At 43.4% G+C, this 57671-nt stretch carries 57 protein-coding genes and 1 pseudogene (1 of these 58 running past the window's edge); 24 read left to right on the plus strand and 34 right to left on the minus strand.

The annotated features are described in order from the left end of the window. The coding region (locus KOD92_RS26695) for a Tn3 family transposase (RefSeq protein ID WP_215236672.1) at window positions 1-218 on the plus strand (218 nt) is incomplete at its 5' end. A 260-nt stretch (window positions 219-478) separates the two neighbouring features. On the opposite strand, the gene KOD92_RS26700 is transcribed toward KOD92_RS26695, so the two are convergent. The 4 genes from KOD92_RS26700 to KOD92_RS26715 all read right to left on the minus strand — a co-directional run bounded on the left by KOD92_RS26700 (window position 479) and on the right by KOD92_RS26715 (window position 3133). After that, a complete protein-coding gene (locus KOD92_RS26700) occupies window positions 479-988 on the minus strand; it encodes a DUF3997 domain-containing protein (protein ID WP_215236673.1) in 510 nt (169 codons plus the stop codon). A gap of 83 nt (window positions 989-1071) precedes the next feature. Then, window positions 1072-1641, minus strand: coding sequence for a recombinase family protein (locus KOD92_RS26705; protein WP_215236674.1), 570 nt, complete (start codon window positions 1639-1641; stop codon window positions 1072-1074). A gap of 810 nt (window positions 1642-2451) precedes the next feature. Beyond that, complete coding sequence (locus KOD92_RS26710) at window positions 2452-2829, minus strand: hypothetical protein (protein WP_215236675.1); 378 nt, start codon at window positions 2827-2829, stop codon at window positions 2452-2454. A 7-nt stretch (window positions 2830-2836) separates the two neighbouring features. Then, window positions 2837-3133 carry a hypothetical protein gene (locus KOD92_RS26715; protein WP_215236676.1) on the minus strand — a complete coding sequence of 99 codons (297 nt, stop codon included), beginning with the start codon at window positions 3131-3133 and terminating at the stop codon, window positions 2837-2839. A 1090-nt stretch (window positions 3134-4223) separates the two neighbouring features. On the opposite strand from KOD92_RS26715, the gene KOD92_RS27510 reads away from it, so the two are divergent. Together KOD92_RS27510 and KOD92_RS27515 are read left to right on the plus strand one after the other, a co-directional pair. Beyond that, complete coding sequence (locus KOD92_RS27510) at window positions 4224-4709, plus strand: lipoprotein N-acyltransferase Lnb domain-containing protein (protein ID WP_229254904.1); 486 nt, start codon at window positions 4224-4226, stop codon at window positions 4707-4709. A gap of 74 nt (window positions 4710-4783) precedes the next feature. Then, complete coding sequence (locus KOD92_RS27515; protein ID WP_229254906.1) at window positions 4784-5455, plus strand: hypothetical protein; 672 nt, start codon at window positions 4784-4786, stop codon at window positions 5453-5455. Between the two features lie 209 nt (window positions 5456-5664). Here the strand turns inward: KOD92_RS27515 and KOD92_RS26725 are convergent, their stop codons facing one another. The 3 genes from KOD92_RS26725 to KOD92_RS26735 all read right to left on the minus strand — a co-directional run bounded on the left by KOD92_RS26725 (window position 5665) and on the right by KOD92_RS26735 (window position 8615). Next, window positions 5665-6246, minus strand: coding sequence for a DJ-1/PfpI family protein (locus KOD92_RS26725; RefSeq protein WP_215236677.1), 582 nt, complete (start codon window positions 6244-6246; stop codon window positions 5665-5667). A gap of 216 nt (window positions 6247-6462) precedes the next feature. Next, a complete protein-coding gene (locus KOD92_RS26730) occupies window positions 6463-7149 on the minus strand; it encodes a response regulator transcription factor (protein ID WP_215236678.1) in 687 nt (228 codons plus the stop codon). Then, window positions 7149-8615 (minus strand): sensor histidine kinase, encoded by a 1467-nt coding sequence (locus KOD92_RS26735; RefSeq protein WP_215236679.1) that lies wholly within the window; start codon window positions 8613-8615, stop codon window positions 7149-7151. The genes KOD92_RS26730 and KOD92_RS26735 overlap by 1 nt, the downstream gene beginning before the upstream one ends. 117 nt (window positions 8616-8732) lie before the next feature. On the opposite strand from KOD92_RS26735, the gene KOD92_RS26740 reads away from it, so the two are divergent. Continuing rightward, window positions 8733-9452, plus strand: a complete 720-nt coding sequence (locus KOD92_RS26740; RefSeq protein WP_215236680.1) for a hypothetical protein — start codon at window positions 8733-8735, stop codon at window positions 9450-9452. 281 nt (window positions 9453-9733) lie between these two features. Here the strand turns inward: KOD92_RS26740 and KOD92_RS26745 are convergent, their stop codons facing one another. Beyond that, window positions 9734-10843 (minus strand): serine hydrolase domain-containing protein, encoded by a 1110-nt coding sequence (locus tag KOD92_RS26745; RefSeq protein ID WP_215236681.1) that lies wholly within the window; start codon window positions 10841-10843, stop codon window positions 9734-9736. 409 nt (window positions 10844-11252) lie between these two features. On the opposite strand from KOD92_RS26745, the gene KOD92_RS26750 reads away from it, so the two are divergent. The 4 genes from KOD92_RS26750 (at window position 11253) to KOD92_RS26765 (ending at window position 15708) form a co-directional block, all read left to right on the plus strand. After that, complete coding sequence (locus KOD92_RS26750) at window positions 11253-11909, plus strand: SCO family protein (RefSeq protein ID WP_215236682.1); 657 nt, start codon at window positions 11253-11255, stop codon at window positions 11907-11909. Between the two features lie 1654 nt (window positions 11910-13563). After that, a complete protein-coding gene (locus KOD92_RS26755; protein ID WP_215236683.1) occupies window positions 13564-14226 on the plus strand; it encodes an AAA family ATPase in 663 nt (220 codons plus the stop codon). After that, window positions 14198-14473, plus strand: a complete 276-nt coding sequence (locus KOD92_RS26760) for a hypothetical protein (protein WP_215236684.1) — start codon at window positions 14198-14200, stop codon at window positions 14471-14473. The genes KOD92_RS26755 and KOD92_RS26760 overlap by 29 nt, the downstream gene beginning before the upstream one ends. Window positions 14474-14574: 101 nt before the next feature. After that, window positions 14575-15708 (plus strand): hypothetical protein, encoded by a 1134-nt coding sequence (locus KOD92_RS26765; RefSeq protein WP_215236685.1) that lies wholly within the window; start codon window positions 14575-14577, stop codon window positions 15706-15708. Between the two features lie 235 nt (window positions 15709-15943). Here KOD92_RS26765 and KOD92_RS26770 read toward each other — a convergent pair whose 3' ends face one another. Both KOD92_RS26770 and KOD92_RS27835 read right to left on the minus strand, forming a co-directional pair. Then, window positions 15944-16090, minus strand: a complete 147-nt coding sequence (locus tag KOD92_RS26770) for a hypothetical protein (RefSeq protein ID WP_215236686.1) — start codon at window positions 16088-16090, stop codon at window positions 15944-15946. A gap of 552 nt (window positions 16091-16642) precedes the next feature. Further along, window positions 16643-17075, minus strand: a pseudogene (locus KOD92_RS27835) (IS982 family transposase); the annotation flags it as partial. An 84-nt stretch (window positions 17076-17159) separates the two neighbouring features. On the opposite strand from KOD92_RS27835, the gene KOD92_RS26780 reads away from it, so the two are divergent. Further along, window positions 17160-17846 carry a hypothetical protein gene (locus KOD92_RS26780; RefSeq protein ID WP_215236688.1) on the plus strand — a complete coding sequence of 229 codons (687 nt, stop codon included), beginning with the start codon at window positions 17160-17162 and terminating at the stop codon, window positions 17844-17846. 37 nt (window positions 17847-17883) lie between these two features. On the opposite strand, the gene KOD92_RS26785 is transcribed toward KOD92_RS26780, so the two are convergent. The 4 genes from KOD92_RS26785 to KOD92_RS26800 form a co-directional block, all read right to left on the minus strand. Further along, window positions 17884-18339 carry a hypothetical protein gene (locus tag KOD92_RS26785; protein ID WP_215236689.1) on the minus strand — a complete coding sequence of 152 codons (456 nt, stop codon included), beginning with the start codon at window positions 18337-18339 and terminating at the stop codon, window positions 17884-17886. 492 nt (window positions 18340-18831) lie between these two features. Then, window positions 18832-19314, minus strand: coding sequence for a hypothetical protein (locus tag KOD92_RS26790; protein ID WP_215236690.1), 483 nt, complete (start codon window positions 19312-19314; stop codon window positions 18832-18834). Continuing rightward, entirely contained in the window at window positions 19314-20021 is a 708-nt protein-coding gene (locus KOD92_RS26795) for a P-loop NTPase family protein (RefSeq protein ID WP_215236691.1), read from the minus strand. Before KOD92_RS26795 ends, KOD92_RS26790 begins: the two co-directional genes overlap by 1 nt. A 34-nt stretch (window positions 20022-20055) precedes the next feature. Then, on the minus strand, window positions 20056-20424 hold the full coding sequence (locus KOD92_RS26800) for a hypothetical protein (RefSeq protein WP_215236692.1): 369 nt from the start codon (window positions 20422-20424) through the stop codon (window positions 20056-20058). Between the two features lie 285 nt (window positions 20425-20709). On the opposite strand from KOD92_RS26800, the gene KOD92_RS26805 reads away from it, so the two are divergent. Then, the gene (locus KOD92_RS26805) at window positions 20710-21048 is read left to right on the plus strand and encodes a plasmid mobilization protein (RefSeq protein ID WP_215236693.1); all 339 of its coding nucleotides are present in this window, start codon (window positions 20710-20712) and stop codon (window positions 21046-21048) included. Continuing rightward, the gene (locus KOD92_RS26810) at window positions 21045-21869 is read left to right on the plus strand and encodes a relaxase/mobilization nuclease domain-containing protein (protein WP_215236694.1); all 825 of its coding nucleotides are present in this window, start codon (window positions 21045-21047) and stop codon (window positions 21867-21869) included. Before KOD92_RS26805 ends, KOD92_RS26810 begins: the two co-directional genes overlap by 4 nt. 293 nt (window positions 21870-22162) lie before the next feature. On the opposite strand, the gene KOD92_RS26815 is transcribed toward KOD92_RS26810, so the two are convergent. From KOD92_RS26815 to KOD92_RS26835, 5 genes are all read right to left on the minus strand, one after another. Continuing rightward, the gene (locus tag KOD92_RS26815; protein WP_215236695.1) at window positions 22163-22336 is read right to left on the minus strand and encodes a hypothetical protein; all 174 of its coding nucleotides are present in this window, start codon (window positions 22334-22336) and stop codon (window positions 22163-22165) included. 800 nt (window positions 22337-23136) lie between these two features. After that, on the minus strand, window positions 23137-23724 hold the full coding sequence (locus KOD92_RS26820; RefSeq protein ID WP_215236696.1) for a hypothetical protein: 588 nt from the start codon (window positions 23722-23724) through the stop codon (window positions 23137-23139). After that, a complete protein-coding gene (locus tag KOD92_RS26825) occupies window positions 23724-24032 on the minus strand; it encodes a hypothetical protein (RefSeq protein WP_215236697.1) in 309 nt (102 codons plus the stop codon). The genes KOD92_RS26820 and KOD92_RS26825 overlap by 1 nt, the downstream gene beginning before the upstream one ends. Before the next feature lie 229 nt (window positions 24033-24261). Continuing rightward, the gene (locus KOD92_RS26830; RefSeq protein ID WP_215236698.1) at window positions 24262-25227 is read right to left on the minus strand and encodes a HEPN domain-containing protein; all 966 of its coding nucleotides are present in this window, start codon (window positions 25225-25227) and stop codon (window positions 24262-24264) included. Between the two features lie 571 nt (window positions 25228-25798). Further along, window positions 25799-26833, minus strand: coding sequence for a chemotaxis protein CheB (locus KOD92_RS26835; RefSeq protein WP_215236699.1), 1035 nt, complete (start codon window positions 26831-26833; stop codon window positions 25799-25801). Between the two features lie 401 nt (window positions 26834-27234). Between KOD92_RS26835 and KOD92_RS26840 the strand changes: the two genes are divergently transcribed. Beyond that, window positions 27235-27543, plus strand: a complete 309-nt coding sequence (locus KOD92_RS26840) for a hypothetical protein (protein ID WP_215236700.1) — start codon at window positions 27235-27237, stop codon at window positions 27541-27543. A gap of 25 nt (window positions 27544-27568) precedes the next feature. Here the strand turns inward: KOD92_RS26840 and KOD92_RS26845 are convergent, their stop codons facing one another. The 8 genes from KOD92_RS26845 to KOD92_RS26880 all read right to left on the minus strand — a co-directional run bounded on the left by KOD92_RS26845 (window position 27569) and on the right by KOD92_RS26880 (window position 38310). After that, window positions 27569-28024, minus strand: a complete 456-nt coding sequence (locus KOD92_RS26845; protein ID WP_215236701.1) for a response regulator — start codon at window positions 28022-28024, stop codon at window positions 27569-27571. A 568-nt stretch (window positions 28025-28592) separates the two neighbouring features. Further along, window positions 28593-33146, minus strand: coding sequence for a CheR family methyltransferase (locus tag KOD92_RS26850; protein ID WP_215236702.1), 4554 nt, complete (start codon window positions 33144-33146; stop codon window positions 28593-28595). 52 nt (window positions 33147-33198) lie between these two features. After that, complete coding sequence (locus tag KOD92_RS26855; protein ID WP_215236703.1) at window positions 33199-34068, minus strand: response regulator; 870 nt, start codon at window positions 34066-34068, stop codon at window positions 33199-33201. A gap of 56 nt (window positions 34069-34124) precedes the next feature. Beyond that, on the minus strand, window positions 34125-34388 hold the full coding sequence (locus KOD92_RS26860) for a hypothetical protein (RefSeq protein ID WP_215236704.1): 264 nt from the start codon (window positions 34386-34388) through the stop codon (window positions 34125-34127). A 216-nt stretch (window positions 34389-34604) separates the two neighbouring features. Next, window positions 34605-35543: a chemotaxis protein CheB gene (locus tag KOD92_RS26865; protein ID WP_215236705.1), complete on the minus strand. Its 939-nt coding sequence runs from the start codon at window positions 35541-35543 to the stop codon at window positions 34605-34607. A 495-nt stretch (window positions 35544-36038) separates the two neighbouring features. Further along, window positions 36039-36470, minus strand: coding sequence for a response regulator (locus tag KOD92_RS26870; protein ID WP_215236706.1), 432 nt, complete (start codon window positions 36468-36470; stop codon window positions 36039-36041). Window positions 36471-36477: 7 nt separating this feature from the next. Next, the gene (locus tag KOD92_RS26875; protein WP_215236707.1) at window positions 36478-37635 is read right to left on the minus strand and encodes a PAS domain-containing sensor histidine kinase; all 1158 of its coding nucleotides are present in this window, start codon (window positions 37633-37635) and stop codon (window positions 36478-36480) included. Window positions 37636-38025: 390 nt separating this feature from the next. Then, entirely contained in the window at window positions 38026-38310 is a 285-nt protein-coding gene (locus KOD92_RS26880; protein ID WP_215236708.1) for an RNA polymerase sigma factor, read from the minus strand. A gap of 187 nt (window positions 38311-38497) precedes the next feature. Here KOD92_RS26880 and KOD92_RS27580 point away from each other — a divergent pair, with 187 nt between their 5' ends. Continuing rightward, a complete protein-coding gene (locus tag KOD92_RS27580) occupies window positions 38498-38692 on the plus strand; it encodes a DegT/DnrJ/EryC1/StrS family aminotransferase (RefSeq protein ID WP_255567403.1) in 195 nt (64 codons plus the stop codon). Window positions 38693-39061: 369 nt separating this feature from the next. Here KOD92_RS27580 and KOD92_RS26890 read toward each other — a convergent pair whose 3' ends face one another. Then, window positions 39062-39406 carry a carboxymuconolactone decarboxylase family protein gene (locus tag KOD92_RS26890; protein ID WP_215236709.1) on the minus strand — a complete coding sequence of 115 codons (345 nt, stop codon included), beginning with the start codon at window positions 39404-39406 and terminating at the stop codon, window positions 39062-39064. 732 nt (window positions 39407-40138) lie between these two features. Here KOD92_RS26890 and KOD92_RS26895 point away from each other — a divergent pair. The 6 genes from KOD92_RS26895 to KOD92_RS26920 all read left to right on the plus strand — a co-directional run bounded on the left by KOD92_RS26895 (window position 40139) and on the right by KOD92_RS26920 (window position 46681). Then, window positions 40139-40357: a hypothetical protein gene (locus tag KOD92_RS26895; protein ID WP_215236710.1), complete on the plus strand. Its 219-nt coding sequence runs from the start codon at window positions 40139-40141 to the stop codon at window positions 40355-40357. A gap of 141 nt (window positions 40358-40498) precedes the next feature. After that, window positions 40499-41713 carry an HlyD family secretion protein gene (locus tag KOD92_RS26900; protein WP_215236711.1) on the plus strand — a complete coding sequence of 405 codons (1215 nt, stop codon included), beginning with the start codon at window positions 40499-40501 and terminating at the stop codon, window positions 41711-41713. A 4-nt stretch (window positions 41714-41717) separates the two neighbouring features. Continuing rightward, complete coding sequence (locus KOD92_RS26905) at window positions 41718-43982, plus strand: peptidase domain-containing ABC transporter (protein WP_229254910.1); 2265 nt, start codon at window positions 41718-41720, stop codon at window positions 43980-43982. 160 nt (window positions 43983-44142) lie between these two features. Beyond that, entirely contained in the window at window positions 44143-45240 is a 1098-nt protein-coding gene (locus tag KOD92_RS26910) for an alpha/beta hydrolase (protein WP_215236712.1), read from the plus strand. Between the two features lie 401 nt (window positions 45241-45641). Beyond that, window positions 45642-45923, plus strand: coding sequence for a hypothetical protein (locus KOD92_RS26915; protein WP_215236713.1), 282 nt, complete (start codon window positions 45642-45644; stop codon window positions 45921-45923). A 179-nt stretch (window positions 45924-46102) separates the two neighbouring features. Beyond that, on the plus strand, window positions 46103-46681 hold the full coding sequence (locus KOD92_RS26920; protein ID WP_215236714.1) for an RNA polymerase sigma factor: 579 nt from the start codon (window positions 46103-46105) through the stop codon (window positions 46679-46681). Window positions 46682-46716: 35 nt separating this feature from the next. Here KOD92_RS26920 and KOD92_RS26925 read toward each other — a convergent pair whose 3' ends face one another. The 3 genes from KOD92_RS26925 to KOD92_RS26935 form a co-directional block, all read right to left on the minus strand. Beyond that, window positions 46717-47829, minus strand: a complete 1113-nt coding sequence (locus tag KOD92_RS26925) for an acyltransferase family protein (RefSeq protein WP_215236715.1) — start codon at window positions 47827-47829, stop codon at window positions 46717-46719. Window positions 47830-48076: 247 nt separating this feature from the next. Then, on the minus strand, window positions 48077-48670 hold the full coding sequence (locus tag KOD92_RS26930; RefSeq protein WP_215236716.1) for an HD domain-containing protein: 594 nt from the start codon (window positions 48668-48670) through the stop codon (window positions 48077-48079). A gap of 148 nt (window positions 48671-48818) precedes the next feature. Next, a complete protein-coding gene (locus tag KOD92_RS26935) occupies window positions 48819-49052 on the minus strand; it encodes a hypothetical protein (RefSeq protein ID WP_229254912.1) in 234 nt (77 codons plus the stop codon). Window positions 49053-49286: 234 nt separating this feature from the next. On the opposite strand from KOD92_RS26935, the gene KOD92_RS26940 reads away from it, so the two are divergent. Further along, entirely contained in the window at window positions 49287-50846 is a 1560-nt protein-coding gene (locus tag KOD92_RS26940) for a S41 family peptidase (protein WP_215236717.1), read from the plus strand. Window positions 50847-51180: 334 nt separating this feature from the next. Here the strand turns inward: KOD92_RS26940 and KOD92_RS26945 are convergent, their stop codons facing one another. Next, window positions 51181-51642, minus strand: coding sequence for a VOC family protein (locus tag KOD92_RS26945; protein WP_215236718.1), 462 nt, complete (start codon window positions 51640-51642; stop codon window positions 51181-51183). 454 nt (window positions 51643-52096) lie between these two features. On the opposite strand from KOD92_RS26945, the gene istA reads away from it, so the two are divergent. Continuing rightward, window positions 52097-52918 (plus strand): IS21 family transposase, encoded by an 822-nt coding sequence (istA, locus tag KOD92_RS26950; RefSeq protein ID WP_215236719.1) that lies wholly within the window; start codon window positions 52097-52099, stop codon window positions 52916-52918. Between the two features lie 83 nt (window positions 52919-53001). Here the strand turns inward: istA and KOD92_RS26955 are convergent, their stop codons facing one another. Then, window positions 53002-53451, minus strand: coding sequence for a Tn3 family transposase (locus KOD92_RS26955; protein WP_310589457.1), 450 nt, complete (start codon window positions 53449-53451; stop codon window positions 53002-53004). A gap of 60 nt (window positions 53452-53511) precedes the next feature. Between KOD92_RS26955 and KOD92_RS27820 the strand changes: the two genes are divergently transcribed. Then, window positions 53512-53742 carry an ATP-binding protein gene (locus KOD92_RS27820; protein ID WP_215236721.1) on the plus strand — a complete coding sequence of 77 codons (231 nt, stop codon included), beginning with the start codon at window positions 53512-53514 and terminating at the stop codon, window positions 53740-53742. Between the two features lie 21 nt (window positions 53743-53763). Here KOD92_RS27820 and KOD92_RS26965 read toward each other — a convergent pair whose 3' ends face one another. Continuing rightward, complete coding sequence (locus KOD92_RS26965) at window positions 53764-56424, minus strand: excinuclease ABC subunit UvrA (protein ID WP_215236730.1); 2661 nt, start codon at window positions 56422-56424, stop codon at window positions 53764-53766. A 408-nt stretch (window positions 56425-56832) separates the two neighbouring features. Between KOD92_RS26965 and KOD92_RS26970 the strand changes: the two genes are divergently transcribed. Both KOD92_RS26970 and KOD92_RS26975 read left to right on the plus strand, forming a co-directional pair. Next, window positions 56833-57366 (plus strand): bestrophin family protein, encoded by a 534-nt coding sequence (locus tag KOD92_RS26970; RefSeq protein WP_215236722.1) that lies wholly within the window; start codon window positions 56833-56835, stop codon window positions 57364-57366. Between the two features lie 152 nt (window positions 57367-57518). After that, window positions 57519-57671, plus strand: partial view of an IS5 family transposase gene (locus KOD92_RS26975; protein ID WP_215236723.1) — the 5' end (the start) only. 624 nt of this gene lie beyond the right edge of the window; only the first 153 of its 777 coding nucleotides appear in the window; its start codon is at window positions 57519-57521; its stop codon lies off the right edge, out of view.

The raw sequence follows: 57671 nt of genomic DNA on the forward strand, positions 1-57671 counted from the left end.
TTACCAATATTATCCTGGTCTGGAACACAGTGTATCAGCAGGAAATTATCAAACAATTACACCAGGAAGGATATGTAATTGACGAAAATGACTTTGAGTTTATCTCTCCTGCACCTTTTGAGCATATCAACCGACTGGGCAAATACAACTTTAACGCAAACCCAGAGCTCGGGGACAACGGACTACGGCCATTGAGAAAGCCAAAACTAAACAATTAGTTTCTTAGCGTATGATTTCGCCCATTTGTAACGAAAACCTCAACTTGTGCAGCACAGTTCCAGAATTACCGACACTTAGTCGGAAACAATCCCTCCAAAGACGGCGGATGATCCTATTTGTATAGCTGTTTTCCCCATCGGTTTGTTCGTATTCCTGGCATTAGCCTTGTAAGTGATTCCATGACAGAGCCTGTGGCCGTTAAGTGCACCTGATAAACCAGAAATAGATTTTTATGCTTTAAAGCGACTCCACCACAATTTCAATCATTTTCTTCAGAAATATCAAGTTGTAATTCTTGCGGCACATTTAACTCCTTCCTTTTTCGATAATACTCTTCTTCCGTCAAAGGACCATACGTTTGTTTGTTTTTGTGAGAAATGATCCAGTAATTGATTTTACGAGCAAAAATTTGCTTATAGTATGGATCATATCGGATTACACTGTCGGCTATGTGATGGCTTTCTTGTACATCCTTTTCCGAATTATCTTTATATTTTATTTTGTCTTTACTTCTTAATTCAGATCCAATTTGCCCTCTGTATACTTCCTTACTTGGCTGTTGTAGAGCCAAAATAAAATTCTGATCATATTTGTACTGAGCAACTTTGCCATAAATGCTACGTTGAGCTGGAAATGGAGAAATAATATTTTTTAATTCTGAACCAAAGCCTTGATAAATAAACCCATTCCCAAGATCTTCTGTAAACTCAGATACACCTGCACCGCACCTTGTTAAGAGTAGTATAATAAATAGCCCTAATGCTCTCATAGTTTAATATGATTTTTAAAGTTTATATTGATTAATTAAGGCGTGTCGCATTGTCTGCTGTGATGATTACTTCGCGTTTATTGTCACAAGCCATGCTCTACCTCCTTGATGTACCGGTATACTGTTGCCCGGCTGATGCCAAGCACTTTGCCAATTTCGGCCACTGACTTATCTTGCTTATCGTAAAGAGCTTTGGCAGCATGCGCCTTGGATTGCGCTTCCTTATTTAACCCCTTGGGCTTCCCTCCCATCCTACCCCGCGCCCTTGCGGCTGCAAGACCGGCTTTGGTCCTGTCGCGGATCAGGTCCCGTTCAAACTCTGCCAACGAAGCAAAGATGTTAAAGATTAACCGCCCTTGCGCGGTTGTCGTATCTATGGCATCGTTCAGGCTCCGGAAGCCAATTTGGTTTTGCTGGAATTCATTAACCAAATTGATCAGGTCTTTAAGCGACCTTCCAAGCCGGTCGAGTTTCCAGACAACGATCGTATCCCCTGCCCTAGCTGTGTCAAGAAGCTTGTTGAGTTCCGGCCGGTCTTTGACAGATGAAACCTTCTCGCGAAAGATTCGCTCGCAGCCTGACTTTTTCAGGTCATCTATTTGAAGGTCCAAGTTTTGGTCCTGCGTGGAAACGCGTGCATATCCAAAAATCATATCGTCTGTCTCACTAATTCAGTCAAAGGTATAAAAAGTGACATAGAAATGTGAGACGATAAGTTAAGACACTTTTATATAACTAAATCCATAGTAAGTTGAGTTGTCAACTAGTCTCACAAAACGGACGTTTCGCGAGACGGGTAATACGATTGAAATACGGATAGATAGATCCGAGCAGTATTTATTACGTTACAACGATTGATATGATTTCGGAGTCATTCAGTGTACTCTTCTCAGCTTGAAACCATCCGAAGATTTTTACATATGGATCTAAAAAAGATAACTCGATTCACATTCATACTTGTGATTATAGGGTTTCTCACTGTTCAATGCAAAGAACCCGATAAACAGGCAGTTCCATGTGATTGCCAGAGTAAAACGGTTAAAAAAGAAATGAAAAACATAGAGGCAGTAGTAGTTTATATCCAAGGAAACCGACCTCCTGGGGGTAGTCAAGGGCCTGACCTATATATATTAAGTAATGAGCCAAAGGATTTTGAGAGAAGTGGTCACGCAGCCGGTCCAAATATATTGGTCCCTTGCGACTCTCTATCTACCGAATTTAAAAAACAAGGTCTCAAGGTGGTTATATCTTATAACCGCAAAGATTGCTATGGTGCTATCACTAACCCGAGCTTTCGAGGCCACTATGGCTATTTTATTGATTTGACTACGATTAGGGTGAAAAATCTGTAAATGATATTATCACTCTCACAAAACCCTCCGACGCGAGAGATTTTTTACTAATCGCGGCTAGGCGTCAGATTATCGCACGGATCGGACGTTTTCCTGGACGCGTGAATTCTGTTATGGCCACATCTTGGTTCCATATAGAACTTTTATCTCTCTTCGCTGTGCGCGATAGTCACTAATTGCCTGTGGAGACTGTAAATCAAGTTTTACTCCATTGCACAAATGTTGGTGAATGTTCGTAGAGCTGAAAAGGCTATTTTGAACCTCAATTACCTGATTTCCATTGTATTCGTACAAGACAATTCCGTTTATACCAGGCCCTCCGAGAAATGCCTTAAACTCATCATTCAGCCATTTTAAATTATTTATTGGATCTGCAACTCCACATACCTTGTCCACTTCCTGGACCGGGTCACCGCTTTTGCAGTTTGTTACCAAAAACAAAATGACCGTTAAGGATGCTGAAAAGATGGCTTTTGATAAATTTTTCATCGCTTTTTTATTCTCGATTGCGTATTGAAGTAATGTTGATCCACCGTCCCCACACTTTAAGTCCGTCACTTTCATCCTTCTTAAACCGAATCCAGACAGGCGTAGATTCCTTGTTATAAGGTGCGACAACATCGGCGCGATACCAGACAGAATCAATTTGAACGAGCCAGCCACCGCACGCACCACACATTGTATAATCCCTTTGTGTAATAACAGCAGCTCTTTCAGGCTCTACGTCCGAGCAACCTGATAAGCTGCCTGCTACTATCAGAATGCTCACATAAATCAGAATGGTCTTTTTCATATTGCCAACGGTTTGTAAAGCAAAGACCATATTTGACTTAAATGGTTGTAAAATTATCTATGCAAGCTAGTATGTCAAAAAGAGAGGAGATGCGATCATCGAATAACCTACCAAGGTTGAACACCTGTGCTGCGCCCCTCTCAAAAGCAATTTACGAAAAGTCCCACGTCCTTGTACTATCCCAAGAACTTTCGCAAAACGCCTCAGACTCTCTTGTTCTGTGTTTCGTCACTTAACATAAAATTGGTTATCGCAACAAAAATTATCTGGCTCCGCCTCTCCCCTATGGTTCAGGTGTCAACCTTTTTGCTAGTAAAACGTGGTAAGTGTAAACGATACCCGACATTATTTGCAACAAGTCACTTCCGGATATGACAGTGGTGATTATGAATCGAATAACCACTTGTAAAATATTTCTTTGAGGCATGCTATTTATCGCGCATATTGCAAAAAATCACTGCGTCAATGGAGAAGAAAAAACGCTTTAACTTTTGGATCAAACTAGCAATCGCGTCGCTTGACATTATTAGCTTGATACGCCTCGCCTTTTTATAATAAGACAGCCCCCTGGTGCAGCAGCTGCTCCGGAACACAATGGGCAAAGTGCTCTCTCCTTGCACTAATCGAGAACTTTCGCAAAAGCGCCTCTCCCCTCTTATTCTATGTTGGTCATTAACATAAAAAGGGTTATCACCTTCCAAATAATCGCCTCAAGGCGCTTTATGTAATAGCTCAGATATAAATATACTTGATTGACGTATATTGTATAACGGTTATTCATAAACATAGGCCTTACGCAATCGTCTGGTGAGACATACATTGAGCAGAACCACAGTCATTAGATTCAATTCAGTCATGGTTGGCATGTCAATCGTTTACGCTGCTGACCTCATTCTCGGCCTATTATTTACAGGTCAACCAGTTCACTCATAAACGGTGGTAAGCGTATAAATTACCCGACGGGTTTATAAGATTGAATTTGCCGCAAAAGCGTAATTATTGGTGATGCCCCTGTTGATTTTCGTAGTAATTAATTTTGTACTTTCCCTTATTGGCAAGCGCACAACATGCCAATAACAGTTGAAAACTAATGATAATTAACAGATTACTGCTTGCGCAACTGCGCTTTTACATCTTGGTAATACTTTGCCAATTAGTAAGTCATTGCTCATTCAGCCAACAACTTTCAAGTGCGGCTCAGATAAGTCTAGTAACATATGGCTCTGGCGATGATGACATTTCATCAGCCTTTGGACATACAGAAATACGTGTTGTTGACCCAATTCTCGGAATCGATCAGAATTACAGCTATGGTGGCTTTAATCACAGAGCCGATGGATTTGTGATTAAATTTTTAAAAGGGACGCTCCCATATTATATAGCGTTTCATAAGCTCAATGAGGTTGCGCATTACTACCAACAGACGAATCGTAGTATCCGAGAGCAAACGTTGAATCTTTCATATTATCAACGTAATCAACTGATTAGCGACTTGGAACAGAACTATTTACCACAGAATCGATATATCGCTATAAGTTTTATTATGACAACTGTGCTACCCGACCTCGGGACATGATTGCTACCGTGTGTGGAGATAGTCTAATAATCCCATCCCGCTCTAATATGACAGGCAAGTCATATAGGGATTGGATGAATGAATATTTAACTGAGAAACCTTGGTATCAATTGGGCATGAACTTGGCCCTTGGAAGTCCGTCGGACAAACAGACCGATGGTTGGCAGGCCATGTATCTACCGGATCAATTGGCCGGTCAGCTACGTCATGCTACCATTAGGCAATCTGATGGTAGCATGATACCGTTGCTACAAAGTGAACAAACCTTGTTTATGCCTCAGGAAAAAGTTAAGCAGCCGCTTGCCTTTATCGCTCGACCTAATGTTGTATTTACTCTGTTCGGCATTATAGTTACCGTATTTTCAATTGGGCGATTTGTGAGCGGTAGAAAAGTTGACCGTTGGCTCGATCATATCTTATTTGGCGCATCAGGTTTAATAGGTTGGTTTTTGATTGTACTATGGCATATCCGAGATGATGGCGTTACAGCTTGGAACCCAACGCTGCTATATTTGATGCCACTTCATATACCGCTAGTATTTTGGGCTACAAGGCGAAACGCAGGAGCATTTCGAGCCTTATATTTTGCCGTTGCAGCATTATTGATTTTAGGAGGCATGGTACTGTCAAACATACCTGGATGGTTTGATGTTACATGCCCAGTAATGTTACTGGTACGCTGCCTGATTAACTATTCGCTGTACTCTAGCCCAAGTCATCAATGGACTCGGATGTACTCCCATTAAATTCAAGTCCCGTATCCTTGCACTTCAAAGAACTTAGCCAAAATCTCTCCCACCCTCTTGTTTGTTTGGCTGTTCAACATAAAATCTGTTATCGCAACCAAATTACAGTATCTGGCTCCATCTCTTCCCTATGGTTAACGTGCCAACCGTTTTGCTAGTAAAACGTAATCTTGCTGCATAATGTATAAGTATCTATTAACTACAAGCGCTTACATCATCTCCAAGCTTTTATAATCGTATAAAGGTGCTGGATTATATTCGACAAGTAACTGGATTCTACGAGCTTCGTCTGCCCCTTCTATCTTGTTAATAAAATAGAAGGCTAGATCAATTCCAGCAGTTACTCCGCCGCAGGAGAATACATTTCCATCTTCGACGATGCGTTCATTAACTACAATTGCTCCAAGGCGTTCCAAAGATTGAAATGCCGCCCGGTTCGTAGTCGCTCTTATTCCCTCAAGTAACCCGCATGAGCCTAGAATAATTGAACCTGTACATACCGTAAGGATAAACCTGGATTTTCCGCAAACTGCCCTGATAATTTCCATGCTATTGATATCATCATGAAATTTTGCATGTCCACGCCCACCTGGGATGAGCAAGACATCAAATTCACTTTCTTTTGTCAAAACAGATGAAGGTTCAACAAACAGGCCGTTGCCGATATCGATGCGACCGGGAGTGCAGGCAACGACTTTAATATCCCAATCCTTGACTCGTGCCAGAATATCCAGTGGCCCGAATATATCCAGAGCGGTTACCTGATCATACAGCAAAATTCCAATCTTCATTGTAACGGCTTAAGACATGTAAATGCGAACAACAGATTATCTTAAATATAAGTAGTAAGTGTAAAGTAATCCCAATGTTTTGTGAGAGTATTTTGAAGTATAATTTTAATCATGTGATTTTCCCTGAACAGATAGTACACTAGCCAACCATAATGTTTTCGGTACATGTTTGAGAACTTCAAAAAATGACTTTCATTCTTTTGTCCGTCATCCTGATCAACAGACCAATCGGTAGCCAACTCCCCGAAGCGTAAGAATCTCAACCGAGGGATCTAATTTCAAATGCTTTCGTAATTTGGTAATAAATACATCCAGTGTTCGCCCATTGAAATAACTGTCGTCCCCCCACAAGGTCAGTAGAATGTGTCTACGCTCCACAATCTGGTTTTGATGGTCGTATAAAAGTTGGAGAAGTTGGGTTTCTCTATGGGACAGGCGGATAGCCCCCTTATTATGTAATTGCAGGCTTTGTTGGTGAGCTACAAACGTATATTGCCCTATAAAGACCGCGTCCGGGAGTCTGGCAGTTAAGGAATAACTGCGCCTGAGTAGCTCCTTAATGCGTAGAAACAACTCTTGCAGACTGAACGGTTTTTTCAGATAATCATTCCCCCCACTCCGATAACCCTCCATGATGTCTTTGGTTGCGGTTCTAGCCGTCAGATACAAGATAGGAATGCTTTGATCTAGCTGACGGATTTTCTCGACCAGGGTAAACCCATCTATGGTGGGCAGCATTACATCGATTATACAAAGTGAAAAGCGATGGGTACGAAACAGACCAAAAGCCTGGTGGCCATCCCAGGCATGAGTGACCTGATATTGAAGCTGCTCCAAGCTATCAACGACAACCTGAGCCAGAAATGGCTCATCTTCCACCAAGAGGATATGGGCTTGTTCCATCAGCATATAGGGATCCGAATCCAAAACAAACTACCACTGGGTTCGTTGGCTTCCACCCGGATTGACCCACCATGCTGCGTGAGAATTTGCTTCACGTAACTTAGGCCGAGGCCGTAGCCTTTCACATCATGCACATTCCCGCGAGGTATCCGAAAGAACGGTTCAAATATCTTAGTCCTATACTCTTCCGGTATGCCAATGCCGTTGTCGGCAAAACCAATTTCAACCGATCGTTTTTTGGCAACCAGACAGATAGTGAGCTGTGGATGAGTTGTTCCATACTTGACGGCATTGTCGAGCACATTGCTAAACACCGCTAGTAAACTATTGGCCCGAGCGTTGACCAACACGGGCTTGCTTTGAGGCAGATAGGATAACCAGGTCTCAGGAAGAGTTTGTCGAAGTAAAAGCTCTTGGATAGCTTGTTCCAGGAGTTGGCATACGTCGACTGTTACCCAGGGCTCGTCGGTAAAGGTAATCCGGCGGTTGGCGTTCAGGATTTGGGTTGTTAGTCCCGTTAATTTATCAGCCTGGTACGTGATGATATCAAGGTAGTTTTTTTGAACCTGCGGCGGGTGGTTAAATGCTTTGAGGGCTTCGGCCGTAATTTTGATCGAGGCGAGTGGCGTATTGAGCTCATGGCTCATATTGTTGATGAAATCGTCCTTAAGTCGGGCTAATTTGTGCTGGGATAGCAACGTTATCGCAGTGTAGCCAAAGCAGAACAAACTGATCGCAACCAGAAAGAATGTGGCCAGGATTACCCATTTCATGGTTTTGACAAAGTACTGTGTCGGCGGGTCAAAACGAGCACGTACCCAGTCGTTGGTGTAGGGCTTGCGAAAGGAAGTAGCCACCGGCTGGGTCCAATAGCCGGTTTCTCCATGGCGGTTCGTCGTCAACAAAAACTGGGCATCAATCCCTCTGTTAGCTAACAGATTTCTGTAAATACGATCCAGATCACTTAGACGAAGATGACTTTGATCAAAAGCTAATTTTAAACTATCCCCAAGCCTTTGTGTATAGTAGTAGACAAAACCGTCTTGCAAATCCTGCCGGACCCGTCGGTCGGCTAAGTGATGAATCACCATGGATCTAACTGATGGGCTTATACGCGTGAGTTTAGGCTTGAAATCGTCGATGCCAAAGGAGGTGCCTGGACTACCTTTAAACTTGGGATAGCGATCATTGATATGGAAGACTGTTGTGCTGTCGCGGTTCTTGATATCACATGTAATCTGGATCAATGAAGTGTCTGCTAACCATATCTTTACCTGGTTGATCAGTTCCTGCCGACGCTGAGCCGTTTCCAGATCCACTGCCTGCATGAGTGTTTGATTAATATCGTGCTGAAAGGATTGGACAGTGGCCTGATAATTCTGATAATTCCAGAACAACTGCAATCCAATGATAGCGGCAATACAAAGTGCCATCAGCGTTAAGACCAGGTTTACCGGCTGTTTCATGAGTGAAGATAAATAATTTCGAGCTTGCCCGGCAGAGCCTTAACCTTAATTAACCTGGGTTAACCAAGGGTTAACCCAGTACGTGCCTTTTTTAACAGTGCTTTGTCAAAAAAAGATATGACAAAACGACTCGGACTTAAACCTCACCTATCGACCGATTTTAAATCGGTTGCCTCCTATCGTTGGGTAGCGATTTCAATGCGAATTAGTAATCGTTTGATCAGGCAAAGAATATTTTTGGCCTTATTCATTGGCCTTCCTTTTTGGGCATCTGCCCAGCAGAATGATAGTACTTTTGTGAAAGCAGTGTTTGGCCCAGCGAATCCTGAACTCCAAGAGCTGATGTCAGTCATTGGGATCGAAAAACATCACCTTGAACTGGATGATCGCAGGCTGAAAGGCAAATTCATTCAATTAACGTATCAGGAGTATCGAAGTGGTGTGGCTCAGCCGGAAGTGAATTTAACCAGCCGGAAGGACCTTTTTCAACTAGATTCAACTGGTAAGATAGCTTTTGACGTCTACGCGCGGGCGATAGACGCTGTGACGCTTGAAGCCGTTTTCAGGTTTCCTCGAGTGGGACAACGCAAACAGTTCAAGACCAAGGCGGGCCAAGCTGGCCAGTATAGCTTCCGAACGGATATTCTATTGTACCAAAACCAAAAAGCGAAGATTCCCATCGGCAAGACATTTACCTTTTTAGTGTATACGCTGCCTTATGAAAAAGACGGATATCTGCAATACTGTGCCCTTGCCCAGAGTCAAGTGCCTATTGAGGAATGGTACAAGCGGTTTGGGATCAAACATTTTGTGGCCTACCAACTCCTTATCGAGTAGCCGACGATCAAACTACATTAGATTTATTAGGCGGCTCAATTGTGAATTAATATTGACTGGGCAATGAACATTGACTGTTCCAGGTGTGCAACCGCTTTTGGTAGTTTCAAAATATCCCTCCTCCTTTTAAGAATACTTTGGGGGAAAGCTAACGTTTAACAGGCTTGATTTCATGCCTGACGGCTCACATGCCAACCGTCTCCCGCATTGAATTGGTAGTGTCAAGAGACCGAGGTTTTGTTAAACATCTGATCGCCTTACGACCGACTTCCGAACCGAAGCTATTTAACATACAAACTTTTGTTTGTTTTCAAGTGCTCAATTAGCTGCCGAGATAGTTTAACTAGCTTATTCTGCGTAGTACCATCCGACTCATTAGCCATCAAAATGACGCCCAACTTTTGATCGGGATAGAATACGATATAGCTACTAAAACCAAAGGTGCCTCCTGTATGCCAGAGTTGGCGATCTCCAGTAGCGGTTTTTGTCACATGCCAATTTAGCCCGACAACATCTTGAGGTGTTTCAACCGTTTTCTGATGGCTGAGCTTTACTGCCTCGTTCGATTCGTTTATCTGAAATTCTAAATATTTGATCATATCAGACGTCGTTGAAGTAAGTCCGCCAACGGCTTGGCTATTTTGCATCGTGATGTAAGGCATTAGTCTTCCTTTCGCGTCATAACCACTCGCCATTGGGCGAGTTTGATTCGTAATAAAGGTTGTATAATCCATTTCTAATGGCTGGGTAATGTACTGTTCCACAAGCTTTTCTATCGGCTGCCGGTATACCTGTTCAAGAATGAGGGCCAATAACTGAGCCGCAACATTAGAGTGCCTAGGGTTGGTACCGGGAGCTGCATTTAATTGAACTGAATGGAGATCCCGCAAGAAATCCTTTTGGGTATAGCTCTCCTGTATTTTCAGTAAAACATACGGAATCGAGTCAGGAGCTACCTTGGCGAAAACTTCTGGTTTATCGGGTAACCAGTTGGGAAGTTCTGAGGTCAAGTTTGCCAGATGGATCACTTTAATAGCCTGCCCTTGATAGGCTAAATTGGGGTACTGATCGGCTAGATATTTACGAATGTCGTCATTCAGACTGAGTCTTTTTTCCAAGACAGCATTGGCTAGCAAGGTACTGATGAATGTTTTGGTAATTGAGCCGATCTCATAAAGGGTGGTCGGAGTCGGTGATAGATTTATACCTCTTTTTGTGGTTCCAAAATTGTAATGTTCTTCTTTTCCATTGTTAAAGACACCAATGGAAAGGCCAACCGCTTCCGGGGATTTGATAAACTCCGTTCCTAATCGTTGAATATAATCATCCTGGGTAAAAGCTGTACCTACTCTTATTAATAACAGCAACAGACACAGGATGATAACTTTCATACTAATAAAAGCTTGTCGATGAATTTGGTAGAATGTAATTCAAACGAACTTACTTTATTTGTTGCAATTATGATAATCTCAGTTAATCCCGGTTTCGAGATACAGTTTTAATCAACCGGCAGCATCATTTCTGGTTTCCATTTCTGCTCCTTCTATTCATGTGCTAACCACACATCCATCAGATTCAAATCAATCAACGGTTGGCAGGTCAACCGCTTGAGCTACTCGCCTCATTCTGCGCCTATGGTTCCCATGTCACCGATATACTTTTGGCAGGAAGTAGATGCCAAAAAATGCCCGGCCTTTTCTGCGACAGGGACATACAGTGATTGAATAGCTATATTTGTACTGGTTCGACCAATGCTCCTCATTAGCATTTTGTCATTCAATGTTAATTCGATTTCATGCTGTGAAAAATCTATTGATAGCCGTTTTATTGCTTCAATCCTGTGGCAAAAGTTCAGATGAATTACCCATTCTTGGGGAAAGGGATGTTATTGTAAGAAGCATAGGAGGTAAGCAGGTATCGGACACTATATATCATAGAATACCGTCATTCAAATTTCTAGATCAAAACCATAAGACGGTGACGAACAAAGATCTAGCAGGAAAAATCTACGTTGCAGACTTCTTCTTTACTACATGTCCGGGTATTTGTCCGGTTATGGAGAAACAGATGCTGAGGGTTTATAAAAAATTTAAAGCCGATGATCGATTAAAAATCTTATCGCATACGATAGATCCAGAGCATGATACGCCAGAGCGTTTAGGAGCTTATGCACAAGATTTAGGGGTAACGGATGATCAATGGCTTTTCTTAACTGGGGTGAAGGAGGATATTTATAGAATTGCGCAGCAAGGTTATTTGTCTGTTGCTGCCGAAGATAGCGCAGCAGAAGGAGGATTTATTCATAAGGGCTACTTTGTTTTGGTTGACTCGGATCGACGTATACGAGGTATGTATGATGGTACGACGGAAGATGACGTCGATCGGCTAATTTCAGATATTAAATTACTTCTCAATACAATACAGCAAAGAACAGGGAATAAGCGCCCTATTAGATAGAGCATCCGTAAACAAGTGAAAAATGAATTGGCCGCCGGTTGGATCGATTTAACTAATGGCGTTAAGCCCAATGAACCTGCCTTTTTGCTCACTGATTTGGTTTCTCGCCAGGCTCAAAAAGCCATGACTTCCTGAGCCTGCCTACTTTTTCTCTGTTGGGCTGATTTTTACCTTTAGAGGTAAAAAAATGTGGTTTAAAAAGTATGGTCAGCAATTATTCGTTCAAAGTATTATTGATCTAGTCTTATTGAGCCATGGAACTTATACTTTGGGGGGGTGGGCATATTTCGTTTGGGTACGCTACGTACAAGGATATACTATCCATGGTTTTTTCAGATTGCATTTAAGCTTGGAAGCTCCGAGGTATAATTTGGTAACTATTCTATATTAGAACGGCATCGAAACCAGTGCTTGATTTAGTGTTGTTTTATTCTATTCAATTATTCATTGGACTGTCAAAACATGTATTAGCATTGATAATTAGGATATAGAGTACATACATTATTTCGAGACTTACTCCCATATTTTCGGCATTTATACAATCACATAGAAACAGTACATCTTACTGTGTTGAAACCAATGCCGAAAACAGTACTGAAAACAGTGCTCAAACAATTCGCGTCTGAGTTGTCAACCTACTGATCAATAGTGTTTGTATAGTCATTGTACTTGGCAACTATAACAGTTTTATAATTTATTGCCCCTCCCCTCCCCTCTCCTATTATTTTGCTAATTCGCCTAAGCGTGCAAGTCATTATCATTTTTTGACTATTGTGAGTACTGACTATGCATATGCACTAGCGCCTAAATGCAGTGTTAGATTTTGAATGGACAGATACCCTTTGAACTTATTTAATATATTTATAAATTATATATATAATAATTGTTTTTATACACATTTTTATAAGCCTTTGAATCCCTACTCCCTATGCCCTTCTCTCATTGGCGACTTTCGTAGCATGCAAATATTGACATTAGCCTGTTGAAGCCTTTTTTGGCACTTAAACGAGTACTGAATATAGCATGGGTTTATCTTGGATTCTTACTCGATCCAGTAAAATTCGTTTGTCTATTCATCTTTTTGACCCTCTCTTTTAATTATATCAACAGCTAGGATCAATCCTGCAAATTTTTCATTTTCCTGCGGCGTTTTCTCTTATTTAATACTGCATCTGATCTGCAATGATCATGTTTTCAGGGTATCATCGACAATCAATTCTTATCAATTAAGATAGTCAAGAATACAGTGCTAAAAAAAGTGCTACAATCAGTGTCTTATCTTACACTAAAGCTGATAGAGATTTCTTTGGTTATCAGCATCAATGCCGACATAGGATTGGATGCTGAGAGACTCACGTATGGTTAGTTTAGATGAAACTATCCTTTATATTTAAAAAAATCGAGGTGATGGATTTAGACTACGGTTTAGGCTCTACTGTAGCTTAAAAGTAATGGGTTAACTAGTACCAAAACCAGTGCTAGAATGTCCATTTTATTGATCTTAAAAATTAATATATTGATTATTAGATATTTAACAACTATCTTATATCATAGAACAGTGTTGAAATCAGCACTGAAAACCACACTTGATATAGCATTTGTTTTTGTGTAAGACTTTGCATTAATTGCGGCATAATTTTTAACACAGAAACCAGTGGTAATATCATTCAATTCAATAAAGGGTGGGGTAGGCAAAAGTACCCTTGCCACAGCAATGGCTGGCTGGCTGGCAAGCCAAGGTAGAGATGTGTTGCTTGTTGATGGCGATGATCAGGAAACATCTTCTGACTTTACAGCTTGGCGAGAGCAAACACTTGGAAATACTGGGTATACTTTGGTCAATATGACTGGCGCAAATCTTCGGAAACAAGTCGAAGCTATGAAGCCCAAATATGACCATATCATAATTGACACTGGGGGGAGGGATACAACTAGCCAGCGCGCAGCATTATCTGTTGCTGATGTATCTATGATACCATTTGTCCCACGTAGTTTTGACCTTTGGACTATTACCAAAGTAACAGATCTTATTGACGAAATCCAATCAATCCGAGCTGAGCCACTAATCGCCTACACTTTTTTGAGCCGGGCTGATATTCGCAGTGCTGACAATCGCGACGTTGCTGACGCTCTTTCGAAAATTTCACAATTAACGTATTTGGCCTATCCAATTAGCAACCGCAAGGCTATAAGCAATGCCGCTGGCCTAGGGTTAACACCGTTTGAAGGAGAAAACATTGATCGTAAAGCAACTAAGGAAATAGAAGATTTATTTAACCGTGTTCTAAATGGCAACGACATTACCGCCACCGCGTAAGGCAAAAGTGACTGAGGCTGATATAGAAGCAGTCATCAATAAAGGAGGAAGTACAATTAAAGATACCGCTTCCAGTGATCCTGAAAAGGCAAAGCATATTAATGTGCGGCTAACGGGGCAAATTATTAGCGAAATAGACATTCGCAGACTAAAGCGCCCACGTAGGCCAGGTTCGCCAAAGCCAGGAATAAGTATCCACGATTGGATTGTTGAAGCTGTTTTGGAGAAGCTACAAAGTGAAAAATAGTGCTAATTTCTGTATTATAAACAGTGTTATAAATTGTGCTAAATGCCTACTATAAACAGTAGTAAAAATAGTGCTAGAAGTAGTGCTGAAATCGGTGTATTATGGAGGAAAAAGAAAATGCCCCTAGGGGGACCATCATTAATGATAATTCACAATCCGACTTTTTCCTGAGTCGAATTGACAGAAGTGTTGCTGATAATCTCAATGACATAAGGAAATCATTTGGAGAAGATGCCGGAATAGTAAAAGACTTCATTGTATTCATTAGCAAGAATCTTAAGAAGGATCTCTTTGGGTATACCAAATTTACACTAAAGGATTTTTGTAAGGAGTCAGGACGCAATAGGCAGGACCTGGCAAGGAAACATCCATATTTTTTAGCTAATCCTAAGGCTATAATTCCAGAATATTTTGGGCATGAATTTGTTTCTGTTTTTGATTACGCACTTTTTAATATGCTTCAAAAGAATATAATCTTTGCCAAATCATATGTTGTCAACACCAGGAATGAGGTAATCCAACTGAAGAATTTCCCAATCCTTAAGGATATTAGACTTAACCTGAATCGTCAATCGAATACAATAAAGATCTACGAGATCAGAATTTCGGATGAGTGGCTAGACGGCTTTATCAGCCGATACTATACCATAGAAACAAATGGATACCCAAAAATTGGGAAGGGGAGGGGAGGGGATGGCCGGAAAAGCTTATATCTGATTCTTCAAAGGACAAGGCATCAACTTCTTAGTCAAAGGGAAACGACAGCACGGTTTTCAGTAGATTACTTGGCCGATTTGGCGGAGCTAGTGGTTGAGGAAAATCGGTTTAGAAAAAAGTCGTTAAAAAGAATACTTGATTTTTTTCAAGAAAAGGGAGACTTTCCCTTTTCATATAGATTTGTAAAGGGAGATCCATCTAAAGCTTATCAAGAAGAGTACTGGGTAGAACTAGATTTCTCAAGTTCAGTGAACATTATATCTTTATCAGAAAAAAGAGGAGACCACTTATTCTACAATTCGTTAATTGTCGAACTCAGGAATGTTTTTAATTCAAAGCATTCAAAGGTAGCAATCAAAGACGAAACAGATGTCTTTCAACGCTGGCTGACTAATGCGGATGCAGATACGGATACAAAAATTGAAATTCTAGTTTCTGCGTATTATAAGGCTTACAATCAACAAATTACAAAAATACAGGCTAAAAAATATATTAGAGATGGCTTTTTAAGTAAGTAGTGCTGTCGAATATTGCCACAACTGAAAAATCAATGTCATTCATGTAGCCCAGAGTTAAGGGTTGAATGGCTTTGCTGTCGAGTATTGGCTCATTTTAAGGAATAGCTAACATTCTAACTACTTCATACTAGCCTTAAAAAGCATAACTTGATTTGCATTGGAAATTAATATGTGATGATGGAAATTGCTGTCGAGTGCTGCCACAAGTACCATAATATTTAAAATACGGAATACGCTAAGTCTGTTTGCTGTCGAGTATTGCCACAAACTTGTCGAGTATAGGAACGTTACTGTCGAGTATTGCCACATTACTGTCGAGTATTGCCACTTTGCTGTCTACTATCGCCTCATAGAAGTGGCTTGCTGTCGATCTCTGCCCCATTGTTGTCGAGTATTGCCACAGACTGAAGAGTGTTGTCGAGTGCTGCCACATCAAATATGGGCTTTGAGCGCATTCTGCAAGGATTACTGTCGAGTATTGCCACCATATATATAGATATTATAAAAACTTATATTATGAAAAATCAAATCGGTATTCGCTCCTACGTCACTCATAGCATGTATTATTAGCCTACACACAAGGGCGGCTTGCGTCGCTTCGCGCACGCTAAAAAGGTCATTTGGGGTGTTGTATTTGCTACACTCATTTTTGCCTAATTATCGTAACCAAATAGAGCTGTGAAAACGAGTAGCAGATAAATAACGAGGGATTGATCAACTAAGTTTTTAGTTATTTTGTTTTTACACTGTCTGCGCCTTTTTGTCAGTTTTTAATAGTTAAAATGCAAGTGTTCCACGCAATCAAAAATACCGTTAACCCTTGATACCTAGTGCTTAGCCTGGCTACAAAATATCATGAGGATGAAATAAAAGTATGCTACGGATTATAAGGATTAGCAGCCTTCCGAAGATTATTTAAACACCCGTTGTGCGGTTAGTAAAAGAGTGCATGTTTAATTCTTCCGGCTGGTTTAGCTTGACAGTGAATTGATCGCTTTCAGGATAGAGACAGAGGTAATTTTGGTAACGATTGGGGCAAATGGTCCTTCTGGTCTTGGCGTAATTTCGTTTGGGCAATTGCTGATCGCAAATCTGAGAGAAAAGGGTTTCGATTATTTACGTGTTTTCCGTCGTTGATAATTCCATAGGTTTTTAATATTCATATTGGCTTTCAATGGTGTTATCATTTTGTAGACAGCTTGTTCGGCAGAGCGAGTTGCTGACCAGCTGAAATATAACTCACGACCAGCAAGTAGCTCACATTCAGGAAGATTATGATGTTTCAAGAACGGAATATATTGAGAATCATGCATGCTTGCGGTGGTCATACCGGCTGCAAATGGAAAGCCACTTTTAGAAATCACCAGGCATACCGATTCGATCATAGGGCCGTCCCGTCTTTTCAGAAAGTCTGCGTCGCCTCCTGTTATAGGTTAGTGGAGTTAAAAAAAATGCAACCCGAATTACCTCATTATTCGCTGGTCGCCGTTGACGATTTCAAGCCATACAATCGCCGTAAGCTGACGCATGCAAAGTACCTAGCCAGCCGAGGCATCAACCCTGAACAAGCTGCACTTTACCTGAGCGAAATTAAATTCACTCTGCGCGAAGAGGCCAAATCTCTGCTTTACGACTTTGGAATGATTAACGAGCAGGAGGGTTACGAGGTCAGGTCAAAGCTTTTTCCGACCAGAGGTTATAAGAAAACCACGGTAGGAGGGAAGGGCATTTCCGTCATTCTGGCTAAGAATAGCAGCCACAAAATTAGGAACTGGTACACCGCGACCTGGAAAGCCTTTTACTCAATCATGGACTTCCTGACCTTCGAGACAACCGGTGATAGCGAAATCGTCACATATAACTTTATCGTGATTCATGGTGATGTCATGATCCATAAAGTAGCCGAATATCTTAACACCTTGCCAGTCGGAAGCATCCACCATTATTGCCATCTAGACACTAACGGAAACGGCCAGCGGGCAATGCTTGACCTGATGAGAGAGACCCCTGGTTGGAAGCATGGGGACATGTCGTGGCAGTATAACGAGTTCAAAGACGCACATGCACAATTTGAAAGTGGATTAAAGACTGGCAGCAGGGAACGGGCACCCATCGTTTCGAAACACCCCAAAATTTAAGTCGCGTTCCAAAAATGTTAATGCAGTGTCTGATAGATTAAGTCAGAAAATCGATCCAATAATTAATTCTGGAAGGTAATATATTTCCATGCTTGCAGACAAAACCGAATAACTCACTCACTGACAGTACTGTGACATCATCAGAATCAGCCTGAACTTTTCCGTTAGTTGAGAACAAATAGATGTGGTCAGCAATCCCTCTAAGCCGTTCATCAAGCCCGACATTACCTTGCTTTACCTGGGCAACAGCTGTTTGTGATGTGATTGAATGTTTTAAAATGAATTCATATCCAATGGTTGCTGGTTTGCAGGAACTTGGAATTATGCAATACCCCTTAATCTTTTGAAAATAGAGATCGACAACATCTTCACAGTCATCGGCACCGATAAATTTAAAAAATGTCGCTTCAGTAATTCCTTCACTTGTTGAATCAGATTCAAACTTTTTTCTGTCAATTATAGGTGAAAAGGCCAATTTAGTAAATTGGTGCATTAATGGTTCGTGGATTGCCTGGAAAGCTTTAGCTGGACGAAAGCAGGCAATAATCTTTCCAGGATATTTTCTTCGCTTCCAATCTCAATCCATTCACACTTCCTCTGATTATGAATATCTATTTCTAGATGCAATGGATCATCTGAATAGAACTAGTCAGATTTAATACATCCTAAGTAGATGGAACAGAGCTTTTATACTTTTTACGTACTGACTGTTCATATTCACCTAGGCTGTTAACTTCCTAAAACGGGCCAACCTATTCCATAGATATTATTTTTTATGCAATAATTAACAACGTCGTCATGTGTCTTCCCATTTTTAGGGTCGTGTCTAATATGTAATCGCCAAATCATTTTTTTATATGTGAGCGGTTGATTTTAAACGAGATAAACATTCGTTTACTACTACCGCTGACATGGATTTTATCACTTAGTGAAGCCAAATGTTGGATATATACAAGTTTATTTCGTTCTGGACATATTCTACCATTTATTCCTCACGGTTCATAAGCTTAATGCCTTTTTTATCTTTAGTCATCTCGTAATTTCCGTTTGGAATAAAGAAATCTCCGTTTTCATCACGGATAAAATTAATTTTAATTAAAAGCAGCGTTTCTTCGGCATGCTTAATTTTCTCCTTATCAGCCATGGCATCTTTTATCATAAAGGCCCCCAGACAGCATAAAAGAAAAGCGGAAAATACCAAGCTTACCGCCACGATGTTTTGACCAATGCCGGTAGACAGGTTCCCCCACCATATAGTCCAGGCAGAAGCGTTATGCCCGTAGTGGTTGTTATAAGTAACCGGCTTGATCGTTTCATTCACCTTCGCAGCAGCCTGTTCAATCTTGTCAACGGATTTCTCGACAGCCAACATCAGTGGTACGATCTCGGGCTCGATTGCTGATTCTGATAAGTTAAAGCGGAGTGCCAGCCTGTGGCGTTCCGCAGCGAGGTTTGTATGTTTTTCCATCAGCTAATAATTTCCTGTATTTCCTGCTGTTTTTTACGGTACATGATCCTGGACATCATACCCAGGGATGCCGGGTCCGGATCAGGCTGGCTGATTAGGTCTATTATTTCCTTAACAGCACCACCACTACCCAGGTCACCAAATTGTTTGCAATCTATCCCAAGCTCTTTAAGTTTTTCAACCGCCTTTTCAGCTGTTTCTTTACCGCTAAAAGTGCCCATATTGACCACCATTGTTATAGGAAATTGCCCGGCAATTCTAGCAGACACTGCGTTGTAATAATTTACGCAGGAAGCCAGGGCATCACGTCCTGCAACAATGACAAATAAACGCAGCATAGTGTCTCTATCTGCCAGTTCCCTGCGCAGTTCATCAGCCAGGTCATCTTCTTGCAGCAGGCGTAAGAATTCAGCCGATTCAGGTGCACCAAAATCAATGAAATAATTTTCAGATTTTCCCTTGGACAACTTATCGAGCAGATCAACAATTACATCCCGTTCCATTTTTTTGTACTCATTGAGTATAGAGAAACTCCGGACACGATCTTTGCCGACTACCGCGCCCAGACGCCCGATGGATGTGCCCGTAGATTCGTCCAGATCAATAAAATTTGTTTTCTGTTCTTTCTGGTTTTGTGCTACAAACCATATAAACAGGGATTTGCCTACGCCACCTTTTGACTGTAATACCAGATTAATTTGCTTCATGCTAATAGTTATTGATTATTAATAAAGTACAATATCAGAAATTAGTAAAATCCATTCCCGGATCTTTCTTCCCTTTTGGTTCTTTTGTGGCTTTTTCAACGATTGTACCTAAATCCTGTTCAGACAGGGCAGGAGGGAGGGCCGCTGGGTCCGATGGTTGGCTGACTGGCGGGCCTGGTGCAGCTATCAGCGGAGCGAGCTGGGCGGCCTGCTTGCTTTTACGTCTTCTTTTCAGGTTATAGATAGCGTCCTCTGTGATGTCAATGCCCAACTCATCTTTGACCTGGCGGATCATGATCTGAGCCGGGATGTCAAAGAGGTAATCGCCATAGTACCTGGCCAGCAGATCAAAGCGACCTTTCAGCTTCATTTCAAATGCCTGCAAGACATACTTCTTATCCATAAGACAACAAAAGGACATTTTTTAAACAACTATAAAACTAAAATAGAACAGAAACTTAACATATTCAATAAATGACAGAGAAAAAAGTAAAAAAAAATAGTTACTAGCGCTATATTCGTGCGTTTGTTATTTGTGTTAAGGTAAAGCAAGCCATGTGTTTGTATATACAAATTTTCCGCTTCGCTTCAAATTTGCATCTACAAACACACTGGTCGTACCTCCCTTGACTTGCCGGGGCGCTGCCCCAAACCCCGGTGTCACGGACACCTTTTTATACTTTGAGCTATGGAAGACAATGAGAAGAACCCGCATTATGAAGCCCGCAAGGCCGGAGCAGCCCAGCGGGAAAATAAGGGCAAAATGATCCCTGTCCGGGTCACTGAGCAGGAGCATGCACAGATCAAGGCCAACGCGATCCTGGCCGGCCTGAGCGTGTCTGAATACCTGCGCCGGCTGAGCACCGGCCACCAGGTGCAAGCTCGGTTTGAAAAGGAAGAAAAGCGGAATTTGCAAGGTATCGGTACCAACCTGAACCAACTGGCCGCATATGCCAACAAAGGGTTCTTTTATGAAAAGCCTTTGCTTGAAGTTTTGGATCAACTTAAAAAAATACTAAAATATTGATTGCCAAGACATCGATCGGATCGAGCTTTTCAGGCGCGATCCATTATGGCGCTGGCTATACCGTTGAAGGAAAAGAGATCATGGGCAAAGCGGACCTGCTGGTTACGCACAACGTGGTTTCGCGTGACCCGGAAGGCATCGCAGCCGAGATGCAGCAGGAGGCTTCTTACAGCCGGTGCAAGACACCGGTGTGGCATTCGTCTATCAGCTGGAAGCCGGAAGAGAAGCCTACCCGTGAGCAGATGATCGAGACGGCCAACCGGTACTGTAAAAAAATGGGGGCGGATCCTAATGACCATCAGATTGCCGTTTACGAGCACCATGACAAGCCGCACCAGCATATCCATGTTTACATTAACCGCGTGCCGACCGATGGGACCAAGGCGCTGGAAACTTCGCACAATTATGCGCGCAATGTCCGGATCTGTAAAGAGATCACGCAGGAACTGGGCTTTTCCAAGCTGGAAAAGTTGGAAGAAGGTAAACTACGGCATGTGGCCGTTAACCAGGAGGAAGCCCAGAAGGTCGTTAACATGGCAATCAAGGCTGCTTTGAAAGAAGAATCTGAAACCCCGGAAGACATGGAGCGGCGGTTGAAGGAAAAAGGGATCGAGTGCAAATACAAGATCGAAGAAGGCAGGCTGAAATATTCCAGTTACAGCTATCAGGGCGTACCAATTAAGGGGCAGGACGTTGGCTTTACCGCGAAACAGTTACAGGCCAGGCTGGACAAGAACCTGGAAGCTAAAAAGGAGCAGTCGCAGCAAGTCAAACCGGATATTGAACACAAGCAGAAACGGGGCCGCGGGATGGGGCTTTAAAAATGCGGTTTATATCTTGCCAAACTGTTAAAGCAGGTGTGCAAAACAAATGGGGAAAGGCGCTGCACCTGATGCCAATGTAAGCCAATGCACTGAATATTCCATTAGTGATTATTACCGGTTTAATTGCCGGTTTCTATGTTCTGATCACAACCTTTTCTTATGAAATTCACTGGTCAGTGATTGTTTTTTTGTGCTGCTATTGCTAGGCGCAGTCGGGTTATTGTTTGCAGTAATCTATTGGCCAGGTCAAGATTAAAAAACGGCACCCTGTCACGGTGCCGTTTTTACAATCAATTTTTATGCTTCGTCGGATCAACCAAAACATAGGATGATCCAGCTTTCGGGGTCGGCGGTAAAATATTTCCCGCTATTGAAGTAATCTCATTCCCCTTACCACCTTTTGGACCGATGGTTTGATATTGTCCACTTTTCGGGGCGGACATGCCCGGACGTAATTTTGCCATTTTTATAACAATTTGAAATGATCTCATGAATTCGCTGGGAATGAGTTTCCAGTGCTGAGACGAATTCGAACTACTTTCAAAAAAATGTCGCTACTTTCGAACTCAAAACAAGGGGCACATAAGCGTAAGGTTGAGAAAACCAGCTTATTAAACACGTCGGGCAAGGATTTGTTTTTTCCCCTGAAAGCGGTTCCCCAACGGTTCCGCTTTTTTTATGTATGTCTATCTCGGCATTTTAGTTTCGTTGAACATTGATTTATATAGTGCAGGACTCTCACCCTTACTTACATAATGCACTCCGACCATAAAAGATTCATTTCTTGCTGTCAAATTTGAGCCCTGGCGAGAGATCGAAGCGTGTTGCTAGATATGCAGTATGATTTATCCTATAATGCTCTGAGCGCAATAAAATGAGGCATCTCTAAGACTCGGTTTCGCGCGGGTAATTGATAATATGAATACGTAGTATTTATATTATATATGATACGCGCGGGTGCGAGCCTTGTAAGTATCTGATGGTTACAATATAGTTACAAATGGGATTTTTCCAGGAAGCGATCCGTGTAATTTTTTTTATTATTTAAGAGAAATATTGGATTTCTATCAGGCAGCAACTGTTCTGATCCTGTCTTCAGTTATTAGATTCCCGGTAGCATAATGTCTACGAGCGGATACTCAGCTAATGTGATTTGTCGGTCAGATTCAAACATGCATTACGATTTGAATAGAGCGCATTCAGGAGGCATATTTTATTTGCTAGTACAGAAAGGGAAATTCGTTCCAACTCATTAATCTAAGTTTTAAATATTAATAGTTGTTATACGAAAGACCTTTTTGCTAGTGGTTAAAGGGGTGTGTATAAACTCTTTTTCTTCTCCAGTTTTGAAAATGTACCCTTTCCCCTTCTCTCCTTTAATGGTGGTCAAAGAATAATAAAAGGGCGCATCATCAATTTGGTCGTATGGAAATGTATCAGTGTTTAATTTCACATTGAAGGATGCTAACAGGCTGGAGGAGCCGGGCAAACAGGGTAATCCATTTGTCCCACGAAGCTGATAATGTTCTCTGCCTTTGTAATAGAATCCGATCCAATCAACTTCACTTATATTCAAAAATTCAAACGCTGTATCAAAATATAAATGCCACTGCATTTCATTTGGCATTAAACCTGTTTTACCAGTGTTAATGCAGTAAAAATTCAATATTCTGTGATTTTGAGTGCCTGTCGAAATCTCTAAAACTATATCTAGCTTCGGGTTATTCAATCGCTGTATAACCAACGTAATCACATACGTTAATATAATGCCTGAAACTATATTGGAATAGAAGTTTGGCCAAAAATTTTCCCAAAAGCCTTCGAAAAGACATACCATTTCAATACTAACCATTATCGAAGCTTATTTTTATCTAAATCTACAAAACCCGAGACAGTGCCAATAGAGCCTGAATTTCCCGGATTTCCAGCATTTCCAATGTTGCCAGCATCTCCGGCATTTCCATAGTTAATATTTTTATATGGGCTGTTTGAACGACGAAGAAGCCTGTTACTAGAAACAACTTCACCAAGATATTTTCCACTGATATCAACGAAAAAATTGGAAACGCGGCGGCCTATGTTTTTGCCGGTGGTTGCATACAAACGTTCGCCAGATGCGTTAGCAATGTGATTTCCCTTTGAATCGAATAGACGTTCCATAGATTTAGATTGTTGTGCTGCAATTTAATAAGTATGAAGCAGTTCTTTCAATTTGTTTACAAGCAGGGGATATATGCCGCAATAACCATCATTTGAAAAACTTATATTTAACACAAGGTATATGTAATCCATTGTATTTGAGGTATTTGTGACTGGTAAGGCACTGGTTGCCTTAGTCCCGAATAGTTGGGCCGATTTAAGCAGCTATATATTGCCTAGTTAGTAAGTGCTAGATGTTTTCTCGGTATTGTGCAGTAAACCGAGCTTCAAAATACTTTAACATGTTATTAGTCAACCCTTCCGCTGCCATGGCGTAAACCTGAGATTGCATGGTGCCGCCTTGAACAGACTCACTTTCAAAAGTTGCCAATTGGTCTACAAAAATTTCCCAAGTCCTCATTGCTTTAAGTAGACTTCTAACACGATCGGGATCTGTGTATCCTGCACGGAGATCTTTTGCTAGCCGAGCTACAAACAATCTCAAGCTGGATTTTGATGCTTGATAATCTTGTCCTGCAGCAATATTCATTGCAGTTTGTGTCAGAGGCGCGTTTGGATAAAGCGTCTCTGTAACAAGTTCGTTTGTTGCGCTTAAAAATTTGTGGGCTTCGTTGATATACAGCAACGCTTCTTTGGCGGAAACTGATATATCCGTAAGCTCGTGTACAACCGTATGTCTTACTCGTATAAGTTCTTCTAAGGTCTTAATATTTCCTTCGATATCATCAATTATTGGAACGGAAGCCTTTTTGTTAATCTCAATTTCCCATCTATCAGTAATCGTGGAAATTCGATCTTTAAACTTCAAATCCATCAGCCGGTCCATCAAGCCAATAATTTCTTCAATTCGGTTTAATGCAAGCAAATGGGATGTTAGCTCTCCCATTGTGATTTTTCGTCCATGGAGGGCCTTGAGCAATGCAGCATCGAACTTACTTACCTCTATGGACTTAAATATATTTGTACTATACGGTTCCCCACTATCCACTAGTTCCTTCACAACCTCCTGAAAAAAAACCTCAATCATTGTCACTATCTTAACTGGAACATAATTTAGCCAATTGCCATCCGCTGCATCTAGTTCTGGAATTGATCTTGAAAGGAAGTTTAATGAGGTATAGCTCCATTTTCCAAGCGTTGCCGCGCGTTCTCTTTTCTCAAAGATCTCTTCTATATAGTCCCTTTTCTTGCCCATGTTGAAAATGTTAATACCTTTAAACTTCGGAATTGTTTGCACTATTTCGACAAAAATAATTTACGCAGCTGAGTTAATTAAAACTGTGGTTATTATGTAAATCACCAGCTAGCTCTAAAGTGTCCTTTAAACTTCGGAATTGTTTTGCACTACTTTAACAGAAATAATTTGCACAGCCGGGTTCATTCAAACCGTGGTTAAATCGTACTTCACTTAGATCTTGAAAATTTGCTTTTATAAAGCCGAGCCGTGATTTTTTGTTCGTTATAATAGGACGGATAAGCGTTTAAATGTACTATATGTGACCATTCCGAATTACTCGCAACGCAATCTGGTAGCACTTTTAGGTCCCGCCGCATACAATTGTGGTTTACAAATACAGACTTAGTTGGTTTCTTGAAAGTATGTTCCGCTTAGTATGATAATGTTGATACACTCAACTGCTGCGTAACGGTTGAATCTGCAAGATTAAGATTTGGAAGGACTTATAAGCCGGTCGTTTCGGATAATGCGACCATATAGGCTGGTCAAGGTTGATTGAGCTTCTAATGCGTTTGATATCCGAAACTGGTTACGGCTGGGACAACCCCAGATCTGTGCTCATTATTTCTTGCGTAAGAACTGTATCATGCACCAGTTGGGAGCGTTTTTTAATAATTTCTGCTTTTCTGTAAAATAGCTTTGCAATTTCACCTTGCTCTCCGCTTTCAAAATGTTCTGCAACTTTGGTGAGCAGCATGGTCGTTTCTTCTAGTGCTTGCATTGCCTGCCAGAGTATTGTTTCGACATTGTCTGTGACTTCGGACAATAACGAACTGATCGTATATGCATGTCCTGTATGACAGCGGAAGCGGATGATTTTACCTTCCTTGAGCTGAGAGAGAGCGCCGTGACATTCCGGACAGGTGAAGGGCGTGAGCTCCCCCATTTTGATGATCCCCATTTGGAACGCGTTATCCCTTGTTGCAATGACAATCTCAGTTTGTAGTAGTGCCAGTTCTTTTTTAGTGATCTTCGGTTTGCTCTTTACAGGCTTGACGGTAAGCTCGGAAAGCAAAGCAGGCATCTGCGAGGCGGGTATTGAATAATCCACTGTTACAAACTGCTCTGCATTGACGGGCATCTGCGGGAACAATGCATCCTGGGGATGTTGGATCAAGGCCAGTCCGCCAAGCCGTTTGATCGTCCAAAGCCCGGAAGTGCCATCATCAAGTGCACCTGACAAGACAATCCCAATGACACGGTTGCCATATGTGTAGGCTGCTGAACGGAACAACGCGTCAACCGATGGCCTGAACCGGTTTTCCCGTGGGCCCTTTCTCACGATCAACTTCTCTTTTTCGACCAGCAGATGATGGTCAGCAATAGCTACATAAATATGCCCCGGCATGACTTTCTCGCCGTCTTTTGCTGCAAGCGCAGGCAAGGGTCCCAGGCGGCTTAAAATATTGTGAAGGTTACTTTCCGAGTAGGGGGGTATATGCTGGACGACCAGTATGGCCGCGGGGAAATTAGCGGGGAGCCCTGCTACAAGTTCCATTAGCGCCGGTAGACCTCCGGCCGATGAACCGATTACGATAATGTCAGGGCACTGTGGTTTGCTCATATTATTGGCTTTATGTTTGTTTATATACTTAAGGCCCCAAACAGTATGAGCTACTTCTATGAGAAAATTATCCACTTTACTTACTGTACTAGGTTTGGATTCCCCAGGTTTTGTCTACCAGCCGAATTGTGAGGTAGTTTAACCCTGATGCCACCTGGTTAAGTTTAAAATTAGGCCATTAGAAACATAAGCTCGTCGCATCGTTAGCTGTTTGGGGAAATTTAAATTACCGGTAAAGACAATGTAAACTATGGAGTCTAACAAAATGGAAGTAGTATATATGCCATCGGGCAGCTGAATCACTAGCCACGGTAAGTGTTTGTTAATCCCCTGGTTTTAATTACATTTATACTCCGCTACCCCCTTTTCAGTACAGTAAACTAAACCACTAACTGTACGTTATGAATATACCAGCCACATCCGCCGATCAAAGCCTACTACGCGTTCAATTTCATTGCCAGCAATGGAAGTCCTTTTTTGCTGATCAAATCAAGTTAAGGCGCGCCCTTGCTTTCAAACACCAACAGGAGAACGACAAAATTCACTTGTTACCTAAAAATTACCTCCAACGCGCTGCACTGATAAAAAGGCAGATGAAAGAGCTGCTGGATTTTCGGGTTGCAGCTCAAAAAATTAGTGCAGGTTTGAGGGAGAGCCAGCAAAAGGAAAAGACGGTTATTAATGCCTTGTTCACAGACCAAAGAGATTGACTTAGCTGCGGCAAATGGGTTACAATTACATTTTCTTATTTACGTCTGGGCCGGGCAAACAATTATAACCAAGCCAATAAGAGGTAATTTGTTCTATAAGCTTTTCCAGGTTTTCAAAAGCCAAGGGTTTTATCAGGAACGAGTTTGCCCCAGCCGTATAACAGGCTCTGATGTCGGGCAGAAAACCTGAGCTGGAAAAAATAATGACTGGAATGGCACTTACAAGCGGGTTAATGGTTTGCCAGTTAAGTTTTAATTTTTCCAAAAGTCGAAGGCCGTCCATTCCTGGCATCTTCAAATCAGCAATGATCAGTGAGGGAAACGGCTTTTGACCACCCACACGCAGCTCTAAGAGGTCTTGCAGCAATTGATGGCCGCTATCGAAAAGATGCAGCCTGCATTCAGGCTCGCATTTTTCAAAAACCTTACTGATCATAAACAGAAAGTCGGCGTTGTTATCAACGAGATAAATGCTTTGCATGTTTAATTGGGTTTTATTGAAAATTTTGCCTGGAATTATTTCTTTATCAGCACTTTCAGACAATTTGCAGTTGATCGCCGGTAATAAATTTCATGCCAGTCTTTTGAAATGCATAGCCCGCACTGTTGTGGCAATAAGATGATGAAAATAAAGGAAAGGTATTGCATAATGGACGACAGGGACCCAGAAGACAGGGCAATCGGTAGTCTGCATCCGTATTCTATGGCCGGTGGTATAGCAGCAATGGCGTGGCATCATTTTGCGCAGGGCCGGTTTGGACGGGTCAAGAGGTGCTGTCCGTATCCATCAGGGAGAGGCATTGTACGGTACAAAACCTGGCACTGCATCTATGACGGCATGCCTGCACCTTGTTATTAGAAAAGATTGCTCTCGTGGGCATTGTTACCTGGGAAACGGGCCTAGGTTCTCACAGATTATTTGCTGGCCAGCCAATGCAAGACGCCCCGTATCTTAAACTTGTCAAGTGACCGGCAGCCATAGATATAGGACAAGCGCCGAAAGATCGCAATCGCTTTATTGAGGTTGTATTCTTTTTTAAGGCGAGACATTACTCTTTTATGACATGGGCTGCATAAGATTGCGGGAAAATCAAACGGAATGTTGTTCCTTGCCCTGACGCGCTTTTTATTTCCATTTTGGCATTTAAGAGCTCGGTCAAGCGTTTAATAATAAAAAGGCCAATCCCTTCCCCGTGCCCTTGGGTATTGGCTTGATGCTCAGCATCATGGTCTTTTGCTTCGACCCCATTCATTTTTGCAAGCAACTCCTGGGGAATGCCCGGCCCGGTGTCAGCTACAATAAGTTCCCATAATTGTCCTCCATCCTGATACGGACCAACTACTGCCCAGCTTACATTTACACCACCTTGGGCAGTATATTTTAACGCGTTTAGTATCAGGTTCTGGGCAATGCGCCTTACTTTCACATCGTCACCTTCCACGGTGAGCTGGTCTGGTCCTTCGAAATGGATGTATAGGCTTTTTTCGTGCGCCAGTTGCGAGGAACCGCTGCATAGCTCTGTCAGTAAGGTAGCTGCATCAAAGGTGCCAATACGCAGTTTTTCTTCGCCTGATTCCAGCCTTGAATAATCCAGCAGCTGGTTCATCATCGCTGAGACCTGCGTTAGGTTGCGTTGCAGCATATCCAGGATCTTTTCGCGTTCCTGTTGGGTATCCATCATCTTAAAAAGTGAAGTTGCCCCTACTATGATACCAAAACTGCCGCGAAGGTCATGGAACGAAGACCGTAAAAAGGATCCCCGGTGCTGCACATATTCTTTCATGGTTGCAAGCGACTCGACCATTTCGTTGGAGCTTTGCAGCTGCTTGATCAGTTTGGTTTGCTGAAAACTGCTTTCCTTCAAACGGGTAATATCCAGTTCAGTAATTGCTACCCCATGGTCATGTCTGGTCATGGAAGTTGCGAGCCATTTGGGTAGCCCGTCCAGCAAATGCTCTTCGTAGAACGGCGCTTTGGTTGCGTAAACTTCTTGAATATTCTGCTGGTGCTGCAAGGAAAGAAGCCCGGATGCGGCCGTCCCCACCAGCTCGGAAACGGGCTTGCCAAAGTCTGTCGAAAACTTCGAATTGCAAACAACTAATGTGAAATCGGCCGGGTGCCGTTCAGCGCTGTCCACAGCCTTAAAGAAAGCAATCGATGCCGGAGAGCTGTCAAGGACAGCTTGCAGGCTTTCTACGACTTCAGTTAACTTGATCTCGGCCTGTTTTCGGGCAGTGATATCCAATACAGTGACCACAATACCAGTCCTGTCTACCTGCCGCGTGATGAAGAAGGCAAGTGTGAGCTGGCCCGGCAAGGGCGAGAACTCCTGGTAGGCGCTTTCTCCGGTGGCAAGCACCTGCACATATTTTTCAAAAAGCCCAGCCTCTTTTAAGGCAGGAGTCACTTCAAGCAATGTTTTTTCCAAGGTATGCTGACGGCTTTGCTGGGTAAATTCCAGCGTTTTGCCATTAAATACGGAGGTGGTAAAATCTATCACTGACCCATCTTCCGCATATATAGGCTCCATCAGTGTTACTGATGCGGGTACGCCGTTGAGCACACTTTGAAGACGGTCTGCAGCCCGGGTAAGTAACTGGTTAGCATCTTGAAGCGCTGCCGTTTTCTGGTCAACATGCTCGTTGAGCTGCTCGGTCAGCGTTTTTTGAAGGTGTATATCCACACCACTCCCTGTATAACCGTTGAAAGTCCCATCTTCCAAAAAAACAGGGCTGGCATTTTCCAGTACCCAGCGGTAGTCTCCATCACTTCTTTTGAGCCGGTATTCAAAGCTGAATTCTGTTTGTCTTCCCAGGTTTTTGGAAAAAGCGTCCTGATAGGATGGCAGGTCTGCCGGATGGATTGCTTCATTGAATGCAGCTTCATTTTCCAAGTGGGCTTGCCCTGTAAAGATAACCCAGGCTTTGTTTAAAAAATTAATCTTGCCATCGGCCCCACGGACCCAGATCATGGCGGGCGCATTATCGACAAGTTTTTCGAACCACTGTTTCCGGTCCAGAAGCAGCCGCTGTTCACGGCGGTGGACAGTAATGTCCTCAAAACCAAGCAGGATAATCTGCTTCCGATGAAGCGTCAGCTTTCTGGCGTGGATCAGCATCGTCCGCTGCTGGGTTGCAGAAATCCGTACATCGGCTTCAATGCCTTTAACAACCGTGTCGTTGATAGTGACCTGATGCAATAAGTCCCTAAGTTCTGAGAAATCAAGCTGCCGGCTGCCGAGCTCATAAATTAATTGCCCTTCGGTCCTGGCAGCATCCGTTAAAAAGAAACGGTAAAACGCCTGATTGGCGCTTTTGATACGCAAATGCTCATCCAGGACCAGGGTAGCCTCATTAATGGTCGAAAGGATCGCTTCTGAATACTCATAGGACTCGGTGAGCTGGTCATTTCGGGTCTGCAACTCCTGGTTGATGGTCTGCAATTCTTCATTGGCAGATTCGATCTCTTCCTTGCTGGTTTCAAGCTCTTCGTTAATGCTTTGCAGCTCTTCATTGCTGCTGACAACTTCTTCGTTAGCTGACTGCAGCTCTTCATTGCTGGCTTCCTGCTCTTCAACAATCGAATGCATGTCCTGCCGCAGCGCGGCAAGCTCAGCTTCAAGCTGGCGGCTTCGCTGGCCAGTGTCGCCTGTATCGGTTGTCAAAGCCAGGTTTTCGCTGACCTGTTCAAACAAAACCAGAAAAAGCTGCTGGTTGGATGGGTTTGTAATGGGTACGGCTTCAATATTGACGTAAACCGGCTTATCGGGATAACTGATTTCCAAACCATCTTTCCTTTGTCTTTCCGCCGATTTGCGCGCTTTATGGACAATGTTGCGCAGCTCAAAGACCAGCGAAGGATGGGCCATCTTGGTCAGGTTCAAACTTGCCTTGCCAGACGAAGGTTGCAAAAATGGCGTCATATTCCCCCTAAACTGGATAATTTCCAGGTCCTGGTCTATGACCACGCTGGCTGGCACATATTGGGCAAGCAGCAGGTTGTCTACCAATTTGTCCAAATCGCTTACAGAAGCCAGCTCTGTTGTCTTGGTAGTGACTGTTATAATGGGAACGACAGGGGTATTGCTCTTGAAATCCATGTCAAGGGGGATTTTGGTCTGGGTGTTATTTTTGCGCGCAAACACTTTTTGCGCTTTTTCGAGCTGCGTAAAATACGCCGGCGAACTGCCCACAGACTCAGACTTGCCTAATAGCAGATATCCATCGGGTTTAAGGGCGTAATGAAAGGTTGCAAAGACTTTCTTTTGCAGGGCATCATCCAGATAGATTAAAAGGTTACGGCAGCTGATCAAATCTAACCTTGAAAACGGCGGGTCACTTAAAAGGTTATGTGGTGCAAAAACACAAATGTCGCGTACCAATTTGTTGACCCGGTAATGGTCATCGACCTTGAAAAAGAAACGTTCTAACCGCGCAGGCGAAACATCTGTGAGCTCACTTTTGGTAAATACGCCTAGCCGCGCTTTGGCAATCGCAGTATCGCTCAGGTCGGTAGCGAAAATCTGTACAGGAAGGCTGGCAGCTCTGTCGCCCAGCACTTCCAGCATCATCATGGCCATTGAATAAGCCTCCTGACCGGTTGAACATCCTGCCACCCAAATCCGCACCGCTTCGCTCGCCGCTTTGTTGCGGATGAGCTGGGGCAGGACCTGCTTTTTGAGGTATTCCATCGCTGGCGCGTCGCGAAAGAAGTTGGTGACGTTGATGAGCAGATCGTTATAGAGTGTGCCTGCTTCGGCCGGATGCTTTTTTAAATAGTCGATATAACCAGCAAGCGTATCAATTTTGTAGAGCAGCATCCTGCGGATAATTCTTCTGCGGATGGTTGCCTTTTTGTAATGCGTGAAATCTACGCCTGCGGCAGACTTGACAAAAGCGAGTATTTTTCTAAGATCTTCGCTATCAGTATCGTCCTGGGCAACTTCATTGGTTTCTGCTGTAAGCTGAAAGACTTCTTTATGGTTGCTAAGCCTTGAAAGCTCAGCGGCAATGTCTTTTGGCGGCAGTACCATATCTACGACGCCCTCCATGATGGCCGACTGGGGCATACCTTGAAAAGCGGCCGATTCATCTTGCGCAAAGGTAATCCCGCCCGCCACTTTAATCGCTTTTAAGCCGAGTGTGCCATCACTGGCCATCCCTGAAAGGACAATGCCGATTGCCCCGTCCTTTTGTCTTTCGGCCAGCGAGCAGAAGAATTGGTCAATGGGCAGGTGTGGCTCTGGCTTGGGTTTTCTAGGTGTCAGCACCAATACTCCATCGATAACCTCCATGGCTTTGCCGGGCGGGATCACATACAGATGGTCTGGCTGCACAGGCATCAAATGGTCCGCTTCCAAAACCTGCATGCTTGTTTTGGAAGAGAGAATAGATTCCAGTTTGCTATCGTGATCCGGGGACAGATGCTGGATATAAACGTAGGCTAACCCCGTATCGGCGGGTAAAAAAGACAGAAGTTCGCTCATGGCCTGTTGACCACCGGCCGAGCCGCCTATGGCGACAATGGGTACCGGTTTTTTGCCTGGCTGCAAATTCGTGTACTGGGTATTTTCAGTTTGGGACGTTGGCCCGGGATCAGTCATAGCAAATAAGGAAAAGTTGTCCGGGCTTAATAAAGTATTGCGGTGCTGCTGATCAAGAGGCCTGCCTGGGAAAAACAATCGTATTCCACCAACAGTAGCACAGATCAGTCAGATAAGAAAAGAATTGGGCAGGCTGGGCGGTTTTAATCAGGTAAGCATTTGCCTGAAGGCCATAACTAGCTTTAATATCCTGGTCATGGGCCGAAGCGCTCACGACAACAATAGGCGCAATAGGTATACTTTTACTGGCAAAAGATATTTGGATCCAGGCCAGCAGATCCAGGCCATGCTTGCGGGTAGGCAAATACAGGTCCAGGATAATCAAATCGACGGCAGCAGACGCTTTCTGGTCAAGTGATTCAAAGAAGCTAACAGCGCTTTCGGCTGAACTATGCTGGATGATGTTTAGCCCCGGGATACCCTTTTTTAGAGAAAAGTCCATCAATTCAGCATGGTCTGGATTATCTTCGATGATCACCACATTCTTTCCGGCGCTTACCGCTGCATCCAGTTTAAGACTGCTGGAAGGGTAGTTATTAAGAAAGCAAAGGTTTACCGTATGGGCCATCTGGATGTAGCCCTCAAAAGTGCTGGGCTTGACCATATAGGCATTTACACCTTGCTGGTAGGCCTGTTTTACAGTATTTTGATTTTCGCTGGTGGAAAACAGCACGACAGGTATATGGCGCCACTCATCACGGCTTTTTAATGCAGACAAAGCCTCCATGCCGTTAACAAGGGGCATATTCATATCCATTAATACCAGCGAAGGATCTGTGCAAAGATTTTTCTCCAACACTACAAGCAGCTGGTTCCCGTCAGTCAATTCAACAATTTCAATATCTTTTGTTACACTTTCCAGCGCCTGACGGGCAAACATCCGGTCATCTTCATCATCATCTACCAGATAAATTTTCTTCATTTTTGTTTTAATGGGGTACCATCATACTACCGTCCGTTTTGGCCGGTGCTATTGGTTTATGCCTGCAAGGGAAGTATATTTTCAATTGTGGCCGGATCTACGGGCAGTGGAATGGCCTGCTGCAGCTGGTTTTTTTTGAGCCGCTTTTTGAGTGAATAAATGGAATGCTCGGTGATCGAAATGCCGAGCTCGTCTTTGATCTGGGCAACAACGATAATCGCAGGCAGCTGAAAGAGTTTATCGCCATAGTAGGCCAGTAAAACATCAAAACGGCCTTTGAGCCGGAGTTCAAAGGCCTGGGTAACGTACTTTTTATCCATAGACGCTGCTATTTTCCTAATAAAGTACTAAGATAAGCCTAATATCTTCCTAATAGCTGAAAAACATTGTGTGTTCCAGTATGGGTTCCTCTAAAAATTCGAAAGGTTACAATATGCTTGCCGTAAAAGCTATAAGGGCTAGGTGAGCTTAACGTCACTAATTTGGCCTTGGGAGTAGATATAATCCAGTAGCGCTTTGGACCTGATGCGCAGAATTTAGGCTTTTTGTTCGAATCCCTTGGCGTCAGCCGCATTTCCGCTCACTTCGCAGCGCGTCACGGCTTGCTCTAAAAACAGGATGCCTTCCTCCATGCTGCGGACCGCCTGCCATAATTTTGTTTCGACCGATTCAGTAATTCCTGACCAAAGCGCACCCTGTGAGAATCCATGGCCCGTGTGGCAACGGTAGCGGACACTTTCGCCTTCCTGAAAGCTGGTAAGTGTCCCGCCGCATTCTGGGCAGGTTAAATCCGTTTTTTCCCCCATGTGGTTAATGCCCATTGATAAGGCGTTTTTTTGTGCTGCAATTTTTATTTCTGCCTTCATCCTGACTTTCAGCAGATTGTCTTCCACTATACCCGTTCCGGCAGGCTGGGCCACCAGCTGGTTAATCAAAGGCCCGATGTCTTTTAAAAGTACAGTATAATCGGCATCCACATATTCGAGCGCGTTGTTGGCCATATCCGGGTAAAGCGCGTCCTGGGGGCTTTGAACCAATGTAAGACCGCCAAATTGCTCGACCGACCACAGCCCTGAACTGCCATCATTGAGATATCCGGTCAGCACGGCGGCTATCACCCGGCCGCCATACCAGTAAGCAGCAGAACGCATCAATGCATCAATCGAAGGGCGAAAGTTATTTTCTTTTGGGCCTCTTTTTACCAAAATATGCCCCTCGTTAATGATCATGTGATGGTCCGGTGGGGCCACATAGATCATACCCTTCTTTATTTCTTCACCATCTTTGGGGTGCAGCGCGGGCAGCTTCCCGTGGCTGGTAAGTATTTGCGGCAGGTAACTGACATGATCAGCAGCCAAATGCTGCACAATAAAAATGCTGGCAGACAAGTCCTTGTCAAAAGATTTTACAATTTCCTTTAAAGCATGAACACCTCCGGCTGATGATCCAATAACAACTATGTCGCGACTTTGCATATTAATCTTTCTAGTAATTTAACTATTTTCTGAGGCTTTCACAGAAATTATGCTTTCAGTTTCGGTCAACAGCTTTCAAGCTTGTCGAGCCGGCCTGGTTTATCGAAAAAAGCCAGCGCGCGAGCATTAAGATAATTTGGACTACCTATTGGTCTGCTAGCTGCTGTAAATTACAACAGCGATCCTTCCTGTATTTACTGGATTGCCTTATGTTTATAAGCGCTCTGCCCTGACCGGCTCAACTGCAGCATGTGCTTATGAAGCGACTTGCCATTTTTGAAGAATTTTATCAGATATGGCATTTTCAGATCCTTGATCAATTTATAAATAAAAATTGGTCATCAGAATATCATCGACGATGTATAAGCTTTGATTCATAACAGGTTCTTAATTGCGCGTTAGTCGGTTACAAGTCCTGAAATAATCAGATGCAATGTTTATTGGGATTTTACTTGAAGCATACTTTTGCAGACAGACCTGGGAACAAGAATTATATTAATCAGTGAAGGTCGCATTACCGCAGGCAGTGCTAAGGTGGTTCAAGCTTAATGGTTTGGAGAAAAAGCCCGATACTAGCGTATGACTTTCAACCTTTGCCTTGTCGATTAGATCCATAGATGAAGAAAGCATAAAAATACGAAATCCGCTCATGGCACTTTCTTTTAATTTTGCCAATTCCTCTAAAAACTCCCAGCCGTTCATAATAGGCATGTTGATGTCCAGAAGAATTATTGTTTTCACATTATGATTGGTGTCGATTATTTCTTGGATACTATTCAGGGCAAGTTCTGGATCCACAAATACATGGATCTCTGCATCTTTTTGATGCCTTTGGATTATAAATGTGGATACCAGGTTATTTACGCTATCATCGTCTACGATGATAAAGCGTTGTGACTCACTAAGTATGTTTGCGTATCCAGCCATTCTGATGTTAGAGATTATTATTTGTGTCGCTGACAATGCTAATATCACTTTGATTGAAATAGATGTAAAAAGTAGTGCCTACGTTAACTTCACTTTCTACTTCAATCTTGCCTTTCATCGCTTCAATTTGCGTCTTTATTAAATACAGGCCCAATCCCCTGGCATCCTTATTTCTATGGAAAGTTTTATAAAGTCCAAACAGCTGGTCCTTGTATCTTCCTAGATCAATTCCCAGTCCATTATCTTTGAAGGTCAATACTTTGTATTTTTCTTCGTCGTACAGGTTCAGTTCAATTTCTAGCGAACGCTCGGTTGATTTATATTTAAAAGCATTGGTGATCAGATTCAAAATTATGCTTTCAAAATAAGCAGGATTGATGTTTACAACTTGACTTGGGTCAAATTGATAACTTATTGTTGTATCTGGTCCCGAATTGAGCGCTTGTATACTTTGGAATATCCTGTATATCTCATCAAAAACGTTTAAAGCAGCGACTGGCAGGCTTGTATTTGCTTGTATTGATATAATCTCGTTGAGATTGTTCAATGTTTCATCCAGGCTTAACGTGCTATCATGAATCATTCCCAAGGCCATCTTACTGTCTTCAAAATCTTCACTGATGTTAAGGATACCAATGATATTGGCTACATGTGAACGGACGTTATGAGAAATGATGTAAGTGAAATTAACCAGGCGTTTGTTCTGTTCAGCCGCCACATCCACCAAGCTGAGAAGCTGCTCTTGTTTTAATATCAATGGGGTAATATCATGTCCGATACACAGTAGTTCGCAAGGCGCGTCATTTTCATCTTTCAACACTTTAAACTCCCATTGTGTGTGCAGCACACCGTTAGGGGTAGGTTTTCTAAGCATTACCCAAAATGAATTTTGTGGATCAGCAAAACACTTTTCAACAGTTTCAATACAAGCCGCATGATCTACCGGCATAATTAGGCTCAGGGACTCTTTGCCGAGCCATTCTTCTGCTTGTAGATCAAGCATTTTACAAAAGAAGGGGTTCAAATAGGTGTATCTGCCTTCAAGATCTGTTTTGATAATATAAAATGAATTATTTTCAATAATGGATCGGAAATAAGCGTCATCTTTTCTGGTTTGCTCAATAAGGCGCTGCTGAGCTGTGTCAGAAAGTTCTTTTTTATTCATATTAATAAATGATGAAAGACCTTTGAAAGTCCATTGAATTAAAATAAGTCGCGCAACTAAATAATTCATTGAACGCAGAAGCGATTCATACCGTAAGCATATAGCTAATGAAACACCGATGGTTATCTTTATAAAATACTGTGCCTGTCCGAATTATGTTCATAATCAGTGACGCTTATCTAAATTTTTAGATCAGCGGCTAAGCTTTACTTTCAGTATCCAGATGATTAGATGTACAATACTTTATTCCTCAGATGGCGTAGTTTCTTTGTTGCTGCGGACCGGCTCACCCCAACAGCTCATAAACTGTCGAAACGGCATTTGAAAGCTTCAAAGGCGTTGTGTGAACGCGCGGTAACGCGGTGCTCGATTAGCAAATGAAGCCAGTTGTCAAGCAATACTTCTGATGCGATCCATCGCCTTTCGTCTGCTGATACTAAGTGCCCAGGTGAAAATTGTTCCTTTGTTTACATCATAATACCTTATGTCTTGCCAGAACTCGATGAATGCCTCCTGCAAAATTTCCGAGGCTATCTCTTGATCCGGAATGATTTGACAAATGCTGCCGTATAAGCCGGGGGAATATTTATCATAGAAATACTCAAATGCAGCACGCTGATTGGCTTTAAGCGCAAGCACCAATTGCTGTTCGGTATACTTGAAGTCTTTTTGCATATACGTTTCAAATGCACACTGGATGAGCAAAACTACTGTGTCATGTTACGAATAGAAGAACAAATCGATAAGTATATTGAGCAGACATTTTGTTTGCAACACTATCAAGAGTATCTTTAATCCTTTTTCATAAAGGCAAAATTTTGCTATCTAATATCATTTTCAAACCTACTCTGCTTGCTTTAGAGTGAAAGTCAGCAAAGCTCTTGGGCTCCTTGTCAAAGCAAGCGCTAGCCCCGTAAGCGGTGCACTTTGGTTGCAATTTTTTAAAGCATTGATCTGCGTGCATTTGTATGGAATGCCTTGCTTAATGAATGAGTTGCTGGCGATTTGTGACAAGTACGGTATCGCATTGATCGAAGAAGTTCTTTCACTTTTTTGATCACACCGTCTGCTTTGCAAAGTGACAATGTCGATCCTTCTTTGATAGTACCGCGTTTCACACGACCAATTGCGATCTGGCCAATTGTTAATACCGAACCATTGGCCAAATATTCCTTAGCCTATCCTTATCAGAAGTTATTGATCTTGTTTTTGTAGAGAATTTGTTGTGCAAACAATACGCCTACCAGCGATAAAACCTATTTCCTTTTTTGAAGCACCGATTTTTCAAACCAAGCAGCTATTGATTGGTCAAAGAAATGATTTGAAAAGGAGGCAGAAAACTGTCAAACCTTAGATTAGTCGAGCTAGATATTCTCGCCTACCTTTCGCCTTTATATGTTGCTAGCTTACAATTTGTGAAGTATCATCAACTTTTCTTTCCTACTTCTTCTTCAAAAATACGCATTGCAAGCAGACCGTTTCCAACAGCACCGCCAGCCCGAAGCGCCGCTGCAATAAATACAGTTTCTCCAATCTCTTCTTTTGTAGCACCCGCAACAATGGCATTTTTTATATGTGCTTCAATACAGTAAGAGCATTGTGTCGTCAATGCAACTGCTACGGAAATAAGTTCTCTATACCTGACGGGAATGACGCCATCACTCCGTTCTGCGGTGCGTTTTAAATTTAGAAAAGCTTCTGCCTCTTTTGGGGCAGAGCTGATCAGTGTATCGGTGTATTTCCGATCCCTTGGAGTTTGGTATTCAGTCATCCTGTTTATATTATTTGATATATTGTTAAGGTTACTGAACATTTCCTATACTCGTATTATCCTGTAAATTCACTTTCCCAAGATACTTTATTCCACCCCCTTGCAGCTTCGATTTTCTCAAAGAGCGTCGGTTTTAAACGGTCATTAAGCGTACTCTGGAGGGTAAAGGAAAATGTCGCTGAGAGCTAATCAACATCTCTTAAAGTTTGATACTCTAAATAGTATACTTAAACTGTACTCTGGTTGACGTAGCTACATCCCGGCGGGCGTAAGTATATCAACAAATATGGTGGAGTTTCGTGATTAAAAATTTTAAACAATAAAAACACAGACCAAGTGGTATTGATGTGCGCCTTTCTCCAATTGTAGAGAAATAGGTCACCGCTAGTTAACAATAATCAAACTAATCTGCAAATCTTACTAATATCCCACAACTAGCAGGCATAATACTATTGTTTTATGACGTCTGGTGCCTAGTTGCCGGATTATTGCGATCCTAAAATTCGCTCAGTTGTAATAAGGTAACGCACGCATGATACGATCAAAAATAGAGTTTAGATCACAAAGAAAATTCTTTTAAGTTGTATGTTATTCCTTTTAGTTGTTTCATAATCAAGTACTTAGTTTCCCTGTGGCATGGTAGTTTAGCTATGCATTCCGAACGCATTGTTCAGCAGGGGTAGCAGAAAACCTGAAAAAGAGTAAGCTATTTTTAACTAAATGTATTGTATTATGAAATTTCAAGAATTGAATCTCGCAGAAATGAAAGAAATCAATGGTGGACTTTTGGGTCTTGGTAACAGCAACGATTCTGCTTCGTCAGGAGGCCTTTTCGGATCGCTGGGAATCGCATTCAGCAATGAATCGGTAGATGATGATGGCTCATCTGAAAAGACAAATTTTGGATTAGGCCTGGACTTGGGTGGAATCTTTAATTCTATAACGCAATAAGCAAGTGAAATCATCCAAAGGTAACGGGGATGGCTCAGGCCGTCCCCGTTTTTGTGTAAATGCTTGCTAAATAGGATACATCTGATAAGAACCTTACAGACAGTTAACACCTACCATAGTTACCCACAACCCTGAGTTGAGATGGAAGAAAGAAACAAATTTGACGCGAATAAGATTTTTCCGCCTGAGATCCTGGAATTTACCTCAGATTACCATTTCCATCAACATAGCACGCGGTCTAATCTGGTTTATCAACTACTGATGCTTATCCTGATCGTAGGATTTGTTTCGCTTTTTTTAATCAGCGTTGATATCAGTGTAAAAAGTGTAGGCGTGATCCGGGCTACTGACGACAGAAATGAAATCAAGGCACTTGTTAGCGGTAGATTAGACTCAATTTTTGTTTCAGAAAACCAGCGGGTTGTCAAAGGACAAACATTGTTGAAAATCGAGTCGGACATCCTGGCAGAACAAAATCAATTGGTAAAGGAGCAAAGAGACGATTTTGACAATCAAATTAAAGACCTGAACATTCTGCTACATCTGAGCAGGACCAACAACTGGAGCAGAAAGCCGGGGTTATCAAGCGGCTTATACAAGCAGGATTTTGCGTTGTTCTGGCAAAAGATTACCGATGCCAAGACGACTCTGCTAACGGTAGAGAAGGATTTTGCAAGAAATAAAAAGCTTTATGAAGTTAAGGCCATTTCTGAGGCTGAATACGACCGGGCACTATTGCTTCATAGCACGGCCACAAACAAGATTAAGACCATCATGGAGCAGGAGCAGGCGCGGTGGGAATCTGCCTTGACCCAGCTGCAAATGAAGAACCGCGAACTCAACTCCCAGGATAAGCAATACCTACGCGAAAAAGATTTCTATGTAATCAAAGCGCCAATCAGTGGGACCGTCCAGCAATTAAAAGGGTTGCAGCCCGGCAGCATTGTCGCAGCCAATGAATTTCTGGCTGAAATATCGCCCGATGAGCAAATGGTTGCAGAAATGTACGTTTTGCCAAAGGACATCGGACTGATCCATCCTGGAACAAGCACCCGCTTGCAAGTGGATGCTTACAACTATAATCAATGGGGGTTGGTCACAGGGCAGGTGATGTCAATATCTAATGACGTTTACACTTCTGGAAAAGAGCCGCCCTTCTTCAAAGTCAGATGCAGGCTTGACCAAAATGCGCTGCGTCTGCGCAATGGATATGTTGGCAAGCTAAAAAAGGGAATGACGCTCCAAGCAAGGTTTATGGTGACCAAGCGCACATTGTTTCAGCTTATGTATGACAAAGCTGACGACTGGCTGAACCCCAACTTAGTTGCCACTACGCAAACCCCACCTTTAAATTGATCTTATGAATCAGCACAATTCTGTTGGCATACTGTCAAGTATCAAGAAGCTGATAAATCGTTTGCTGGACTTTTTGCCTTTTCCGGGCTTTGGCAGCACCCTGAAATATGCGATCATAAAACAGCATGACCTTACGGATTGTGGGGCTACCTGTTTAGCTTCCATCTCGGCTTTCTATAAGCTCACAATACCGGTGGCCCGAATCCGGCAATATGCGTCTACCGACAAAAAAGGGACCAATGTGTTGGGTCTGATCGAGGCAGCTACTAAACTGGGATTTAATGCAAAAGGCGTAAAAGCAGATTTCGAGCAGCTACCGCATGTGCCGGTTCCTGTTATCGCGCACGTGATCATCAAGCAGATCCTGCATCATTATGTGGTTGTCTATAATGTGAGCGCAACACAGGTAGAAGTGATGGACCCCGCACGCGGTGAACTGGTCAAAATGAGCCACGACGAGTTCAAAGGTATCTGGACCGGTGTGATGATCCTGGTTCAGCCGGGAGATACTTTCATGGAGGGCAATGAGAAAATCTCAGTAAAAAAACGGTTCTGGTATTTACTCAAACCCCATAAATCGGTCCTGTTGCAAGTACTTTTAGGTGCTATTATTTACACTGTCCTGGGACTTTCAACTTCTATATTTTTACAAAAAATTGTTGACAATGTACTTCCCGAGGGCAATCGCAACCTGTTGAACCTGATGGGAGTAGTCATGATCGGGATTCTATTTTTCCGTGTGGTGATTAACCATGCAAAAAGCTTATTGACCATTAAAACAGGCCAGCAGATAGATGCAAGGCTGATCCTGGGCTACTACAAGCATTTGTTGCGCCTTCCGCAGCAGTTTTTTGACAATATGCGTGTGGGCGAGATCATTTCCAGAATGAATGACGCGGTTAAGATCAGGGTTTTTGTTAATGATGTACTGATCGGGTTTGCGGTGAATATGTTCATTCTTGTGTTTTCGTTTGTGTTGATGTTTACCTATTACTGGAAGTTGGCACTGATCATGATGGGCGTGGTGCCTTTATATGCGATCATTTATTATTTCTCCAATAAAATGAACCGCTCGACCCAGCGAAAATTGATGGAAAGCTCGGCAGAATTGGAAGCTCAACTTGTTGAATCCATTCATTCGGTGAGCACCATCAAGCGCTTTGGGCTGGAAGATTTTACCAATATGCGCACGGAGACCAGGTTTGTAGGCATGCTGCGCTCGGTTTATGAATCGAACACAAACTCACTTTGGATTGGTGATTTTAGCGGCTTTGTTTCAAGTGCATTCACGATCATTCTACTTTGGGCAGGGTCGCTATTTGTATTGAACAATATCATTACGCCCGGAGAATTACTGTCCTTCTATGCCATTATCGGCTATTTCACTGGCCCGGTTTCCAGCTTGATCGGGATGAACAAGGTGATCCAGGATGCCAGCATTGCCGCTGACAGGCTCTTTGAGATCATGGATATTGAGCGGGAATCGGTAGAAAACAAGGCCGTGCTGACCCCTGATATGATCGGTGATATTCAATTTCGGAATGTCCATTTCCGCTATGGAACGCGCGTGACGGTATTTGAAGGGCTTGAGCTGATGATCCCAAAAGGTAAGATTACTGCTGTGGTAGGGGAGAGCGGATCAGGAAAGACCACCTTGTTATCACTACTACAAAACATTTATCCGATCGAAAAAGGAAACATCCAGTTAGGTGGTTTTGATATAAAATATCTCACAAATGACAGCCTGCGGCAAATGGTGAGCGCAGTGCCCCAGGATGTTCACCTGTTTGCCGGCAATGTGCTCAACAACATTGCGGTAGGGGAATTTGAACCGGATATGAAAAAAATCGTTTCCATCTGCCAGGAGCTCGACATCATGAAATTTATTGAGGACCTACCAAATGGTTTTAACACTTATATTGGAGAAAACGGGACTAGCCTATCGGGTGGACAGCGTCAGCGTTTAGCTATTGCCAGGGCGCTTTACCGGGACCCGGAAATATTAATTCTCGACGAAGCAACTTCATCCCTTGATTCCAAATCCGAGCAGCACATTCAACTGGCGGTCCAATCGCTACGAAAGAAAAACAAGACGATCATTATCATTGCCCACAGGCTCAGTACCGTTATGAATGCAGATAAAATTGTAGTACTTGAAAAGGGGAAATTGATCGAGGAAGGAAGCCATAAGAAGTTGCTAAGCAAAAAAGGCAAGTATTACGAAATGTGGAATCAACAATTTCCCGCCTTGCAGGAAAGCGTTAATTGATAAAGTGAATTACCCATACATGACCAGATTTCTAGTTTTCGAGATTATTTTGGCACCATTCCAACTTGTTTACAACTTCGGGTTATAAAAATCTGATTTTGAGGGCTCTGGGTATACTTTTTAAATAAGGCGGGGCAACAAACCAAATTATTTAATAAAGATGAGAAGCAACAAACTTCACAAAACTGCCGCAGCACTCTTGATTGCTACGGTAATGCTTGGCGCTGTTTCGTGTTCCCTGGACGATCATAACCTGCCAGTCGGAGCATCGATAAAGCCAAAGGGACCCAAACCGGCTTTTGCCCCTGAAATTCACGACGAGATGTGGGCGGTAATCGAAAAGCTATTGAGCTACGGCGATCCTCCGATTTATACGCTCACCCCGCAGCGCGCGCGTATGAACCACACGGTTAAAGATGCTGTCATGGACCTGTTGTCCGAAAACAATATCACCCCGCCTAAACCGCAGGTTGATACGTCCGGCGCTGACATTCCGGTGATTGACGGCTCGATTCATGCGCGGATTTACACGCCAAAAAACGGAAGTGGACCGTTTCCTGTAATCGTGTATTACCATGGTGGCGGCTGGGTGATTGCCAACATTGACGTTTACGATCCATCGGCAGCAGCGCTATCTGAAAAAGTAGGTGCGGTGGTTGTGTCGGTAGGGTATCGCAAAGGTCCCGAACACAAGTTTCCGACAGCACACAACGATGCGGTCTCAGCTTACCAGTGGGTAATGGGCAATATGGCGCTGTTGAAAGGGGATAATACAAAAATCGGTGTTGCCGGTGAAAGTGCAGGTGGAAACCTGGCAGCTAATGTCAGTATTGCTGCGCGCGATAAAGGCCTGACCATGCCAAAGCATCAGCTATTGGTGTATCCGGTTGCTAATTCGGACACAACCGTTGCTTCTTACAAGCAGTACTACAATGCAAAACCATTAGATGTTCCAAGTATCAAATGGTTCTTGGGCCATTACCTAAACGATCTTTCAGAAGCAAAAGATCCCCGCATTTCATTGGTTTTGGCTGATCTGAAAAACCTGCCTTCAACAACTATTATCGGCGCTCAAATTGACCCACTGCAATCGGAAGGCCAGCTGTTGCGCGACAAGCTAAATGAAGCAGGTGTGAGGGTTTCTTATGAATTGTATGAAGGCACTACGCATGAATTTTTCGGGACAGCAGTCATCGTGCCCGAAGCTAAACAAGCCCAGGATAAAGCAGCAGAAAATTTTAAAGACGCTTTTAAATAAGTAGACAAGAGCTGTAACGAGCCCGGCATTTTTGCGCCGGGCTCGTTAACCACCCCAATAACTTAATATTCATGCGATCTTTTGGACCGGTCCTGGCGTAGATAGCCTGAACTAGACCTGCAACATATGAAGAATTCACCAAGCCTTTTGACCGGTTTGATAAACTGGACACATCCATTAATAAATGGCTGGTAGCCAACAGTATCAACATTCTTCGCTTTACGATGGGGATTGTTTTTGTTGGTTTTGGCGTGCTTAAATTTTTCACAGGAATAAGCCCCATCGAATCTCTGGCAACCCGCACAACGTCTGCGCTCACCTTGGGCGTCTTCACAGGGCATAATGCAATGGTTTTTGTTGCGACCCTGGAATGCTTGATCGGTTTTTGCTTTCTAACCGGTATGTTCCTAAGGGTAGGGGTATGGCTGCTGGCGCTTCAAATGGTGGGTGCTATGTCCCCGTTGTTTCTTTATCCTTCCGAGCTTTTCTCTGGCACACTGAATGCACCAACCCTGGAAGCACAGTATATCATCAAGGATATCATCCTGATTGCTGCCGGAATGGTGATCGCATCAACCTGGACCGGAGCGCGTATCGTTGCAAGGCCACAGGGATTTAGGGCCACGCTAAGTAAAAGAGTTGCCGGGGTATACCAGGACATATCTACTGTTCCATATGCTTAGAGCCAATTATGCACTCGGCCAGGCTTAACTAAAAAATAATATTTAGTACCGAAATTATATAAGTACCTTCCCTGAATGCAAACTATTTCTACAATAAATAGTTGTATTGCACGCACAATTTTGGTAACTCAATTAGCAGATTCCCGGCTTGCCGGTTTACCTTCCATAACTAGTGAACAATGAATAGAAAATCTACCTTCATTTGTGAGAATGAATTGGTAAGTCTGCTCAAAGCTAATGATAAGGCAGCATTTGAATATTTGTATGACCATTATGCTGCTGGTCTTTTCGGAACTGCCTGCCGGATCATAAGGGATGATAACAAAGTGGATGATGTCATGCAGGATGCTTTCTTAAAGATCTGGAAAAAAATTGCTTGCTACGATCCGGATCGTGGAACATTGTTCACCTGGATGCTTAATATTACCAGGCATACAGCCATTGATAGTTTAAGGGCAGATGCCAAATTTGAAAGCAACATAGACTGGGATTCGGTATCTGAAAGTGATCTTAACGCCGGCGCAACATTGGTACCTCTTACATCTGCTATCGCCACTGATCTAAAATCGTTTGTTGACAAACTTATACCGGAAAGAAAGCAGCTTATCGAGCTGGTTTACTTTGATGGCTATACCCATGAAGAAGCATCTGAATATTTGAAGCTACCATTGGGCACTGTAAAATCCAGGGTACGCAAAGCATTGTCAGAATTAAGGCAAGTTTTCGATATTGCTGATAATCAAGTCCAGGCTGCTTGAACCAACTTACGAAATTGAATGGGTTTAACATCTTGCTATTTCATTTTTTTTCTGAGCCAGGCTCTTACCGGTTCATCGTACAACTTCAAACTCGCGTAAGCGAGCACCATTGCTCCCGAAAATGTGAGCAGTGCATATGGCCATGCCTGCCACAACTTGATGCCTTTGTGATTACTTACCCATGCCACGTAAAAATAGACGAGCACATAATGCGTCATGTATAAAGGATAGGAGAGATCGCCAAGCAGCCGGCAAATTCTTTCTTCCATTTTGCTTTGCACGACGCCACTGGCGCCGATATATACAATGAGTGGAAAGACAATGATGATGCAGAAGGCTTCGTAAAGCCCATTCATCCAAAGATTTGCTGCACCTCCGATTCTTGGCATCAGCAAAACAGCCGCAGTTAGCAGGCTGCACCACAGGAATGCATTTTTTATTTGAATGGGCCGTGCTACACGTGATAAGAGTAAACCGCCAAAAAATGGGAACATTGTGCGAATAATGCCAATACGCATGTGCTTGGTATTCAATGTCCAGCCGCCTGTTACGTCTCCGTTCGGGCTGGTAACGGCTAAATGTACAAGCACGGCACCTGCCAATACTACAAAACAAGCCAGTGCCTTGTTAGATAATTTCCTTAGTCCCAGCGCGTAGAGAATATTGGCGATATACTCATAAAACAATGACCAACCCACACTATTAAGCGGATGCATTTCAAACCAACCCCGAATATCCATAGAAAGTGGGACTGGCAGAAGAGTCCATCCAATAAGCATCACAACGATCATCTTCCATACTGGGACGGTATCAATGAGCGGCCATATGGGTGAATCAGTAAAGTAAAAGCCTATTGCACCGAGCGTCATGCCTAACACAACAAGTGGGTGCAGCCGTTCGGACCGGCGCCTGAGAAAGCTGCTGATGGATAATTTGTCCCATCTGTCGTCATATGCATAACCAATCACAAAGCCTGATAGCAGAAAAAAGAAATCCACTGCAAGGTATCCGTGATTTACAACGTTATCCAGGCGGCTACTGGCGAGCGGCTCGGTCAGGTGAAAGCATACGACGATGATAGCTGCAACGCCCCGAAGTCCGTCTAATATCTGATAATGTGGCTTTGTGCCAAGTAGATCATTGTTCATTAAAAGAAGAAATTCGCTAATTTACGGTAGCTTGGTTTACGAATAAATTAACGTAATGATTATGCAGCACGCTGATATTGTGGCCAGGCCACCCAGCCGGAGACGACAAATAACAAACCCCGGCTGCCAAGCAGAAGGAAAGTGAAGAGACAGAAGGTTCGCATCAGCAAAACTTAAACCGGACCAGAAGTATCAGAAAAAGCGAAGCTTTATCTTAAAACGTATTCGCAAGTGAAGAACTAGCAAATTATTTTTTCTGTAAAATCCCACTTGTGACACTATCTTCAATTAGCTTTTCCGCGTAATTCCAGATTGAAACAGAACCGTTTTTGATCACTTGTTTCTTCTCATACACTTTTTTGTAATCAACGTTATACTCCTTCCAGGTTCCGCCATTATTTGAAACATTTTGTAGCAGCGGCTCTAAACGGTCCATTGATTTAGCAAATTTCGCTTCATCGGTTTCGCCAGCCTCAAATTCTTCCCAAACAGCAATCAGCTCTTCCGCCTGTTCTTTTGGAAGTAAACCAAAGATCCTTTCAGCAGCTGCCCTTTCATCGTTGGTATTAATATGATTTTTAACAGTATCATAAATGAAGGTATCACCTGCATCAATCTCAACGATATCATGTATTAAAACCATTTTTACTACTTTCAAAACATCAATTGATACATTCGAATGTCCGGATAAAATAATGGCCATCATCGCCAAATGCCAGCTGTGTTCTGCATCATTTTCATGTCTATCGCTATTGAACAATTTGGTCCGGCGCTGTATGAATTTCAATTTATCGATCTCCTTGATAAACTCTATTTGTTTGATTAGATCTTCGGTTTGCATCTGAAAATTTATGATAACGCAATTTGGCTGGTAAATTTAAGCTATGATTCTGTGGTAAAAAAGACTCTTTTGAAAGGCAAAGTCTGTCATGGGAATAACGCTGAACTCATTTTTTAGGATTTTGTAACCTGACCCGTCCTTATAAGTATTAAAAGTATCTAGTTTTGTACAAGGCAACTATTATAGAGCGTACTTGCCGGATCCAGCGTGCCGGCTTTTTATCATTGGGCGTAATGATCCGAAATGGAACTTCTCCATTACCAAGTGGTTGTCCGTCTTTTGTAGTGGCAAGCAGAATCACCTGGTCTGTAAATTCACGGTCGATCTCAGCCAGTGAATGCAGGACCTCATAGCCATCCGTAGCTGAGACTAGGACAGTCATATCGTTTCTTTAGACTTCAGAATTGTTTTGCACTATTTAATAGAAATAATTTGCACATCCCGGGTTCATTCAAACCGTGGGTATTTATAGACACCCACGAGTTCATGGCAGAACGCGACTAGACTGATATTTTAACATGGTGTCAGTGTAGGGACGTGCCAGTAAGTATATTTCGATCAACTAAAACTTTCGTTTACAGCTCCATTATGGTCAAAACATTAATTGGATTTACAAATGAAGTTTTCAGCGACATTGATATTGTTTTTGCTCCTTTGGTTTACGACAGTCGCAGGTAGGGTCCGAAAAGATGATCCCGAAAATAATTTTGAAACGTTCTGGAAAATCTTCGACACGCACTATGCCCATTTTGAAACTCGGCAGGTTGAATGGAAGAAGCAGTATGATGCTTACAGGCCAAAGGTTAACCCGGCGACTACTCAGGACCAGTTACTGGGCATTTTTAACGAGATGACATCACCGCTCAAAGATGGACATGTAGTAATCTCTCTGACCGGCGACCTGCCCGCCAGCGCCAAGTATTCGCCTTTCTTCAAAGAATTCCCCATCAAGGAATTGCAAGCTCAGTTTCGGCAAGTAACGCTGGATTTGTTGTCCAAGAACGGCTTTGGCAAGATGAAAAAGTTTAAGAGCGAACCCTACGACATTGGTGGCTATTGTCGGTCAGCGGATTTTGGCTATCTCCAACTCAACGGCTTCGGTGGCATGCCGCTGGATGAATTCAGCAGACAATTGGATGAGATGGTTCAGGAGTTTGCTGATGTGAAGGGGCTTGTTATCGATATCAGGATCAATGGTGGCGGTTCACCCACATATTTGCAGGAGCTGACAGGACGATTGACCCAGGTAAAGCGATTGGTGGGGTACGGTAGAACGCGGATTAGTAAGACAAAACATGAGTACAGTCCATGGACACCGTACTATATCTCTCCAAGAGGTGATAATCAGCTCATCAAACCCACTGTATTATTAACAAGCGGATCTACCATTAGTGCGGGTGATCACTGCGCCCTTTACCTCAAAGAATTACCATACTTAAAACTTGTCGGAGAAAATACAAACGGGATTTTCTCGCCTATGCTTGGTAAGAGGCTTCCGAACGGCTGGGAAGTTGCTTTATCAAATGGCCAGACGGTAAATAGCAGACGAGTAGACTATGAGGGCCGCGGAGTGCCCGTGGATATTGAGGTAGTTCATCGGAAGACAGATTTGGCCCAAGGCATTGATAAGGGACTGCTTAGCGGACTATCTTTTCTTGCTAAAAACTCACACAAGCTGGCATTAAAGACAATCTGCTTTGAGCAGCTCGCAGTGGACTTTTACGCTGATAGTCTGTTATCTAGGAAAATCTACGGTGATGTGGCTGCATATTCATCGGGACTGGTGGAAGAAGATGCCACTTTGCTCACACCTTTCGCCAATAAATGCAAGTCACTTGGAGAGATGGACAAATCCGGGCAGCTCACTAAGAGGGTGGATACCGAACAGCAGGCGGATTCAAGTTTCTACAAGCATAATGTCGAAAAACGATTTTTTGTTGGGCTTCGCCGGCCGATCAGGTCAAAATCGGGATGGCATCTGCGCAGGCGAAAAAATGGTCGTACACTTACGGTCGCCCACCACATTACGCTTGGGGAAAAACATTATGTCCGTATACACCTAAGCTCAGGTGGATGGAATGGGGAAACAATCCTGGTAGTTGTCGATAATGGGGGCCGGATAGTTGAACACTGTTTTCTTTCTTACAATTATTTACGTGGTCAGCCTTATATATAACTGACAAACAAACATTGTGCTCTCACTTGTCCCATCAAACGTTGGTTTAAACAAACCTGCTTGATCGGGACAACTTGATGGATCTCGGTTGTCGGGAATACTACATGAAGGTATCGATGCAATCAAGCTCTTAGCTAGATTAGTCCGTACGGCAGCGGACATATACTGTACGCTTTATGTTTTGCAGATGCGATGTCCGTAGAGCAGTAGCTTTTTATGTAACGCCAGCGTAACCTGCGAATGGCATCTGAATCAGTATTTAATCTCTCTCGATTTTAAAGGACAGGAGATGCAGTCAATCTCGTAGCTCTTACTCGTAATCCAAATCATAGTACTAGGTTAACGGCTTAAAGATTTCCCAATGATGACCAAACGGATCTACCAGATGGCCTAATCTGTACCCGTAATCCTGATCGGCGACGGGATAGATACCGACTGCGCCCGCTTCTATTGTAAGTGCAAATAACTGGTCAGGATCTTCGACCTGCAATCCAATCCGCACAGGTATGCGCTGCAGTTTCTCTGGGCTGAGATGGTTATGCTCTTCCGACTCGTCTGCAACAACAAACCTAGCACCCATGAGCTCCATCTCGGCAACTGTAGATCCATCTGGATCAGTGTTGGACATAAGAACAGTGGCACCAAATGCTTTTTGATAAAATGCATTGGCTGCAGAGCAATTTCTTACTGTCAGTGTGGGGACAATAACAGCTAAATGCGAGCCATGTTGATGTAGATTCATAATTTCTTTTTCCTGCAATAGTATGCTAAAAAGTTTGAAAACAGTAACCGTCATATACTAGGTCAACCCAAATGGATGTCGGCTTAATGCCGGATACTAAAATCAATCTCATTTTGTAACCGCTTGAAGCTGTCTAAATATTCGGTGGTTAAAATGAAATATGTCCGATTTCTTATTTTAACAGATATTATCTTTCATGAGGCCGATATAGTACGGTAAAATGCTTTCGGTACACGTTTACTCGTACCATGGATATTCCTCTCCAAAGTACTCCACGATTCCTCTGAAATGACGCCAATTAATCCTGCGCAAAGTACGCCACCGATCTGATGAAAGTTGCGGTTTTTGAGAGGCCTTCTGTATTGGATTCCAGGTTGGAGATCCCGTAAAAGCATGGATTCCTCTTGAAAGTACGCCACTTATTCCTTGGCAAAGTACGCCACTGAGCAGAGAGTTTAACCGCCCCATTCCTATAAGTTTAGGTACGTATTACCTAACCGCTTATGGAATGGCCAATAGACCTCTGAGCATGCATAAATTACGGCAGATACTCATTTTCCTGGAACGAGGGGTATCGATTCGCAACATCGAGAAGGAAGTAAAAATATCAAGGAAGACCATTGGGCTTTACCAGCAGAAATTCCTGCAAACAGGCTTAGGGTTCCAAGAGCTCCTGTTAGTCAAGGACCAGCAGCTGGAATACTTAATCAATCAGGAAAAGGCAGATGTACCGGAAGATACTGACCCCAGGAAAGTCCATTTCTACGGTCAGGTCGACTATTTTGCCCATGAATTAAAACGTACCGGCGTTACCCGGCTACTTCTCTGGGAGGAATATATCAAGGAAAATCCGGGTGGCCTTCAGTATTCCAGGTTTTGTAAACTTTTGCAGGATCACCTCAAAATCGCCCAAGCCTCCATGCATTTTGAGCACCATCCGGGAAAGGTGATGCAGGTGGATTTTGCTGGTGAGCAGCTATACTATGTGGATACTTCAAGCGGTGAACTCATCGCATGCCCTGTCTTCGTAGCGGTGCTGCCTTTTAGCGGATACGGATATGTGGAAGCTTTGCCGAACATGAAACTGGCCCAGGTCGTAAAGGCCTTAAACAACGCGCTGGCCTATTTTGGAGGTGTACCACTAGGAGCAAAGTCTGATAACATGAAGCAGTGGGTATCGCGTAGCTCTCGTTACGAACCGGCATTTACCGACATGCTTGAACAATGGGCCAACCACAACCATATTGCCCTGTATGCAGCCAGGCCGCATAAACCCAAGGACAAAGCCGCCGTGGAGAACTTCGTTAAAATTACCTACCGCCGTATTTAGGTCTCAATTACTCAAACGTACAATTTTCCCCGCGGGTCTCGTAAAATCAATTTGGTGTAGAGTTGTTGGCAAATAACCAATTCTCAGCCTTTAAAAAGATTCAAAATTGCTTCCATGTCAAAGGTTGGTGTAGATTGCTGTTCACTGAAATCAAATTCACCGTGCAAATTGATGTGATGCCAGGTATGTGTAGATGTCCGGGAAATCATTCTCATTAATTCTTCCTTTTGTTCGGCTGTTTTACAATTGCAGATCTGTTGAGAGAGCAATAGTAAATTATAATAGTTAATCGCATTGATGATTAGCCGCTTACACCCTTCTGCTGTAAGTTGATCATAATGCGTGCTCCAGTTAAACTCCTGAGGGTTTCCAAGCATGACTGCTTTGGCAAAATGATTGGCATTTTCTACTTTCGATAATACTGATTCAACAGATTTACGAAGATCTTCCTCGCTGATGTACCGTAGTATATAAATGGTTTTGTAGAGTTTACCCAATTCTTTCAGCGCTTTGTACAACCATCGCTGCGTCAACGAACATTTGTACCAGGATTATTCCCTGGATGACTTCCTATCCCTTCTGGTGGACACAGAATGGGAAAGCAGACAAAGCCGAACATTGAAAGCCTGATCCTCAGGGCCGGTTTTAAGCAAGACGCTGCCGCGTCGGACATCGATTACCAAACTGCCAGGAACCTAGACAAAACAAACTTTGAGCGGCTGCTCAGTCTAAACTTTATTAGTAAAAAGGAGAACCTGATCATCACAGGGCCTACTGGGTCGGCTACCAAAAGAAAAATAGAATGGTCAATTTGTCCTAAATAACCAATTGATTGTTTGCTTAATTTATTTGCTGCCACGTTGCACCGGTTCCAGGATGTTGGCCAGGAAAGGTGCCGTACGGCTTGCCTGATACGCGGCAATCTCAGAGGGCCTTCCCGCCGCAACAATAGTGCCGCCGCGGTCGCCTGCCCCAGGTCCTACGTCGATAACCCAATCACACTGTGCAACCGTACGCATATCATGCTCAACGACAATGACAGTATTGCCAGCATCAACAAGGCGGTTAAGCTGAACAAGAAGACGATCTACATCACGCGGATGCAGGCCTGTGGTCGGCTCATCCAACACATACAGTGTTGAGCCGCGCTGCGTGCGTTGCAGTTCGGTCGAAAGCTTGATACGCTGGGCCTCCCCCCCGGAAAGTTCGGTCGCGCTTTGTCCAAGTTTAAGATAGCCCAGACCTATATCCCTGAGGGTTTCAAGGGACCGCAAAACCGAAGCATCATTGGAGAAAAACACGCAAGCCTCGTCAACTGTCATGCTAAGTACATCCGCGATAGATTTGCCGTTCCAGCTAATCTCCAGCGTCTTATCGTTATATCGCGTGCCGTGGCAGGTCGGACAGGGTGCATAAACGCTCGGCATGAAAAGCAGCTCTATGCTGACTTGTCCCTCCCCCTCACAGGTCGGGCACCGGCCTTTGGCACCATTGAACGAAAAGCGGCCTGCATCGTAATGTCTCCTGCGCGCTTCCGGCGTCGCGGCGAAGAGTTTTCTGACATGGTCAAAGAGCCCTGTATAGGTTGCCAGATTGGACCGAGGGGTTCGTCCGATTGGTTTTTGATCCACCTCAATAAGACGGTGTACCGCATCGACATCTCCCCGCAGCCGTCCCATGGTTTTTTCGGAAGGAGCTTCCTCGAGCGCGTCTTCCTCAACTTCTTCCCGCTTCATGCCCAGGTGTTCTGCCACAAGGTCAATCAGCGACTGGCTCACAAGACTGGATTTGCCAGAACCCGAGACACCTGTTACGGCGATAAAACAACCCAGGGGGAACGATACGTCAACGCCGTTGAGATTGTTCCGGCGAACTCCTTCCAGGCGCAAAAAGCCTTTTGGCGGGCGGTTGGCCACAGGCAGCTGTGCTGTTTCTTCAAAAAGGTAGGGCCTGGTGCGGGACTCGTTGACTTCCAGAAGGCCATCGGGCCGCCCGCTGTACAGAATGCGCCCGCCCTCGCTGCCAGCCTCAGGACCCACATCGATAAGCCAGTCGGCACGTCGCATCATTTCGGTGTCGTGTTCGACGACAAAAAGGGAGTTACCCGACGCTTTGAGCCTGTCCAGTGCATCGAATAAGGCATGACCGTCGGCAGGGTGCAATCCTGCCGTAGGCTCGTCGAGCACATAGATAACCCCAAAGAGCTGTGAGGAGAGCTGGGTTGCAAGACGCAGGCGCTGCAGCTCACCGGGGGAGCATGTTGGTGTGCTGCGATCAAGCGACAGGTAACCAAGCCCAAGGTCGATCAGCGTTGTAAGGCGGACTAGAAGATCACCGCATAGGCGCTCTGCAGCGATACGCCTTTCAAGCGAGAGATTATCCGTACGGCGTACATCAGGGGCCGCCTTGTGTGCCGAGCCAACAGCATTCACACGCTCATCCACTGCGGCTTTTGCAGCTTCACGGCTTACGAGCGATTGGGACGGATTCGCCCCGGACACAAGATCCCCCTCAGCAGCCGGCTTGATCACTTCTGCAAGCTGTTCAAGAGAAAGGTGCGAAAAATCGGAGATGTCATAGCCAGCAAAAGTAACCGAAAGTGCCTCGGGTTTTAAACGCTTGCCCCTGCATACAGGGCACGGGCTGCTGATCATAAACTGCAATACGCGTTTGCGCATGGAGGCACTTTCCGTATTGGCAAGCGTGTATTCAAGATTCCGTTTGGCGCTACTGAAAGTTCCCTGATAGCTGGGTTCCATCTTTTGCCGCTGAGCCTGGCGTGTTTCGGCCGGGGTTAGCCCTGCATAGACCGGGACCGTCGGCTGCTCGTCGGTAAACAGGATCCATTCCCGGTCCTTTTCAGGCAGGTCTTTCCAAGGAATATCAACGTCATAGCCCAGTGAGACTAAAATATCCCGCAGGTTCTGACCGCCCCAAGCAGTAGGCCAGGCAGCAATGGCCCGCTCTCGGATGGTCAGCGATGGGTCAGGGACCATTGACTCCTCCGTCATCGTATGCACGCGCCCCATGCCCTGGCAGCGAGGGCAGGCCCCTTGCGGCGTGTTGAAGGAAAAATCCTCGGCATACAGCATCGTTTGGCGCGCAGGATAACTGCCGACGCGCGAATAAAGTATGCGCACAAGGCTTGAGATCGTCGTCAGGCTGCCTACTGTCGAACGGGCGTTGGGGGTTCCGCGATGCTGTTGGAGGGCAACTGCGGGCGGGAGTCCATCAATAGCATCAACATCCGGAACGCCAACTTGATCGATCAATCGCCTTGCATAAGGAGAAACTGACTCAAGATAACGTCGTTGTGCCTCGGCGAATAGTGTGCCGAAGGCAAGCGAGGACTTGCCCGAACCGGAAACACCGCTGAAAACCACTAACTGGTTTCGCGGTATTGAGACATCAATATTTTTGAGGTTGTGTTCTCGCGCACCCCGCACGCGCACATAACCTGATGCTGCTATATCTTCCTGATCATCGGAGCTAATTCCCTGTGCCATTAAAAAAAACTTTTCGATAGTGCCTAGAAATTTTAAAGAGAATCGGGAGGTAGAATTTCCCTGATCACTCTCAACTTGAAGCAATATCGCAATTTTTAGATATAAAAAGCGAGCGCAACCAAGACGTCGTGCCTCGTTGAAAATTGGTACCACCAGCTAAGCAAGGTGGACATGCGCCAATAGTGTTCGAGCTTCATCTATAAACTAAGATTTCTTGTCAATTCCCTAGAAATTGACTACGTTAGGAACGTTAACTCCACTTTTGAAAGGCTTATGGGTACAATTCAAAGTATCCTTGAATAACGGCACCTGACCAGGGGAGAAGTCCACAGCAGGTTGATTTACGCAAAGTATGAGTATTCATAAAGGTTAGGACCAGCATCCTAGTACTAAAAATTAAGCTCCTCTATGATTATTAATAGAAAAATTCCATTTCGGTTTCTACTTAGTGAAATCAAAAAGCCTCTAATAATCGTTATTATATTGGGAATAATCTCTGGAATATTACATAAATATTACCGGAATATATTACCCGAAATTCCGATCGGCATTGCCACAACCTTAGGAATTGCTATTTCTATTCTTTTGTCTTATAAAATAAATAAAGCTTACAGTAGATGGTGGGAAGCACGAACTATTTGGGGAGCAATTGTCAACGACAGCCGCTCACTTGTTTTACAACTTCAATTATATTTAAATGAGCAAATTGAACTTATTTACAAAATTTCTCACTACCAAATAGCCTGGTGTTATTCTTTGGAAAAATCTTTAAGAAGACAAGATATTTCTGAAGTTTTGAATAGTATACTAACTATCCATGACATCGAAAAGGTAAGAAAACATTCAAATACTCTCTTAGCAATAAATCAACTTCAAACGCCTTTAATTAAAGAGCTTTTCAAAAAAGGATTTTTGAATGAATTTGCAAGAATTAAAATTTGATAATGCAAAGGACGTAAGCTTTTTTGGGTTGATTTTTTAGATATCTAAAAAAATGAGGGAGAGAAGATATTTTTTTGAACAATTAAGAACGTGTTTGGGATTTGAGAGGAATGGGGATCGTACCATCTTTGCAGTGACCAAACATTCAAGGCTTGACTAAACAGTACGTTAGACTGACCGATCCCCAATGGAGCGCAATTTCGGGATTTTTGAATTTAAAAAGAAAAAGGAAATACGATTTAAGATCGATTATGGACGCCCTTTTGTATGTTGTCCGGACGGGCTGCCAGTGGAGAAATCTTCCT

The organism is Dyadobacter linearis, assembly GCF_907165045.1.
In the GTDB taxonomy this organism is placed as follows: domain Bacteria; phylum Bacteroidota; class Bacteroidia; order Cytophagales; family Spirosomataceae; genus Dyadobacter; species Dyadobacter linearis.

Coding starts and splice junctions, on each gene's coding strand:
- KOD92_RS26700 (WP_215236673.1), bottom strand. CDS start 988: ATGAGAGCATTAGGGCTATTTATTATACTACTCTTAACAAGGTGCGGT.
- KOD92_RS26705 (WP_215236674.1), bottom strand. CDS start 1,641: ATGATTTTTGGATATGCACGCGTTTCCACGCAGGACCAAAACTTGGAC.
- KOD92_RS26710 (WP_215236675.1), bottom strand. CDS start 2,829: ATGAAAAATTTATCAAAAGCCATCTTTTCAGCATCCTTAACGGTCATT.
- KOD92_RS26715 (WP_215236676.1), bottom strand. CDS start 3,133: ATGAAAAAGACCATTCTGATTTATGTGAGCATTCTGATAGTAGCAGGC.
- KOD92_RS27510 (WP_229254904.1), top strand. CDS start 4,224: ATGATAATTAACAGATTACTGCTTGCGCAACTGCGCTTTTACATCTTG.
- KOD92_RS27515 (WP_229254906.1), top strand. CDS start 4,784: ATGAATGAATATTTAACTGAGAAACCTTGGTATCAATTGGGCATGAAC.
- KOD92_RS26725 (WP_215236677.1), bottom strand. CDS start 6,246: ATGAAGATTGGAATTTTGCTGTATGATCAGGTAACCGCTCTGGATATA.
- KOD92_RS26730 (WP_215236678.1), bottom strand. CDS start 7,149: ATGGAACAAGCCCATATCCTCTTGGTGGAAGATGAGCCATTTCTGGCT.
- KOD92_RS26735 (WP_215236679.1), bottom strand. CDS start 8,615: ATGAAACAGCCGGTAAACCTGGTCTTAACGCTGATGGCACTTTGTATT.
- KOD92_RS26740 (WP_215236680.1), top strand. CDS start 8,733: ATGACAAAACGACTCGGACTTAAACCTCACCTATCGACCGATTTTAAA.
- KOD92_RS26745 (WP_215236681.1), bottom strand. CDS start 10,843: ATGAAAGTTATCATCCTGTGTCTGTTGCTGTTATTAATAAGAGTAGGT.
- KOD92_RS26760 (WP_215236684.1), top strand. CDS start 14,198: ATGGCAACGACATTACCGCCACCGCGTAAGGCAAAAGTGACTGAGGCT.
- KOD92_RS26765 (WP_215236685.1), top strand. CDS start 14,575: ATGGAGGAAAAAGAAAATGCCCCTAGGGGGACCATCATTAATGATAAT.
- KOD92_RS26770 (WP_215236686.1), bottom strand. CDS start 16,090: ATGGGGCAGAGATCGACAGCAAGCCACTTCTATGAGGCGATAGTAGAC.
- KOD92_RS26780 (WP_215236688.1), top strand. CDS start 17,160: ATGCAACCCGAATTACCTCATTATTCGCTGGTCGCCGTTGACGATTTC.
- KOD92_RS26785 (WP_215236689.1), bottom strand. CDS start 18,339: ATGCACCAATTTACTAAATTGGCCTTTTCACCTATAATTGACAGAAAA.
- KOD92_RS26790 (WP_215236690.1), bottom strand. CDS start 19,314: ATGGAAAAACATACAAACCTCGCTGCGGAACGCCACAGGCTGGCACTC.
- KOD92_RS26795 (WP_215236691.1), bottom strand. CDS start 20,021: ATGAAGCAAATTAATCTGGTATTACAGTCAAAAGGTGGCGTAGGCAAA.
- KOD92_RS26800 (WP_215236692.1), bottom strand. CDS start 20,424: ATGGATAAGAAGTATGTCTTGCAGGCATTTGAAATGAAGCTGAAAGGT.
- KOD92_RS26805 (WP_215236693.1), top strand. CDS start 20,710: ATGGAAGACAATGAGAAGAACCCGCATTATGAAGCCCGCAAGGCCGGA.
- KOD92_RS26815 (WP_215236695.1), bottom strand. CDS start 22,336: ATGGCAAAATTACGTCCGGGCATGTCCGCCCCGAAAAGTGGACAATAT.
- KOD92_RS26820 (WP_215236696.1), bottom strand. CDS start 23,724: ATGGTTAGTATTGAAATGGTATGTCTTTTCGAAGGCTTTTGGGAAAAT.
- KOD92_RS26825 (WP_215236697.1), bottom strand. CDS start 24,032: ATGGAACGTCTATTCGATTCAAAGGGAAATCACATTGCTAACGCATCT.
- KOD92_RS26830 (WP_215236698.1), bottom strand. CDS start 25,227: ATGGGCAAGAAAAGGGACTATATAGAAGAGATCTTTGAGAAAAGAGAA.
- KOD92_RS26835 (WP_215236699.1), bottom strand. CDS start 26,833: ATGAGCAAACCACAGTGCCCTGACATTATCGTAATCGGTTCATCGGCC.
- KOD92_RS26840 (WP_215236700.1), top strand. CDS start 27,235: ATGAATATACCAGCCACATCCGCCGATCAAAGCCTACTACGCGTTCAA.
- KOD92_RS26845 (WP_215236701.1), bottom strand. CDS start 28,024: ATGCAAAGCATTTATCTCGTTGATAACAACGCCGACTTTCTGTTTATG.
- KOD92_RS26850 (WP_215236702.1), bottom strand. CDS start 33,146: ATGACTGATCCCGGGCCAACGTCCCAAACTGAAAATACCCAGTACACG.
- KOD92_RS26855 (WP_215236703.1), bottom strand. CDS start 34,068: ATGAAGAAAATTTATCTGGTAGATGATGATGAAGATGACCGGATGTTT.
- KOD92_RS26860 (WP_215236704.1), bottom strand. CDS start 34,388: ATGGATAAAAAGTACGTTACCCAGGCCTTTGAACTCCGGCTCAAAGGC.
- KOD92_RS26865 (WP_215236705.1), bottom strand. CDS start 35,543: ATGCAAAGTCGCGACATAGTTGTTATTGGATCATCAGCCGGAGGTGTT.
- KOD92_RS26870 (WP_215236706.1), bottom strand. CDS start 36,470: ATGGCTGGATACGCAAACATACTTAGTGAGTCACAACGCTTTATCATC.
- KOD92_RS26875 (WP_215236707.1), bottom strand. CDS start 37,635: ATGAATAAAAAAGAACTTTCTGACACAGCTCAGCAGCGCCTTATTGAG.
- KOD92_RS26880 (WP_215236708.1), bottom strand. CDS start 38,310: ATGCAAAAAGACTTCAAGTATACCGAACAGCAATTGGTGCTTGCGCTT.
- KOD92_RS26890 (WP_215236709.1), bottom strand. CDS start 39,406: ATGACTGAATACCAAACTCCAAGGGATCGGAAATACACCGATACACTG.
- KOD92_RS26895 (WP_215236710.1), top strand. CDS start 40,139: ATGAAATTTCAAGAATTGAATCTCGCAGAAATGAAAGAAATCAATGGT.
- KOD92_RS26900 (WP_215236711.1), top strand. CDS start 40,499: ATGGAAGAAAGAAACAAATTTGACGCGAATAAGATTTTTCCGCCTGAG.
- KOD92_RS26905 (WP_229254910.1), top strand. CDS start 41,718: ATGAATCAGCACAATTCTGTTGGCATACTGTCAAGTATCAAGAAGCTG.
- KOD92_RS26910 (WP_215236712.1), top strand. CDS start 44,143: ATGAGAAGCAACAAACTTCACAAAACTGCCGCAGCACTCTTGATTGCT.
- KOD92_RS26915 (WP_215236713.1), top strand. CDS start 45,642: ATGTTCCTAAGGGTAGGGGTATGGCTGCTGGCGCTTCAAATGGTGGGT.
- KOD92_RS26920 (WP_215236714.1), top strand. CDS start 46,103: ATGAATAGAAAATCTACCTTCATTTGTGAGAATGAATTGGTAAGTCTG.
- KOD92_RS26925 (WP_215236715.1), bottom strand. CDS start 47,829: ATGAACAATGATCTACTTGGCACAAAGCCACATTATCAGATATTAGAC.
- KOD92_RS26930 (WP_215236716.1), bottom strand. CDS start 48,670: ATGCAAACCGAAGATCTAATCAAACAAATAGAGTTTATCAAGGAGATC.
- KOD92_RS26935 (WP_229254912.1), bottom strand. CDS start 49,052: ATGACTGTCCTAGTCTCAGCTACGGATGGCTATGAGGTCCTGCATTCA.
- KOD92_RS26940 (WP_215236717.1), top strand. CDS start 49,287: ATGAAGTTTTCAGCGACATTGATATTGTTTTTGCTCCTTTGGTTTACG.
- KOD92_RS26945 (WP_215236718.1), bottom strand. CDS start 51,642: ATGACGGTTACTGTTTTCAAACTTTTTAGCATACTATTGCAGGAAAAA.
- istA (WP_215236719.1), top strand. CDS start 52,097: ATGGCCAATAGACCTCTGAGCATGCATAAATTACGGCAGATACTCATT.
- KOD92_RS27820 (WP_215236721.1), top strand. CDS start 53,512: ATGGGAAAGCAGACAAAGCCGAACATTGAAAGCCTGATCCTCAGGGCC.
- KOD92_RS26965 (WP_215236730.1), bottom strand. CDS start 56,424: ATGGCACAGGGAATTAGCTCCGATGATCAGGAAGATATAGCAGCATCA.
- KOD92_RS26970 (WP_215236722.1), top strand. CDS start 56,833: ATGATTATTAATAGAAAAATTCCATTTCGGTTTCTACTTAGTGAAATC.